We start from the raw sequence: 57,671 nt of genomic DNA, 5'->3' as shown, positions 1-57,671 counted from the left end.
GCATTCGATTACTCAGCCTGTTCGCTACGCCCACTATCTCATGAAAGAGCGTGTAGGAGGTTAAAGCATGGAAACGTTCAGAATGCGGCTTCGCTTCCTTTCCAACCCCCGTATCAGTGGGATTATCCTGCCAGCTACACTCTTCCAACAGCTGCAGCTACGGCAACGCCAAAAAATTAGAGTCTTACTGGGTAAAAAGGAAGTAGTCGCAACTGTCTTACAAGATAAACACAATCCAGATGCGAACGTCATGAAAGTGACGACTCTCTTGCAATCGGAGTTGGGCATTCCTCACCCTGGCTTGATCCAACTCAAACTAGAAGGCTCCGCACTCCGAATCGGTCCTTCAATCGGGATCGTTACGACTGGCGTACGCCGAGATCCCAAGCAGCCAATGGGCCCCCGCACCTCGTTTTTTTACAATTTGTTACAGGCTCAAGAAGGGAAAGGCGTTTTCTACTATATATTTTCCCCAACCGATGTAGACTGGGAATCCAATACCGTCAAAGCGTGGTTTTTGCGCAGAAACAAGTCAGGCGGCTACTTTTGGAAAAAGCATGTTACCGCCATGCCTGATGTCGTCTATGATCGTATTCCCTCTCGTTCGGCGGAAAAACATGAAGCCGTTCGGGAATTCAAATATCGACTCGCCAGTTACCCCGATCTACCGATGTTCAATCAGGGCTTTTTTAACAAATGGGGCGTGCACCAACTGCTGTACCCGAATCCAGAGGTGAATGAGCATATCCCGGAAACTTACACCTCTCCTTCCCTTACGACCGTTCGAAATTTGCTGCAAAAATACCCCATTGTTTATTTGAAGCCCAAAAACGGAAGTCTCGGATACGGTATTGTCAAAGTTGTACGCCAAGCAGGCGCTGGCTTTACTGCCTCCTATCATACAAGCAGCGGCAATGTAAAAAGACAATTTTCCAAGCTGTCCAGCCTATATCAGCATGTCTTCCGCAGTCGTCGCGTCAGTGCGTATCTGGCACAGCAGGGCATTTCGCTCATGACATTTCATGGACGTCCGTTTGATTTCCGTGTTCACTTGCATAAAAATCAACAAAACGAGTGGGTCGTCTCCTGCACGGCAGCCAAGGTTGCCGGTTCTGGCAGCGTAACTACCCATGTGCGCACAGGTGGTACTGTCATTCCCGGCGATGACCTGTTGCAGCACCTGTTTGGCAGACAAAAACCCCTCATGACGCAGCGCATTTCCGAAGCGTCGATCCGACTGGCTACCGCAATTGAACTGGCAAAAGGGATTGATTTAGGAGAATTGGGGCTGGACATGGGGATTGATACGCAAGGCCATGTCTGGATGTTCGAAGCGAATTCCAAGCCTGGCCGTTCCATATTCAAGCATGCCCGACTCAGGCAGGCTGATCAAGAATCACGCAAGCTGCTCGTCGATTACAGCTGTTACTTGGCTAATTTCTAGTCGCACGCGATCTGTACCGTTTTTCTGGAAGGAGGAACACCATGCTTCAGCAGCGCTCCGGGTGGCTGACGATCCTCCCTAGCGGTAGATGGTTCGTCCAGTTACCTCGGTTAGTCCTTAAACGCTCGCCAAAGCCACTGGTCGCCAGTCTCGGTCCCTTTTCTCATACGAAACGGATATACGCTGGTTTACCCCGCGTGCAAGCAAGCCGTATTCGTACACGCATTAACTGGAAAATGGCGGACGACTCCCTGAAGCTTGGCCCTTTATTTGGAATACTGACCGTTGGCGAAGGGGCGACATTTTTAGGAAATCGCGAGAACTTCAAGGATATTACACAATCGGGGAAGCAATGGGGTGCACTCGTATTTGTGTTCACTCCACAAGGAATCAATTGGGAGAAGAAAAAGGTGCGCGGCTATTTGTACAACAATCGTCTAAACTCGTGGCAAGAGGTGATTCTACCTTTCCCCCACGTGGTCTACAACCGAATTCCGACGCGAAAAGCAGAACGGCGACCTGAAGTCCGAAGAGCATTGAGCCGCATTCATGAGATGCCAAATGTCACATTGTTTAATCGCGGATTTTTTGACAAGCAACAGCTGTTTTCGATGCTGGAGTCCCACCTTGAGGTGCAAGCTTTTCTACCGGAGACGAAACAGCTGGACACCTTGGCTCGCTTTCGAAGCTTTTGCACAGAACATCGCTTTGTCTACTTGAAGCCTGTGCGCGGTAAAGCTGGCGAAGGGATTATGCGCATTGATTTCAAAAACGATAAGTGGTTCCTGCAACGGTTAAAAGAGCATAAGGCCATTACTCGCCGCTTTTCCAATTTGAATGATGTATGGAAGCATATTCGACTTCATGTCAAACAACAGAAGTACATCATGCAGCAGGGTATCCGTCGTGCCCGTTACAACGGCAAACCTTTTGATGTTCGTGTCCTCGTTCAGAAAGATGGCGAGGGTGAGTGGAGCATAACCGGAGTAGGCATCAGAAGGTCAGGCTCGCAAAGCATCACCACTCATGTGCCACGAGGTGGCTCGATCCACTCGTTATCAACCGTTCTACAAGACTTGTTCAAAAATAATCCCGAGCAAATGGAAAGACACATTCACGAAACGGCACTCGCCATCGCACGGTCTTTAAATGCAGAATGGACGGATTTGGCTGAGATGTCGATGGACCTTGGCTTGACAGAAGAAGGAAATCTATGGTTATTTGAAGCGAATGCAAAGCCGGAGAAATTCGATGAACCTTCGATTAGACGATTATCGTTAGCCAATTTGATCCACTATGCACAGCATGTCTCCCGCTTGCAAAACAAGCGAGGGATTGCCGCAGGATAAGGGAGTCGACCTTGGTGCGATTTGCCCGTCAGGAAGGGGAACGGCGCATCACCCAACGAACGACTGGCTGACGCGATTGATTCCTGATGGAAATGGGGTCAATCCTTCCTGGTTGTAGATAACCGCTACCGCAATAGGTGAATCGGCATGCTGGCTGTACGTGCGGGTAGCACTGAACAATGAGGCAAGTCTCACGTTATTCCGCTCCATAAGGTTTACGCCCCCACGCTTTGGCTAGCCTGTGGACGTTGGAATTCAATTGCTCTAAAGGAACATGCCGTTTAGACTCCGGCATGTTTTTTTCGTTATCGGATGCATGACCTGATCGACCTTGGAAAAAATACTCCATGGAGGTGGTCTTAACCATGACCCATACATTCAATCATTTGATGCATTCCCAACAACAACCGCAATTTTTTGGAGCAATGAGCCCTGCAGGCGCGATGTTCCAACAAGGATACGCCGGAACAAACGTACAGGAAGTACAGCATTGGAACCACGGCGGACATGCCCAATCCATCGGGACCCCTACAACGGGCATGTCCTACGGTGGTGCACAATCGGTTTTTTCCCCTGGCTTTGCCAATACCAATGTCCAGGAAGTAAGACAGCTCAATCATGCTGGCTATCCTCAACAACAACAACAACAGCAGCAATATGGCTATGGGCAAAATCAAGCGCTTCAGTCCATGCAAAACCAATTCACCGGCTATGCACAAGGCCAGCAAGCTGGTTACGTGCAAGCACAGCCTTCTTACCAGCAATCGTATGGACAAGGCGGAAACTCCATTTTCTCCCCTGGCTTTGCTGGGACAAATGTGCAAGAGGTTCAGGCTCGCAATCAAGTTGGCTATAGCGGCTACGGAGGACAAGCCGGCTATACGAATCAAGCAGCGTATCCGCAAGCGATGACTGGCAGTATTTTTGCCCCTGGCTTTGCCAATACCAATGTCCAGGAAGTTCGCCAGTTGAATAACACTGGCTATGGCATGCAAGCACAACAAGGTCAGCAGCAACAATCTCAGCTGCAACAATCTCAGCTGCAACCACAGGCATATGCCAATCAGGCGTACGGCAATCAGGCTGGCGCAGGAGCACAATCGATCTACTCTCCTGGCTTTGCAGGCACGAACACGCAAGAGGTTCGCCAATTGAACACCCCAGGCCAAGTGGCTCCTCACACAAGCTCCATTTTCCCTGGCACTTTCTAAATGAGAAAAGCGTGACCATCCATTGCGACGGTCACGCTTTTTGTTATGGGTGATGGTTCAACGGTCGGCATTTTCCCAAATCGCCTGATACAAAGCATGCAAATCCTGCAGACTCTGTTCATCCACTGTAAAAATGATGCTGTCAAACACGTAGGCATCCTTCTGCACGCAGGACCATCCATCCCCGGTTGGTTGAAACTGCTCCTCCACACACGTCTCAGTCTGATCCAGCAGTTGTCGTACCGCTACATGCTTTTCCAACGATGGTCGATATCTTTCCATTACTTGGGCAAGGCGTTCATCCTGACGCGCCAGCCGATACAAGGCAAGCTCAATCTGGAGCCAACAAGTCACATAAAAATGGAACTCCAAAAATAACGTGTGTACGGCTGCACGAATTTTGTTGTGATCACCAGCTTCCAATGCTGCACATGCTTCCTGCTTTTTCTCCTGAATCAGGTCAAAATGACTGACTGCTCCGCGGTAAAACTTGCGCACCACGTTGTACAACATCTCTGGAGTACGCGGCGGAAGACTCCGATGTCGGTTTTGCACCTCTCGCATGGCCTGTTCTCCTCTTTTCCGACGCTCGCTTTCTTCTATTGTACAACAATGGTGCGCAATGCAGGCAGCCTACTCTTTCCCGTTTTTCCAGTAGTCATAAGCATGAATGGCGAGCCCCCAATAAGAGGAGTATCGATCCAGCACTTTTGTCACCAGATCCAGCTGCCGATCCATTTCGCCCATGCCTTCCTCGTAAAAGGTGATCCCGTTCCCTTCGTGGCTCTCTTTCGTTTCCACGGCGACGACCAACTTTTTCTGGATGCTCTCTGCGTACTTCATCTGATTTTCAACCAAGCCGATGATGCGAGGAGCCTGATCGCGAAATGCCATCAAGGTCGTATGATCAAGCTGTTTGATCATCCAATGCGAAAACGGCAATTCGGGCTGACCCGGAGTCGGTGTCTTGTCCAGCCATGCAGCGAGATCGACGCTCGCTTCCAAGGAAGTCCCGTCCTTGGTCTCCTCGACAAATGCTTCGATGTTGCCCATCCACTGGCGTAAGACTTCCTCTTTATCCTCGCGCCAGACAGGAAGGACATACGGCTCGATGTCTAAGTGAATGCCGTGAAACTGCTCTTCTGTCGAGACAGACTCATTGTAGGCTTTCACCCAATTCACGAGCTTCATGATCTTGCTCCGATTTTCAGACATCGCCCAAATCGGATGACCGCCCATGGCATGAACCTCGATCCCCGCTTCACGCGCCTCTCTCACGAAATCGCGATAATAGGAAATCGGCTGCTCCAAATCTAGACGAACGTAGAGGAGATTCACCCCATTTTGTTTCACAAAGGAGAGAATTTCCTCCTTTTCCGTGCCAATCAATTCTGCACGCCATATGTAGGTGCCCTTGTATCGTTGCTTCGTTACCGGGGGCAGGGGGCTCGCCTCCTTCCAGTAGCGATAATCGTGAATCGCGACACCGGAGAAGGACGGATGCTGTGCCAAATGTGTAGGCAATTGCTCTAATTGCTGTTTCATGTAAGCCGGACCTTCCTCGGCAAACGAAGAGTGGTCTTCACCCAGCAGCGGCTTCATATTCACAGCGACCAGGACACGCGTCTCTAATTCATCCGCTTCCTTCATTTCCTGATCAATCAAATTAAGGATGCCGTTTTGACCGGAAAGTGTGTCACGATACGCCATGATACATACCGTATCAAACTGGCTTATCATCCATTTGGACAAGGACATCTCTTCTTGTCCCGGAACGGGAATATCGTCCAGCCAAAATGGAATGGCTGCACTGGCAACCAAATCCTGGTCTTTTGACACCTCGGCTGTGAACGCCTGCACATTGGCTTGCCATTCCCGGATAATCCGCTTCTGATCAGTCTCCCATAATGGCAGGAGATACGGCTCGATGTCTAACTGAATCCCGCGAATCCGCTCATTCTTCTGCGCTTCACTGTTGTAGCTTTTTACCCAGTGGACGATGTTCATCATCCGCTTTTCATTGCTTTTGAGCGCCCATGCCGGATGGCCGGCTACCGCATGAACCTCGATCCCCATCTCTGTCGCTTCGCGGATAAAATCCCGGTAGTATTCATACGGCTTGTTCATCTCGATTCGCAAGTAGACGAGATTAATATCGTTACTTTTGCAGAAATCGAGAATCTCTCGCTTCTCTCTCCCGATCATTTCGGATTGCCAGATCCACGTTGCTTTACTCTTCTTCTCCGCGGGGGAAAAGCCGAACAGAAAGCCGACTGTTAGGCAGAGAACACTCAAATAGATGCGCGCAGCTTTCATTCGTCACAGTTGCCCCTCTCGTTGACTTGCGTGCTTCCAGCTCTCGTAATCATGGATCGCACTTCCTGCAAACGCCGGATTGTTTGACAGCTCTTCCTGTAAAATGGCCAACTGGTTGTTCATCTCTTCTGTGCCTTCTTCATAAAAGCTCACATGAGCGCCTTCCATCGTTTCCATGATGTTGACGCCTACGATGACCGACCCTTTTTTGTGTACATTGGCATCTTCGACGATCTTTTCTACGATTTCGATGATCCCATTTTGCCCAAGGGCTTGATTGCGGTAGGCCATTAACGTAATACTGTCGAGTCGCTGCACCATCCAGTTGCTCACTTTCTCATCACTGCCAGGAACGTTTACGGAGTCGATCCAAAAAGGTAAGTCGGCACCGACAGCGAGATCCGTATCCTTCTTCGTCTCTGCTGCCAGATAGCTGACATTTTTCAACCACTGCCGGACGATTTCTGCCTGGTCTTCCTTCCATGCAGGCAACAAATACGGCTCGATATCGACGTGAATCCCCGAGAATCGTTCATCTGACTTGGAACTGCGATTGAACGCCTTCACCCAGGAGATGAGATCGTCAATGCTCTGGCGATTCGCTGTAAACGCCCAATTGGGGTCACCGCCAAGCGCCTCTACCTTGATGCCTGCCTGGTTGGCTTTTTCAATGAAGGTACGGTACGTCTGGGGCGCGACAGTTGCTGGTTCAACGTGAAGATAGATCAGGTTGATGTCGTTTTTCTCGGCAAACTCGATCATTTCATCGGTTTGGGTCTCCATTTGCTTGGCATCCCATATCCAGGTTGCTTTTGTCAGGGCGGAGCGGGTGTTTGCCAACGACAGCATGATGATCGAAGCCACTGTCACAAGGAGCAGTCCTATCCAAAGCCAGCTATATCGACGAAGTACCTGCATCAGTGCTGGTCGATACCGTACTGTTGTGTCGTCGCTCCCACTCCCGCCAAAGCCCGCTCACCAAACGCACTGCCGTCAACCGCTGAAAACGGCGGTATTCTCGTGTATTCCTCGATGCTCTTGTTTTTGACCAAAGCGTGCGGCCCGATCTGGCAGCCTTCACCGATCTGTGTTTCGCCGAAAAGGCAAGTTCCTGGATAAAGTACCGTATCACGCCCGATCATTACGTCAGAATCGATGTACGTCGAGCTCGGGTCTATCATCGTCACACCGTTTCGCATATGGAAATCGTTGATTCGCTTGCGCATCAGCTGTTCCAAATCAGCGAGCTGCACACGATCATTGACGCCATTACCCTCTTCGGGATCATCCGTTGCAAACGCCGCTACCAAATGACCTTGTTCTTGCAATAGCCCCAGAACATCCGGCAAGTAAAACTCCCCTTGCGCGTTTTCATTGGAGACCATCGGCAGCATCGAAAACAGCTTTTGATTGTCGAAGCAAAAGATTCCCGTGCTGATCTCGTTCACCTTTTTTTGTCCCAAGGTCGCGTCTTTTTCCTCGATAATTTTACGGACATCACCGTTCTCGTCGCGTATGATCCTGCCATAGCCTGTAGGCTCGTCCACAATGGCGGTCAAAACCGTGGCTGCTGCCTGTTTGAGCTGGTGATACTCGAGCAAACTTCGCAGCGTCTGTTCTTGTACGAGCGGTGTATCACCATTCATGACAATCGTCACGCCATCCTGCGCCCCGAGAATTTCGTGGCTCATCCAAACAGCATGAGCGGTCCCAAGCTGTTCCGGTTGATAGGCATACTGAACGCGGTTTTTCAACTTCTCTTTGACCACTTCGGCTCCGTGACCGACAACGGCGACCAAGTGGCGAAGTGACAATGCTTCCAATGTCTCTACGACATGCTCTATCATCGGCTTCCCGCAGATTGGATGCATGACCTTGTAGAGCGATGATTTCATTCTGGTTCCTTTTCCTGCTGCGAGTACTACGGCATGTATGTTCATCCTATCGCCTCCGTCTTGGTCAGCTCCCCTTTTGCAAGCTGACCTTTTTGGATTTGCTGATCGAAGTATGGTTTCAATTCATAAGTCAGTGTGTCAATCATCATGGTCAAATCAATGTCTTTCCTCTGCACGCCCAGCTGATAGGCCTGAAGCATAATCTCCAGTAATTTCTCCTGATTCAACGTCCGCTTCGAGGTGTTCATTCATCTTTCCCCCTTTCTTCATTCCTCTCTTACTTCATAACGACTGACGTTTGTGTTTACTCAACTGTTACACTTTTGGCCAAATTTCGTGGACGATCTACGTCATTGCCGAGTGCAACAGAAGTGTAATAGGAAATGAGCTGGAGGGGGATAACGCCTAGAACTGACGTAAACAAAGCATCTGTCTGCGGAATCAGGCATACATCATCAACCGAGCGATGCAGCTCTACATGTCCGTCTAATGTTATACCGAGAACGTTTGCTCCACGGGCTTTTACTTCTGCAATATTGCTAATCATTTTCTCATGCAGCTCATCCTGTGTAGCCAAAGCGATGACTCTCGTACCCTCTTCGATCAGTGCTAGCGTGCCGTGCTTTAGCTCCCCTGCCGCATACGCCTCCGAATGGATATACGAGATTTCTTTCAGCTTGAGCGAGCCTTCCATAGATACGGCATGATCGAGTCCTCGTCCGATAAAAAACAGATGCTGCTCGTCCTTGATCGATTCAGCGAAATGACGAATCTCATCCGCATGCTCGAGAATATGCTCGACTTGATCCGGGAGTGCGTTCAGTTGCTGAATCAGGGATGCACGCGTGCTATCATCCAGCGTCCCCTTCGCTTGCGCCAAATAGATGCCGAGCAAGTAAAACGCAATCAACTGCGAGGTATATGCCTTCGTCGAAGCAACCGCGATTTCCGGACCTGCATTTGTCGTAATCACGTCATCGGCATCACGAGCAATCGAGCTTCCGACTACATTCGTAATTGCGAGCACTGCTGAGCCATTTCGTTTGGCTTCACGCATGGCTGCCAATGTATCTGCTGTCTCTCCTGATTGACTGACGGCAATCGTGAGCGTATTGGGTTGAAAGAGTGGGCGACGGTAACGAAACTCCGACGCTACATCTACTTCTACCGGAATCTGTGCCAGTCGCTCGATCACATGCTTGCCAATCAAGCCCGCATGATAAGCGGTACCGCATGCGACAATGTAGATTTTCTCCACACGTTTGGCTCTCACTTCCGATAACTGAAGATTAGGGAAAATAACCTTTTGCCCGCTATTATCGATTCGACCTGTCATTGTATTGCGCAGGGCACGCGGCTGCTCGTAAATTTCCTTTTGCATATAGTGAGCAAAGCCGTCTTTTTCAGCTTGCTCCTTGTCCCACTCAATCCGCACCAGCTCTCGCTCAATTGGCTCCGTTGTATCCAGACGCATGACGTGAACAGAATCTTTGGTCAGAATCGCCAAGTCTCCGTCTTCGAGAACGTACACATCACGCGTATGCTCCAGGATCGCCGGGATATCAGAACCGATGAAATTCTCATTCTCCCCTACCCCGATAATCAACGGGCTCGCCATACGAACTGCAATCAGCTTGTCAGGCTCATGCTCCGTCATCACACCGAGTGCAAATGCTCCGCGAATTTTGCCAGCGACCTTCTGCACTGCCGCAACTAGGTTGTTGTCGTATTCCTGCGCCAAAAGGTGCACGATGACTTCCGTGTCCGTCTCCGAAGTAAATGTCACGCCCTTTTCGATCAATTCCTGCTTGAGATCCAGATAGTTCTCGATAATGCCGTTATGCACGATCGAGAACTTGCCGGATTGATCAAAATGAGGATGAGAGTTTTCGTCAGACGGTCTTCCGTGAGTCGCCCAGCGCGTATGACCAATGCCGATGGAGCCCTGCAAGCCGGACGTTTTGGTTTGGCTCTCCAGTACATCAATTCTGCCTTTTGCCTTGCGAATGCCGATGGTTGCTCCGTCACAAATCGCAATGCCAGCTGAATCGTAGCCTCTGTATTCCAGCTTTCGCAGCCCATTGATTAGAATCGGCTGCGCTTCCCTGTTCCCGATATATCCCATAATTCCGCACATGTCTTCGGTTCCTCCCTTGTTGCGTAAAATGTTCGGACTTTATATTATGCGAGCAAGCTGACGACTTCCTTCTCCTGCCTGATAGCAACGGAGGTTCCGATGCGATATACATTCGGATTCGTGATGCCCTCAAACGCATTGCGTGTATCGATAATGGCCACTCCCAAGTCCGCCAGCTCCTGATAGGCAAAGCATTGGTGATTCGTAATGAGCACCATGCAATCGTAAGTCTTGAACGCCTCATAGTCATTGTTAATGGAATGGACGATCTCGCCTTTTTTATTCACAAAGCTCTGTGCATACGGGTCGTAATAATCGACAGTTGCTCCGCTATTCTTGAACAGCTCGTAAATCTCCAGCCCAGGTGATTCACGCAGGTCATCTACTTCCGGCTTGTAGGCCATGCCGAGAATCAAGATGCGTGAGCTGTTGATTGCTTTGGCGTAAATGTTGAGCACCTGTGCTGTCTTGTTTCGCACATAGTCCGGCATGTTGTCGTTAATCGATTGGGCGATCTCAATAAATTGGCTGTGAAAACGAAAGCCCTTGGCCTTCCACGACAAATACATCGGATCGAGCGGTATGCAATGCCCACCGATTCCGGGTCCAGGGTAAAACGGCATGAACCCAAAAGGCTTGGTCGATGCGGCCTTGATTACTTCCCAAACATTGATGCCCATTCTGTCGCACATCATCGCCATCTCATTCATGAAGGCAATATTGACGCTACGGAAGGTGTTTTCCAAAAGCTTGGACATCTCCGCCACCTTTGGCGAGGAGACTGGCACGACGGTTTTGACCAGGCTGCCATACAAGAGTGTGCCTAACTCCATGCAACGTTCTGTCGTCCCGCCGATCACCTTTGGCGTATTGTACGTACTGTATTTGCGATTGCCCGGATCGACCCTCTCCGGTGAGTAGCAGAGGAAAAAGTCGATGCCAGCACGATAGCCCAGCTTTTCAAATTCGCGCTGGATCAGCTCTTCAGTCGTTCCTGGATAGGTTGTGCTCTCCAGCGTAATGAGCATTCCTCTTTTCATGAATCTCTTGATTTGCTCGACAACGCTTATAATGTAAGAGGTGTCCGGGTCCTGATTGGGACTGAGTGGAGTAGGAACGCAAATGCTGATCGCATCCAGCTCTTCGATTACGCTATAATCAGTCGTCGGAAAAAAGCGATTGGTCGCGAGGCATTCCTGCAAGGTTTCATTCGAAATATCCTGGACGTAAGACTCTCCTCTTTTCAGGCTTTCAATTTTCCCATTATGCAGATCGATCCCGATTACGGTATAACCGCTCTTGATCGTCTCTACCGCCAGCGGCAGCCCTACATACCCAAGCCCAATGACACCTACTCTCGCTGTCTTTCGTTGAATCTTCTGTTGCAGTTCCTCAAATCTCGCCATCCTCGTTTCTCTCCCTTTCTCTTTCTAAAATTATGAAATCAGCCTTTTCACCCTGGCTTCCAGTTCAACCGGGGAGAATGGTTTGGTAATGTAGTCAGATGCTCCCATCGCAAATGATTTTTGCACATCTTCTTCCAGACGTTTGTCTGTCAGCACCATAATCTTGCTCATGGAATCACTGATATGCTTGATTTTTTCCATGAGCTGGTATCCATTGAGGATAGGGAGATTCAGGTCAGTAATCACAAGATCAGGGGCAACCGCCTGATATTTTTCCATGCCATCCATCCCGTCATTGGCTACCGTAACGAGATACCCTTTGCGCTGAAAGTAGATGCTCAAAAACTCGTTGACAGTCTCATCATGGTTGACCAGCAAAATACTAGCCGGCTCCTCTTTTGGAGTGGGGGTCTGCTCGTAAAGCTTGATCTCCCCGTGTGCGCCTGGCTCTCTCATCTCTTGGATCATCCGCATCAGCATTTGACCGGACGAACGCGAGCTTTCAGGAAAACTCGCAATAAAGAGGCTGCCCGCAAGCAGTTTGTGCTCTTGCATATAGTCTTTTACACGCAATGCATAGAAATGGGTGTTCGAAAGCTTCTGTCCCTCCAGCAGAATTCCGAAGAGCTGCTTGTTTTTGTCATACGCGTAGTGTAAAGCAATCTCGGAGCCATCTCCTGAACGAGTGCCCAGGTCTTGCTTGATCAGCTCCATTGAATCTTTCGTGAGGGTTTTGCAAGCGGCAAGAATAACCCCACACGCCAATTGTTTCTCTTCCATCTTGCTCAGATGCTCGTAAAAAACAGGTACGAGATTACTCATGATCTAGCCTCCAAACTTGAAATGTTTTCGCTGCCCTTCGTCTGCCAGCTCGTCCGCGTCATCGTTCCCCAGGAGTTGTTGTTGCGCAAAAATTCAATATGACCGAGGAATCTCCAGATGACGCCAATTTGCCGATAGCCGAAGAACATCAGAATCGTATAGAAAAGCATTTTGACGATGTCTCGAAAACGCGGATACCGTCGAAACGCGATTTCCTCCAGCAATAAGGAGCCAATGCCAAGCAGCATGCCATACAGCACATTGAGCAAGCCGTAGATCAAGAGGACGTAGCCGTTTGTCATATCCAGCATGGTATAGCCGATGAGGGCCAAGAGACCCGTGATGCGGAAGTACGGATTCAAGGTTTCAAACAAGATATTGAACGGTAGCGTGAGCATTCCGAACTGCTTGTATTTGGGGCGAAACGCCATATGTCTTCCGTACTCAATCATGTTTTTCAGATTACCGCGTCCCCATCTGCGGCGTTGACTTCCCAAAATTTTGAGCGTATCCGGCGCTTGCGTCCAGCAGACCGCATCGGGGCAAAATGCCACTCGATACGGCAGCTTGTTTTCCAGCATGTACTTGTGCAGCTTGATGATGATGTTCATGTCTTCACCTGGATACCCCTCGCGGTAACCGCCGACCTTGATGATGTAATCCTTGCGAAAAACACCGAACGCGCCTGAAACGATAATCAATCCGTTGATCGCGCTCCAGCCGATCCGTCCCCCGAGAAACGCCTTGAGGTATTCGACGGATTGCATCATCGGCAGAAACTTGTCTGGCAAACGAATGTCCTTCACTACACCGTCTTCGATATTGCAGCCGTTGGCAATGCGGATATCTCCACCGATGGCAACTGTTTCATCCGGGTTTTCCATATACACCTTCGCAATGCGAATCAGTGCGTCTTTTTCCAGCAAGGAATCTGCATCAATGGAAGCGATCAACGGATAGTGGGAAAGATTGATCCCCGCATTGAGCGAGTCAGCTTTTCCTCCGTTGTCTTTGTCGATCAAATACAGATTCGGAAAAGCCGGATTGTGGTAGACTCCCCTGATCTTCGACGTGTTCAGAAGCGGCTGCACCGGCATGTGCTCGGAGTAAACCAGCGAAAACTCGTCAATCATTACCTGCAAGGTTGCATCCTTCGATCCATCATTGACCACGAGCACCTCGTAGCGCGGATAGTTCAAGGATAAGAGCGACCTTACATTTTCAATAATCGTCAGCTCCTCATTGTATGCTGGCACGAGAATCGAAATCGGCGGAACGTGCTCAGAGCCTGAAAGTGTCTGGAATCTCGAATAGATGGAGCTTTTTAAAATCCCCAGGATGCTCTTGAACGAGAACAGCATGATGATGAAGTACAGAGAGTTGATCGCGATGACGTAATAGACCGCAAACACTCCGTAGTAAAGTAGAAAATCTCTCATGGCAGCCTCCTTTCGCTTTATCTTTCCAGTGCCTGAACCGTGGAGATCGTTTTGCGATACGACTTGCGGTATAGATGCAGCTTTTCGTTGTATTGCACGAGCTTCTCTGTGGCTGTCGCATCCTGTAGAACCAGCTTCTCTTTTTCCAGCTCCTCTTGGATCACTTGATGAGCCATCTCACTCTTTTGACCGTTTCGCTCTTCCTGCAAAATTTCACACAGAGCAGCAAAGCCTTCGACCTCTAGCTGCGTCAGACTGCGTGCACTGTGATGACGAACCCACCAGTTCGCATCGCCCACCGCCTTTTTCAGCGTGGGAATGTACGGAAGCAATTTCAGTGAGCCAATTGCCTTCGCTGCCATTGCCCGAATTTCCCAATCTTTGTGGTTCATAAAATCAGTGACTGTCTGCTCATTCATATAGCGGACATCCCGACACATGAGCTTGACCGCCTTAATTCGGACTTCCTTGTCAGGCGCTTGAATGAGCTGGTATAGGGCAGGCTCAATGCCGGGCTGAACATGGACGGTGTAGCCAATCAGTCCGATTTTGACCAGTTCAGCATCGGATTCTTGTAAAAACTGGGCAAAAAGCGGTGCCGTATCCACCTGCGAATCACTGATGATGTCCACGATGAGCTGGTGGACATTTTTCTTCGCTCCGACAACGTGGGTCACCATTTCCCGCAAATCTTCTGTGTTTCGTGCACATTTGGCGACGGAGCGCGCAATGATAAAAACACTGGTGTCATTCGTGTTTTTTTGCAGGAGGGTTAAAAGAGCAGGCACGGCCAGCTTGGAGCGCATGATCCCCAGATTGTAAGCGGCATCCACTCTCGTCCATTTCCACCTGCCATTTAGTCTTTGCATATCCAACTCTACGAGTCCCATATCCTCGCAGAGCCAGATCAGCTTGTCCCGATGAATGCCGGTGACCCGCTCCATCAGCTCAAACAGCTTTTTCTGAATGATTTGCTTCTCTTTTTGCGTCATTTCGCCATAAGGCACTTGCAAGCGCCCCTCTTCTTCCCCATGTGCTTGCAGGTAAACGAAGTAGTCGCGATATTTTTCTAGACAACGCACAGTCTGTTTCTCCACCGAAATGTTGCGCAGCTTCAGTGCGAACAAGACAACCAAGCCTAGTACTGTCAATCCACATAGCGCGTACAGAAAAACAATTGCCGTCGCCAATGGTGTTTGCACGGTTGCCACTCTCCTATCCAATCAAGGGTGAGTCCCGACCTTCACCGGAGCCTCAATCTCATGAAATGCTTTTTTTAGTATGGAATAGCTCTGTTTTTTGCGTTCGTGATAGCCGACCTGCTCCCAGCCTTGCCACGTATACATCGGGAGCTTCGTCACTGCATAAGCCTTTTCACCGACGATTTGTTGCGTCGCTGTATCCACCAGGATCGGCAGGATACGAATGCCTTTCGTCGTCTTCGTCATGAAGTTTTTACCATCATCTTCATAGCTCATGACGGACAAGGAGCTCGGGTCTGTAAATCCAAGCAGCATCCACGGTACTCTCAGCTCTACCACTTTGCCCTTCGCTTGCCAGGCAGTTCGTGAGTCGTACTGCGGGTCTTGGGCATCTGTCGTTCCCCGGAGCAGCTTGCCGACCTCGACTTCCTCCAACGGATAGTACTTCTTGCTGTCTGGCGGCTCCATCTCCAGGCTAACGGCCAGCTTCCACGGCTTGAAGATCCCGGAATTGTCTTTTTGCTCCTCTTCCTTCACTTCCAGCATGCCATAGCGTTTTCCGTATAAGCGTGCATAAAAGTCATAATTGGCCGCGATTTGAATCTGGCTCTCGGCTGCTTTTCCTAACGCAATTAGCGTCTCCAGCCCCTCATCCAGCGTCAGGCCGGGAAGCTGTGCCGCATGCTTGTTCCCGCCAGGAAGCGTATCAACCCCCACATAGAGCTGTTGTTTAGCCGGATCAAACTCTTCCTGCAATTGAGCAAGGAAATAGACGTATCCTTCATCATGTGTCATCCAGATTTCATCGACGCCCGGGACTTGAACATCGAGGCGTTGCTTCTCTTCCGGCACAAGCTGATCCCAATCGGTGCGATTCCCATCGATGGTCAGCACACCTTCTTTGTTCGGGTACATGCCGAGAACTCCAAACAGAGACTCGTTGGTCAAAACGTTGATCCACAGAGAGCGCCGATCTTCGGGCAGCTCAAAGCGCATCGTGTTCCACGTTTTTTTGAACCACTCGTCCTGCCAGACGAATACGATTGCTCCCGCATAACCTTCCTGATGGATTTCTTGCAAAAGCTCGACATCGATCTCTCCCTGCTGCTTTTCTGAATGACCACCCTGATTGCGCCCCAAATTGCCCAGATGGGCGACTCCCACCGATGCCGGGACCCCGAATTCCGTCACCATGATCGGCATGTTTTTGTGATACTGCTTCAGTTTTCGCAAATACGCTTTGTACGTATCGATTTGCCCTGCATCGTTCTTCAGCTGTTGCAGGGTAGTGTCGTAGCGGAAGAAATCCGGATAATACGGGTACACGTGATAGGAAGCGAAGTAACCTGCCTCCCACTGTGTTGGCTCTATATGGGTAGGATCGACACTGACCAAATCCTCATGCTGGATCGGCTCTCCAGGATGCGCTAAGGGGTCTGTGGTCACCCAATTGGTGAAGGTCATCGGATGCTGCCAACCGTATTTGCTCTCTTCCATTGCGACGGTATCCACCATTTCAGCAAGCCATGTCTCAAAAGCGGTTGCATTCGGTATCGCGTGGAAGTACTTCCCTTGATAAGGGGCAACTTTTTGATGCTGGCGGTTGGTGTTTTGCACCATCACGGGGTCCCACTCAGTCCCTGTGTGCCAGCCGATCAAGTATTTACCTGCATTTGCACGGTATGTACCACTTGCCTTTCCCGGTTTTTCCGGCAGAGTGATGTCCCCGTAGACAGCGCCGACTGCATCCTTGATTTCCTGTCGAAACTCCTCGCGAATCTCTGGCAGATAGGCGTCTTTCTTTTCAATCAACAGCTCTTCTGGACTCCAAATGCCTTGCATCAAATAGAGAGGGTCTCCTTCTTTTCGCCGATTGTAGTCGACCAATGCTTCATAAAAGACAGGAGAATGGATGGTATACACACGAATGACGTTCGCTCCCATCTCGTCGATCATCGCGAACCAGCGCATGTAATCCTCTCTTGTTATGGGAAGCTCACCCGGATAATGACCCGGTAACGATGCCCCCAGATTGACGCCTTTCGCAAAAAAGGGCTGCCATTTTTGATCCTGATAGACTTCGAACAACTCGCCATTCGCACGAAATTTTAATTGAGCACCTGCAGTCGTCTCCATGCTTTCGACACGATCTGCTGCCCAAAACCACCAGAAGGTACTTGCCCCCGCCACGATCAGCATGGTCAAGCTCATCCAGCGCCATCTTCTCTTCTTTGTTGGCTCCATTTCTCGTCAACCTCCGATATGTTGCCACGTCACAGTCATTGTAAACATACCGAGCAAATTGTTCCCATAGACAAAATTCACTATTGTGTATTTTTCAGATTTGTCATGAAATTGTAATGTTGGGACAGATTCAGCTCCATTGTCCTACGTTTTTTGGAGAGAAGTCCTGCAACCGGGACGGTCTTCTGGCCCATACTTTTTCTAAATTAGGTACATTTACTCGTTCCTTTTTTTTCCTTTTCGCTTGTGAAAATGGTAGGTTGCTACTATTTGGAAAGTGCTGGAGTTTATCGGAATCAGGGATTATTTACAAAAAGAATATAAAGTGTATCGTAGCTTGATTCTCAGGAAGGTTTGTTTATAATAGACATTAAGGATCTATAATAGATTCATTTAGTGTGCAGATATTGCGTTGAAATCCAGGCTATATGCAGGAAACTAGGAAGAATGAGCTTTTTGCTTGTACATTACAGATATTAAATATCTATAAAGGTGGTATGCAGACATGAATCAACCTATCGATGTAGCGATTATTGGCGGGGGTCCAGCAGGCATAAGCGCCGCCCTCGTACTTGGCAGGGCAAGAAAAAGCGTAGTGGTTATCGACGAAGGTCGTCCGCGCAATCGGGTTACACGCGAATCACACGGCTTTCTTACGAGAGACGGCATCGCGCCGAGCGATTTTCGGCGGATAACAAGGGAACAAATCAGCGCCTACCCCTCCGTTCATATCGTGGAGGATACAGCTGTCACAATCACGGGACACGATGGTCATTTTCTCATTACGACTGCACAAGGAACGACTTATCTTGGCAAAAAGCTGCTCTTCGCAGTGGGCATGAAGGATCTGCCTTTGGCTATTAACGGATTGGACGAAGTGTATGGAAAAAGTGCCTTCGTCTGCCCTTATTGCGATGGATGGGAAGTACGCGACCAGCCGCTCGCCGTGATTGCCAAGGGAGTGAGGGCCTTACAATGGGCGAAAGTACTGTCGGGTTGGACCAATCAATACACCATCTGCACCAATGGACCAGATGAATGGACAGATGAACAACGAGCAGAGCTGCAGCAGCGTAACATCCCTGTCTTTGACTCCCCAATCGAGAGAATCGCATCTGTCGATGGCATGGTGCAGCGAGTGGAGCTTACAGATGGAACCAGCGTTCCGTGCACGGGGATATTTTTTGTTCCGAAGCTGGCAACTGGATCGGACTTGCCACAAGCATTGGGCTGCCAGCTAACAGAAGCGGGAACCGTCCTCGTCGACAGCTTTGGGAAAACGAGCGTACCGGGTGTCTACAGTGCTGGCGATATGACAATGGCAACGCCACAGCATCAGGTGATTACTGCCGCTGCTCTAGGCTTTGCGGCTGGTATAAGTATCAACAACGAACTGCTTGCAGAAGCATGGGATCGTCTGAGTTAACACGATTCCAACATGTTCCTTCCACATAAAAAAGGGACAATCCCTCCGTCTGTACTAGACTTCCGGGATTGTCCCTCTTCTATATATAGAAGCAATGCGTCTTGCTCAGCTTACAGCGTCTTCTGTCCTGGCTTCCAGTTCGCTGGGCACAGACCGCCTGCTTGCAGGGCTTGCAAAATACGCGTCGTTTCTGTCACGCTGCGGCCTACGTTCATGTCTGTTACCACTTGGTAGCGCAGAATACCGTCTGGATCGATGATGAACAAGCCACGGTGAGCGGCACCCGTTTCTTCATCCAACACACCGTAAGCACGTGCTGTCTCTTTCTTAAAGTCGCTCGCGATCGGGAAATTGACTTCACCGATTCCGTTTTGGTCGCGCGGTGTTTTGATCCAAGCACGGTGCGTATGTACGCTATCCGTGGACACTCCCAGTACTTCGCAATCCAAATCTTCGAACTCTTCCATGTTGTCACTAAACGAAGTTACCTCTGTCGGGCATACAAAAGTGAAATCGAATGGCCAGAAGAACAAAATCAACCATTTTCCTTTATAATCAGCCAGAGTCGCTCGCTCTTCCAGAGTCTCAATGTTTTTGGTCGTGAGCATGTTAAAGTCAGGTGCCGGTTTTCCTACTTGAAGTTGAACAGTTTGCTGCATTGTCATGATGAATCGCTCCTTTTTATGGTGTTTGATGAAAATTACTTCGCAGTCTCTTCCAACGCTGCCAGTGCTTTTTTGATACGTGTCGGGTTGAAGCCCAAAATTTGCTTCTCACCAATGACTGTCAATGGAACAGACATCACACCTAAACGGCTTAGCTCTTGGCCGTACTCTTCTTTTTCATCGATGTTGCGCTCTTCGAAAGAAATGTCTTGTTCTATCAAATATGTCTTTAATTGCTTGCAGAAGTTGCAATTGGTGCTGGAGTATACGATTGCTTGTGCCATGTTGGATTCTCTCCCTTTCTTCTATTTGTATTGTGGGACAACTTTAGATCGCTTGTTGATGTATTTGTCTACAGCCATGGCCGCAATGGCACCGTCTGCCGCAGCAACTACTGCTTGCTTCACAGGTGTTTTGCGCACCTCACCCGCTCCAAAAACGCCTGGAACAGAAGACTGCATGAATTCATCTAAAATCATAAATCCTTCATCATCGAGGGGGACTTGTCCATCCAAGAAATCGGTACCCGGCTTGCTGCCAGACAGGAAGACGAAGACTCCGTCTACAGACAGCATTTCTTCTGTTCCTTCTGCCGTGCGAATGCGCAACCCTTCGACTGACTTCTCCCCCACGATTTCCAACGGGCGTGTACGGAAACGCAATTCCGTGTTTGGCAACTCAGGTAGGTCTTCTACCCCTTGAAGATCAGCGCGCGGCACCAAGAAAGTGATTTTGTCCGTAAATTTGGTCAGAGCATGCGCTTCTTCCAATGCTTCCTCCGTATCACCGATGACCGCCACGTGCTTTCCTTCATAAAAAGCTCCGTCGCATGTCGCGCAAGTGCTTACGCCTCGCCCGAGCAATTGCTCTTCTCCTGGAAGCATACGGTTACGCCCTTTGGAACCCGTCGCTACAATCACAGCCTTCGCTTCGAAAGTACCATGCGCCGTGAAGATGCTCTTTTCCTCATCCTCTACATCTACCGCAGAAATCGTAGTCTGGATGAATTCTGCACCGAAGCCCTCCGCTTGTCTGCGCATTTTATCCAACAGTTCCTTCCCAGTCATCTCGCCTTCCACTCCAGGATAGTTGGCGATTTTATGTGTCAGGGCAAGTGCCCCTGTTCCGGGTGCCTTATCAAGGACGAGCGTCTTTAGATTTCCACGAGCTGTATAAGTGGCAGCGGATGTACCAGCCGGTCCTCCGCCGATGATGATGACATCATACATGAACGGCTCCCCCTTTCCTTATTATCAAATTATAATTATTATCAACTAGGAACAATTATCATTTTACTTTATATAATTTGAAAGTCAATATCTTTTTATAATTATTTTAAATAAGGATTTTCCAGAACTACTCCCATACTTTTGGCAAGAAACATGGGGGCGATCATGCGTACTTATCTGTATTATTTTACGATTCCGAATTCACCCCATTTCGTTGACGAAACAAGTAAATCAGGATAAAGTACCACTAACACTTGAACGCACAAAAGCAAAAAAGCAAGAAAGCACAAAAGTACGAAAGTAAAAATGTACCTTCTCACTGCTTCAGCCTGATTTAACAAGGAGTTGCCATTATGAACAAGCCATTATCTTTTTCTCAAAGCATTTTGGTGCTTGTCACCGTATTCGGAATCTTGTTTCCCGCCCTTTTTTGGGGCAAAGTTGAGCCGCATATGCCGCTCTTCCTCGCAACCATTGGAGCTGCCACTCTTCTCTTCCTATTCGGCATTCCGTGGAAACAAATGGAGGAGGGCTTGATTAAAGGAATTCAAACCGCGATTGCCCCCATGCTGATTCTTTCCTTAATCGGTATTTTAATCGGGGTATGGATGATGAGTGGTACCGTTCCGATGATTCTGCATCTCGGCATTTCGATCATCTCACCGGAGTACTTCACACTCTCGGCCCTGTTTCTGACGGTAATCGTCTCTTCCGTTACAGGAAGCTCTTTTACCACGATTAGTACGGTAGGGGTCGCTATGATGGGGGTCTCCACTGCACTCGGACTTGATCCGTTGATTACAGCAGGTGCTATTATTTGTGGGGCATGCTTCGGGGATAAAATGTCGCCGCTATCCGACACGACCAACTTTGCAGCAGCAATTGCGGGCGTTTCCTTGTCAGAACACGTCAAGTTCATGTCACGCACTGCCATTCCTGCTCTTGTCATTACCGCGATTTTCTTCGGAATTCAAGGACAAAGTGCCAGTGTTAATCTAGACGCCATTCAAGAAATTCAGCTTGCTCTGGAACAAAACTTCTCGCTTGGCCTTTTTTCACTGCTGCCAGCATTCGTCGTCCTGTTATGTTCAGCGCTGCGAAAGCCGATTTTGCCTACGTTGGTATTCGGGATTTTGAGCGGGATTGTCACAGCTGCTCTTTCGGAAGGAGTTACCTCTCCGGTCGATTGGATGACGGTCATGCAAAAAGGCTTCGTCAGCAATATCGCCAATGAAGCCGTTGCATCGATTGTTGACCGCGGTGGACTGTTGTCGATGACCTGGTCCCTCGCCTTGATTCTGATTGCCTTGTCTTTAGGTGGTATCCTGCAATACAGCGGTGTGTTTCATGCTCTCTTTTCCGGATTCATCAATCGAATCAAACGGGATGCTGAAATGGTCGGACTTGCCGGATCTTCTTCTATTCTCGTGAATCTGCTGACAGGAGAACAATACTTGTCCATCCTGCTCCCTGGCCAAATGTTTCGTGAAGCATTTGCAGCTCGGGGAATGGCGGCCAGACGACTGTCTCGTACTCTCGAAGACTGCGGGACACTCGTCAACCCACTCATTCCATGGGGTGTAAGTGGTGCATTCTTTACAGCTACCCTACATGTATCCACACTGGAATACTTGCCTTATGTCATTTACCTGTGGGTCTCGCCAATTCTGACGTTTCTATTCGCCATGAGTCGGCAGAAAGCTTAGCCGGCTGCATACACGGTCGTACAGTTTTTTCCTTTGCGCTTGGAGCGGTACAGTGCCTCATCTGCTGCCCGCTTCAAGCCATCTGCCGTGTTTGCGTCTTGGGGGTAGCGCGCAATGCCAACACTGACCGCAATCAAAATGCAGCAATCATCCTGTGTTAATGGGCGCAAGCGCAAATATTCCCGAATGGCATACGCTTTTTCCTCCGCCAACTCTATGGACGATCCTGGGCAGAGCAGCATGAACTCGTCTCCCGCATAACGATACGCAGTATCCTCTGGTCCCGCCACTTCTTTCATCGCTTCGGCAATTTGTTTAATCAGTGCGTCCCCTGCATGATGACCATAATGGTCGTTCACCGCTTTCAAGCTGTCTGAATCCAGCATGATCAAAGAGACAGACGTATCCTCTTCACTCAGCAGCTTTTCCAAATCACGGTGGAACGCACGATAATTCGCAATCCCTGTCAGCTCATCCTGGAACGACATCTGGTACATTCGCTCATACAATCGGGCCGTCTCGATAGCACTTGCTACCTGAAAACCAATGATTTTCAGTAGTTCCTCGTGCTCTTTTTTATAGGCGAATTCGCGATAAGATTGGGCAGAAACAACGCCTTTGATCTGATTCCCGAGCATAAGTGGAACGAAAATGCATGTATTCGTATCAATTTCCGGGCTTCCCCAGCGGATCATTTCTGGCTCGCTTGGCTCGTTCTTCATCGTCTTGATGTGGATGGTTTCCCGTGTATCAATCACTTTGGATACCATCGCCTGCCCATAGGGAATCGTGAGCGGACCGTAATTGACTCCACTATCGATGCTGATCGGGATTTTGATCTCACTATCTCCTTCATCATAAAAGGCAATAAAGAAAGCATCTGCACGCATGACGCGCGAGACCAGTTCGAATGCTTTCCACAAAATTTTGCTTTCCTCAAACGTTTTGGCAAAAATGTGGCTGAGATCGTGTAAAATTTTCATGTGCTCGGAGATCCACATCATTTCGGTTACCTTATTGCGCAGCTCCACAATCTGCTTCAGCAATTCTGCATGCAAAACACTGTCCTGTTCCGACAGCATACTGTCTACCTCTCGAGATAACGCTTCGACCTCGCCAAGCTCGACTTCTTCTATGTTGCTCAGCCATTGACTATAACGCTCCAACAGCTGTCTTGCATACGCTTCTCTAACGACGTGCTTCTCATGCATATTCAACCCTCCGGCTATTGGGTAGCGTTACGCTTTTTTTTCATGATATCGCTCAACAGCTGCACGGATGGCTTGCAAGACAGCTCCTTGACCAGGTGCTAGAAAACGTTCTTGGATCGCCTTCGTGATCTCCTGCATTCCATCTGCAACCGTCTTGCCTACAAGCAAGCTCACCAAAAACTCGCTCGTCTTGTCCATGACAAAGGTAAAGCTGGCGTCGCAAATCACTTCGGCGTCTACATCGATGATGAGCACACAGCCTACCATAGTAGAAACTTCGTACAAGGTAGTTCCCTTGGGGATTTGGGCGAAACCTGCTGTCAGTACCGTATTGTTGTTCATCTAGTCGTCCTCCTAGCTACTGATCGGCAAGCATACCTCGACTGCCGTTCCGTTACCCGGCGTGCTTATCAACCGCAGGGTCCCTCGATGGTTCTCGATGATTTTGCGGCTCACCATCAATCCCAGCCCCGTCCCCGTTTCCTTCGTCGTGAAAAAGGCCTCTCCCAATCTCGCTATCTGATTGGCCGGGATCCCCACCCCATTGTCTTCAAACCGAATGACGACTCGGTCATCTTCACATCGCAGGCGGATCACTATTTCTCCATTCCCGGAGGTCGCTTCGATCCCATTTTTCAAAAAGTTAATGAAGGCTTGCTTCAACTGATTCTCATCGCAATGGATCAAGGGGACTTCCGATTCGAAAACGACCTGGATCATGACTTTTTTCAAAATCGCCTCCGTCTCCAAGAGCATAACTACATGCGTGATCAGGTTGGACAAATCGCGGGCTTCAAACACCGCAGTATGCGGCTTCGCCAAGACCAACAGCTCCGTGACAATCATCTCGATTCGCGCCAATTCTGAGCTCATGATCGAAAAGTACTCCGGCTTTCTCATGCCATCCTTTTGCATTAATTGCACAAAGCCTTTTAACGAGGTAAGCGGATTGCGTATCTCATGTGCGATCCCTGCCGCCAATTGCCCGACCAGCGCGAGTTTTTCCGAGTTTTGCAAAAATTCTTGCGCCCGTTTGCGTTCCGTAATATCTCGGATCAGTATGTATATGGAGGACTTGTCCTGAATCGTCATAGATGTTCCACACACTTCTACCTCCGTCCGACTGCCATCCAAGCGGATCAGCTCGACCTCAATCGGCGCGGCCGTTTCCCCCTCTTCCAAAATGCGAAGGAGCCCCTTGATTTTCGGTACATCACGAGGATGGAAAAACGACTGAAAAGGATACCATAGCAGTTCGTCAAAGCCAGAAGCCCCAACTAATTGAATCCCTGCTTGGTTGACGTATTGAAGCTCCCCAGCGTGGTAGATGAACGCACCTTCCCCGGAAATATCCAATACTCTACACCGTTTGGAACCATAACTGTCCCCAAATGTGGCCGGAAGCTTCTGCACCATCGCATAATACCCAATAGACGTTCCTTCCTCCCAAAATGTTCCATATGTAATATGCACGGGAATACTTGTCCCATCCTTATGACGAAAAGCGGTGAAAAAGGGTCTCGAATCGCCATTCATCGCAAATTGGGTTTGAAGACGTACCATTTCCTGTTCTTCCGAAACAGCCAGCTTCCAAAATGAGTACCCTTCCCATTCTTCTACAGAGTAACCGTTCAACACTTGGCAGGCAGGATTCCCTTTAAAAACTCTACCAGATTGATCTAGCAGAAAAGTGGCCTGAATCATTTGATCAAAGAAGGAACGATAGAGATGACCACTTCTCCATCCACTGTCCAATAAGTTTTTCATCGTGCCCCTCCCTCCTGGGACGAGAAAACGGCTACTCCAAATTACGGAAATAGCCTGCAACGTTCTCAAATCCTATTCTCATCCAATTTTACCCTATTCGCTCTGTTGTTTCCATCCCTCGGAAAAATTAAAATGTGCTATTTTTCCAGTAATGCTGCACTGACACGCAGTTGCTCTGCCATTTTTCCGTCCACAACTAAGCCAAACTGTGTAACAGCCGCAACCAGCGCTCCGACGACAGGTGTTACGGTGGGAAGGACTGTTTGAAACGAAGCTCTCGCAACCAGTTGTTCCCGAAGTATTGAACTGGCCGTTAATAATCCTCCCGCCAAAACGACTGGTACGGGTTTCTGGACCTTTTTTAAGCAAGCATCAGCCAATTCTAGCAAATCTTCTACTGCTTGCGTGATCAGTCCATTCGCCACCAGATCGCCTAGTGCTGCCGCTTGTTCCACGAGCTGACTCGTTTTTGCCAGCTCCATTCGCGGATTGCTTCCCCCGTAGATCAGGCTGATCAGCTCATCCGGCCGCTCTACACCATAGTGATCCATAAACAGTCGCGTCAGCACTGTCGGTTCACCGCGCCCATCGTATTCGCGCATGACGACGATTGCCGCTTTTTTGCCCAAATCAAACCCGCTGCCCTCATCTCCTATCAGATACCCCCATCCGCCTACACGGTGCCGCGTCCCCTCTTTTGAAAAGGCACAGGCAATCGAGCCCGTACCGGCTAGGAGAACGACCCCTGGCTGCCCCCACGTCCCAGCGTAAAGGGCTGCGATTACATCATTATCAATCAACAGCCGTTCTCCCCACTCATCGGCAAAAGCATGCTGAATTCTCTCCTTGATCTGCGGACGGTCTGCACCGCCAAGTCCGATAAACAGACCTGCTACTTCCTCTTCTTTGGCCCCTGCCGATATCCTCACAGCATCAATAAGTTGGCGTAGAGTAGCTTCCACATCTCCCCAGCTCCTGGAAAGCGGGTTTGATGATTCCCCCACCACAATTGCCTGTACCTGTCCCGCCTCATTGCAGATGGCTGCCCTTGTTTTGCTTCCGCCTCCATCGATCCCGATAAACCACTTTTCCCCATTACTTGACTGCACCAGCGGTCAACCCCTCCATAAACTGCTTCGATGCCATCAAAAACACAACGATCATCGGTAAGGCAGACAACGTGAGCCCAGCGAAAAGCAGGCTCCAATCCGTTTCATACTCCCCAAACAGCACCATCATGCCTACCGGAATCGTCTTGAGCGCTTCCTCCTGAATGAAAATTAACGGGAAGAAAAAGTCGTTCCACGCATGGATGAAATTAATAATAATCACGGTAGCCAAGGCCGGACGAATCAGCGGCAAGAGCACGCGCCAAAACACTTGAAAATGGTTGCATCCATCGATCCGCGCCGCTTCCTCCAGCTCAATCGGCAACGTCCGAAAGAAGCCCGTCAAAATAAATACAGAGATCGGAATGCCACTCGCCGTATAAATCAAAATCAGCGACCACAAAGAATTCAAGAGGCCGAGATTCTTCATCAGCAAAAATAAGGGAACGATCCCCAGCTTGATCGGAATCATCAGGCCAATAATGAAAAAGAAGTAAAGCCCTCCTGTCCATTTAAAGGAAAACCGCGACAAGTAAAAGGCCGCCATCGCTGAAAAAACCGTAATCAGCAATACTGACATGGCACTGACGAATACACTGTTCCATAAAAAGTCCGCAAAAGGCACGGCTTCCCATAGTTTTTTGTACGTATCCAGGCTAAACTTCGTCGGAAGGGAGAGCGGACTCGCAAAAATCTCCATATTCGTTTTCAATGAAGAAGCGATCATCAGTACGATCGGATATAATGCGACTAACGCGAATAAATACGCCAGCACATAAGATACAGCTCTCCCACCCACAGTCATCTTCACTTCGCATCCTCCTTTCCACTCAGGAACACGCAATTAGTGTTGGACTTCCCGTTTCCTCATCAAATAGAGTGACAGCGCTGACACAGACCCGACGATGAAAAACAACACGACAGCCAACGCCGAACCGAGTCCAAGTGTGACATCCCCAGCGCCACTGCTAAACGCCATGCGATAAAAGTACACAGCCAGCGTATCCGTCGAATAAAAGGGCTCACCCATCGAGCCTTGCATGGCGTAGACGAGCTCGAACGCTTCAAACGCCTGAATGAACGTAAATATCGTCATAATCGTAATCGCTGGCATACAAAGCGGCAAAATAATCTTCCACAGCATCCGCCAGCCTGTTGCCCCATCCAATCTCGCAGCCTCGACCAAGTCCTCCGGAATCGACTGAAGTCCTGCCAAAAAGATCAGCATGGCAAATCCGATGCCAAACCAGCAGTTAATCAAAATAATCGCGAGAAGCGCTGTATCCGGGTCACCAAGCCATGGTCTCGCCCACTCCTCTAAACCAATTTTTGCCAAAATGGTATTGAGTGCACCGTAATTCGGATTCAAAATCAACTTCCACAAAAACCCAATTACAATCACAGACAACAGCCTTGGCATGAAATAAGCGATCTTGAGGAACCCGGAACCGCGTATTTTGCGATAGATGAGAAAAGCCAGTCCGAAAGCGATCCCATTTTGCACAATCATTTCGACCACAAAGTAGAAGACGTTATGCCGAAAAGCATTCCAGAACATTTCGTTGAAAGGCTCTACCGTAAACAGCGTAATGAAATTTTGCAGTCCGACAAAAACCCCGCGCTTGATGCCATTCCAGTCGTACAAGCTGTATAAGAATGCCGAAAAGATCGGGTACACGACAAACAACGTGTAAATAACAAGCGCGGGCAGCGGAAACAAGTGAATCAGCCAGCGAGCTTGCCCCTTTGTTCGAATGCTTTTCCTGTTTACCGTCTCGATGATACCCACCCCTTTTTACGAAAATCACCGCGGCCTCTTCAGAAGCTGGGAGTGAATCCAACTCGATTCACTCCCGAATCCGTCTGCTATTTTCTACTTTTTAAAGGGTGGGAACCAGGTAGCCGCCGACTTTTGTACTTCTTCTACAACCTGCTCCGGGGTGAGTTTGCCTAAATACATGCCTTGGAGTGCGTTTTCCAATGTTTGCTTCGTCGTCGGTTTTCCTTCCGCGAAGTTGACGACCATCAAATATGGTGTGGCGTTGGATTGGGACAGCTCTGCCATCTTGTTTACTAACGGATCATCGGTCGATACTCCTGGCACCGCACTGATTCGTTTGAACTGATTGGCGAATAGCTCCCCAAACTTTTTCGTCGCCATGAATTCCATGAACTTCAGTGCCTCTGCTTTGTGCTTAGACTTGGCATTGACGGCATAGGAGCCATCGACCCAGGTTGTCAGGACTTGTTTTCCGTCATCGGTTGGCATCGGGAAGAAATCAAGTGGCAACTCGGGGTTGAGCTTTTTGATTCCTTCCAGTTCAAAGCTACCATTGATGAACATCGCTGCTTTTTCCGTGGCGAACAACGTCCGCATATCATTCAATTCGAGACCCACATAATTTTCCGGGAAATAAGGGATTAGCTCTTGCATACGCTGCACGGATTCGAGAAACTCGGCGCTTTTTAGGTCACTTTCTCCTTTCAGCAGCTTGTCGAGATAGTCCGTTCCGCTGTAGCTAGCTGGAGCTATCACACCATGACTGAGAGAGAGGAGCCAGCCTTCCTTTGCTCCGAAAGAGATCGGGACGATTCCTTTCTCTTTCAATGCTTTGGCTGTCGCGATCAACTCATCCCAGCTTTTCGGTGCCTGGAGGCCATTTTGCTCGAAGATTTTCTTGTTGTAGTAAAATTGTGTGGAGTTCAGGGATAGTGGGACACCGTAAACTTTACCATCTTTGCCTGTGGCCGCTGCGAGGACGCCTTTGGGTATGGTAGATATGCCTGGCACATTGTCGAGAGGCTCCAGGTGTCCAGCTTCAGCCAGGGTAATCCCCGGAGCGTAGGGACGCAGCTGCAAAATATCTGGACCGCTATCGCTTTGGAGCGCTGTATTGAGGATGGTATTGTACTCCGTTGCTTTGAATGGTTTGAAGTCGATCTTAATATTCGGATTGTCAGCCTCAAAAGCTTTGATGATTGCTTTGTAGCCCTCTGTGTCTTCAACTCGCCAGCTATGCATGGAGAGTGTTACCTGCTGTCCTCCCCCCTGCCCGCCACCAGAATCTGTTTCGGTTCCTCCACTACTACATCCTGTAACCACCATAACCACAGCCAACACGACAGAAGCTACATAGCGAAAACGAAATTGCTTCATGCGAAACCCTCCCCTTTTTCTTCCCTTAGGTCTGCAAAAGCTGGGCCATAACGGCATCGTGCAAAATCGGGCGTAATTGCCGAAGCTGATGATTGCGGCCTAGATGAACGGCGTTGGTAAGAAAGATGACAGCAAACTGTTGCACTGGGTCGATCCACATACTTGTTCCAGTAAAGCCCGTGTGTCCGAAGCTCTTCTGATGCAAGCCGCTTCCACAGCTCAGCGTAGTGGATGCTTGATTGAGCTCCCAACCATACCCTCTACTCCCTCCTGCTTGCTCCGTATGATTGCGAATCGCCAGTTCGTACCATTCACTCGCTAGAAACAGAGGATCTTGGTACAACCAACTCATCGCGTATCGGCACAGATCGTCAGCCGTTGAAAAAAGTCCAGCATGTCCGGCAACCCCTCCCATCGCAAATGCTTTCTCATCATGAACCTCGCCTATAATGTAGGCGTTGGTGAGGGTACAATATTCAGTAGACGCAATATTCGGATAAATTTCCTGATTCGGACGGTAAACGGTATGTGCCATGCCCAATGGTGTGAAGATGCGCCGAGTAACAAACTGGTCCAAGGGCTCTCCTGTTACTTGCTCGATAACGAGGCCCAACCAGATCATGCCCAAATCACTGTAAACTACCTGGATCCCTGGCTCATGAATCAATTCTTGCTCATACAACAACTCTGGCAAATCGATCTCGCTATCGCGTCGTCTCTCTGCCAAATCTGCTGGCATTCCTGAGGTATGCGCAAGCAGCTGTGCGAGTGTGATCTGCTTTTTATCCGCGGGACAATCGGGAAAAAATCGGCCAATCTGATCATCCAGCGCTACCATCCCCTCCTGCACGAGCAAGAGAACAGCGGGCAGCGTCGCTGTCACCTTGGTGAGCGACGCCAGGTCAAACATGGAATCCGGCGTCACCCGCTGGTCTTTACCAATACTCGTCGTTCCGACATCACACGCATACCAGATACGGCGATCACGCACGATACGCAAGGCAGCTCCCGGCAGCAAACCGTTATCCACCCATCCTTGCAAAAGCAGCTCCAGATCGTCCATGTCTTCCCTCCCTTCTCCTACGTCGATGAGCGTTTCGTCCGACTGACAGCAAGCCTTGATTTTTCCAACAGGGGAATGACTTGCTCTTGCATCCTGCTGATCATGGTAATAAACAAGATATCGATGACGTTCAATTGGGCAATGCGCGATGCCATAGCTCCGCTGCGAATGCTTTTTTCTACCGAGCTGGTGAACAGCCGGATGTTGGCTAGTTCTGCTACTGGCGAGGGACCGAATTTGGTCAGTGTAATGATGGTCGCTCCCTGCTGCTTGGCCTCCGTCAACGATTGAATAATATCTTCGGTCTGTCCTGAATAAGATATGCCGATAACCACGTCTTTTTTCGTTAATGTGACTGCGGACGTCAATTGAGCGTGAAAATCCGAATAAGCCTCACACCACAGGTTAATCCGCGAAAATTTTTGCCGGATATCGTCAGCAATGACTGCCGATGCACCGACGCCGTAGACATCGATCTTCCTTGCCACCGACAGCACGTCGACTGCTTTCTTTACTTCTTCGTTGGACAAGACGGAGAGTGTATCCTGGATGGACTGAATATTGTTCCAGCTAACCGCTTGCATAATCGATTCAACTGAGCCCTCCATCATAATCTCCTGATAGCTGCCCATCGCCGTCTGTTTCGTCAAATCTCCCGCAATGCGCAGCTTTAGTTCTTGATATCCCTTCATATTAAGAGAGCGAGCCAAACGGATGATCGTCGCCTCGGAAACCCCACTATAATCTGCCAATTTCTGGACAGAAAGCTTCACAACATCTTCAGGATGAGCCAGGATAAAATCGGCGACTTTTCGCTCCGAAGGCTTCAATTGATCCAAGATTGCTTGCAGGCTGACAAGCCCTCCATTTAACATATGTGACATCGCTCTCTTCCCCCAAATCTTATCTACATTTTATGTAGCATTATTTCTCTAGTCAATTGTTATCTAATAAACAATATTTCAAAATCACGAAGCTCAGCACAACTCTTCTGAAATTGTTCTCTGTTTTTCTAAAAATTCCCTCCTTGACTTTCTCGCGGCGTCAAGCTTTACGCTTGCATCGCTAACAGGAATAAAAAGGAGGATTTTTCATGAGAACGTTACTGATTAAAGGCTGCATGATTTTGACGATGGTCGAAGAAGAGAAGCCATTTCTCGGAGATATTTGGATCGTGGATGGTCGAATCGCCAAAATCGGACCATCCCTTGAAGAAGAAGCAGACCGTGTCATACTGGCTAAAAATATGGTAGCAATGCCCGGTCTCATCAACGCGCACAACCATGCCAGCATGTCCTTGCTGCGTGCTTTTTCTGATGACCTCAAGCTGATGGATTGGTTGGACAAAAAGATGCTCCCGGCTGAAGCCCGAATGACAAGAGAAGATGTCTACTGGGGAACGGCACTCGGGATCGCAGAAATGATCGCTTCTGGCACGACCGCTTTTGCCGACATGTACGTGCATATGGATGCTGTTGCCCAAGCGGTACTGGATTCCGGAATACGCGCTTCCTTGACTCGCGGCATGGTATTTCTCGAGGATGACGGGGGACGAAGAATGGCCGAAGCCTTAGACCTCATCGACAACTGGACGGGGGCTGGCGATGGCAGAATCACGACGATGCTCGGTCCGCACGCTCCTTATACGTGCCCGCCGAAGCCATTGCAAGGAGTCATCGAGCTTGCCCGAAAGCGCCATATCCCGCTCCACATCCATCTGGCTGAAACGATTGAGGAAGTAGATAAAATCCAAGCCAAGTACAATCAGACTCCCACGGAGTATTTGCATGAACTGGGCATGTTCCACGACACGCATGTCTTGCTCGCCCATGCCGTTCATTTGAATGAGTCCGATGTCGCGCTTCTTCGTGGGATGAGAGGCGGCGTCGCACATAATCCTGTCAGCAATTTGAAGCTCGGCTGCGGTATCGCCCCTGTCAGAGAGCTGATTGAGGCTGGAGTCACTGTCGGGATGGGAACAGATGGTGCCGGCAGCGCTACGACTCTCGATCTATTTGCCGAAATCAAAGCCGCGACTTGGATGCAAAAGCTCAAGCACGGCGATCCGACGGTACTTCCTGCCGAAGCCGCATTGCGCATGGCTACCATCGAAAGCGCAAAGCTGCTCATGATCGATCACGAAGTCGGCACTCTTGAAGTCGGGAAAAGAGCTGATCTCATCCTGATCGATCTAGATAAACCGCACCTGCAGCCTGTCCATGACATCCCTGCCCTGCTTGCCTACAGCGCGACGGGAGCGGATGTGGATACAACCATCGTCAACGGAGAAATTTTGATGCATCAGCGCCAATTTCAAACCCTGCAGTGGGAGGAAATAAAGAGAGAAGCGAGTACGCGAGCCAGCCGCCTTGTCGAAGGCCTGTAATTGCTTTTGTGCTCACAGGTTGAGTAGGCAGAAGGCAATCGCGAGACACATCGCAAACACGCTCCACATGAAATAGGGAATGAGCAGCGAGGACGCGATTTTGTGATGAGGACGTATTGCCCGAATGAGCACCCATGTCGAATACATCACTAAAATCGTATCCAACGCAGCCAACACGAGCAGTTGATAACCGATAAACAACACGAAAAAAAGTTGATGAAAAAACCAATTGATTCCATATAAAAGCAAAAGCTCGCGGTCTATCTGTCTCGTTTGAATCAAGATCAGTAACGACCATGCTATGAGTGCGTATAAAATGAGCCAGATGATACGAAACAAGTAGATTGGCGGTGTTCCATCGGGCTTGGCAAGGGAATCATACCAGGCCCCACCGTCTGGAAAAGCAAGACCACCCAGTGAATAAACGACCACTCCTGCGAGAAATAGAAGAATATTGTTCACCATTCTCAACCAGACTCTCCCCCTTTTCTCTTCTTTCTTCTATATCTATGAGTGGTCGTTCTCTTTTCATGCTAGTTTCAGAGATTTAATGCTACTTGGTATGTTGCTGTAGTGGTGGGGAGGAAACAGGAGAAAACGCTCAGATTCTAGGGCCACCCCCTGTGGGATTGACTGCCCAACTCCATGCAAAAAGCGAAACCGCGTCCAAAGTAGTCCATTCAGGATGTGTTTCAGAGGTGGACGCTTAAGAACGTGTTTCGCTTTTTACATTCCGTCTCGGTCGGTGTCCCTAAGATCTTCGCTTTTTTCTCCTGTTTCCTCTACGAGCTTTCAGTGTGATCCGATTTTTAAAAACTTTAAAGATTAAAGAATGTGAACAGTTACGACAGAGAAGAATATTTCCAGACGTAGCGACTTGTGGAGTCCTACCAAGCGGAGAAGGGATTTGCGGGCAAAAGAAACGCAACGTGCCCGAGCTACGAAGCGGCTACCACTTTTGCGTTTCCCCGCGAATCCCTTCGGAGCGGGCAGTCTTAGCCCCCAGCAGGACGGAGCCTGGAGCCTAGACTGGAAATATTCTTCTCTTCACCGCAGCCACATACTAGAAACTCCATAAAAAAACGCTAATCTCAACTTCCATAGATTAGCGGTTCTATGTATCGAATTATGGCAGACGCAATGTCTCCCCCGGCTTCAATGCCTTGCCCCTAATATCTTTCTCTGCCAGCTCAGCTACGAATGCTTCTCCATCCTGTTTGATCGGTGGGAATGTATCGTAATGAATCGGCACAACAAAATCTGCTTGTACCCACTCAGCAGCCACGAGTGCATCCTCAGGCCCCATCGTGAACACATCTCCAATCGGCAGGAACGCCAAATCGATGTTATGGAACTCTCCGATCAGCTTCATGTCACCGAACAGTCCTGTATCCCCTGCGTGATAGATCGTTTTTCCATCCAGCTCGATCACAAAGCCACCTGGCATTCCCATGTATACGATTTGTTTCTCATCATCCAGCACGACACCAGAGCTGTGGAATGCCTGTGTCATTTTTACTTTTCCAAATGGAAGTTTGACAGAGCCTCCCAAATTCATCGAGATGGTCTTGACTCCCTGCCAGCTTAAATAGGTAGCAAGCTCATGGGTTGCAACGATGGTCGCATCGTTTTTCTTGGCCAACTCTACCGCATCCAGGATATGATCTTGGTGTCCATGTGTCAGAAGGATGTACTGAACAGAGATGTCTTCCAGCTTGGTTGCTGCCACCGGGCTTCCTGAAATAAATGGATCAATCATGATCGAATGCCCTTCACTTGTTACCTGCACAGAAGAATGCCCGTGAAAACGGATATCTACCATAGTGGTACCCCCTCTTTTCCCAACGTTTTTTCATACCCTTCCATGTTACCATGCCCCGGGGTATAAAGAATAGAAAAGGCCGCCGATCACTCGACAGCCCGGTAAAATAAGCCTAATTTTCTAAACTCTTGTTTTCGATGTCTCAGATAATATCTCTGTCACGGTCTCTGTCACGATCTTTGTCACAGTCACGGTCGTGGTCGCGACCCTCATGTTCTGTAACGGCAACGATTTTTGAATTGCGAATAACGATACGTCTATCATCAATACGCAAAATAATGGTGGTGGATTTTACTTCGTCCATTCTTCCAAAAAATGTACCATCCACAGTACTAACTCTTACAAATCGCCCTCTAAACTTTTTCATTTGGTCTCTGAATGCCATTGGTCAATCCCTCCCTTTCTTGCATCCTATGTATATTCGGCACAGCCCTACTAAGCAAATGCGGAGTCAAAGAGAAAATGTACTTGTACCCGTCCGTCATTTGTCCTCATTTTGCTCAACAACTTTGTCGTCTGGTGACAAATTGACGCAAAACCAGCACGCTGCTTACGAACACTGTGAGATTTTGTCGGACGATTCCAAAAGGAAAACCATTTTCACGTACAGAAACGGTATAGCAAGAGATGAGCGGACTTTCGAGAAGGAGGGATTTCCATGGGAGAGGTTATCGAATTATTGGCACGGGAGAGAACGTACAGTGGCAAAGATGTAGCGGGACTGTTAGGTATTGGGGCGAGCACCTTGCGCAAGTGGAGCATGCTCTTAGAGCAGCACGGCTACTGGTTTTTGCGGGATAGTCAGAATCGTCGGGAGTACAGGCAGGTAGATATTACGTGTCTTCAGCGGTTTTATAGCCTAACAAAGGATCAACTCATTCCACAAGATGAAGCTGCCCGAATGGTTGCTACGCAAAGCTCACCTGAACCTGCCCGAAAGGAAACGGCCGTTGCGGTTGCATTTCCCCCTGTTTCCTCATATCCGGCTATGAACCATCCTGCCCTTGAAGAGCTGGATGAAAAGCTCCATGTCTTGGCTTCCCATGTCCAGCAACAGGACGCCGCCTATTTAGCGCTGTTAGCACGTGTAGAAAAGCAGGAAACCTATATTACCAACAATCTGAAGGAACGGGATCGCCGCTTGACCAAGGCAATGAATGACATCATGGATGCCAAAATCGAGTTAGCCAAAATCAGGGACGCCGAACGGAAAACATCGATTTGGCAGAAGCTTTTTCGGATTCGCTAGACGGCTGCCAGCTGGTTTAGGATGCCCGGACATCTCGCTTACAAAATGGCCAGATCCCCATGATAATCACTCCATCCAATTGCTCCGGGCAGCCTTCGCTCTTGCCACAAGACACCTCTACTTTTCCTCTTTTTTCCACGGTTTTCCTCCTGTTTTCGCCATTCTTTTCTATGGAAAATTCTTATTGATAATAGTAATCATTCTCTATATAATCATAATCGATCCAAAAGAGATTGATTCTCATTATCATAAATTTTCAGGAGGCTACGTACATTGAAACACGCAGGATGGAAAACCGGGATGATTGCTTTGCTACTGACAGGTGTAGTTGGATGCAGCAATTCAGCGTCCCCCGAAGCTGCCACACAACAATCCGCCACACCAACACAACAATCTGCTACCAGCTCACAGTCGGACTCGTCGACATCAAGTCAACAAGCCATTCATACAATCAACGTAGATGAAAAGAAAGTAGAAGAGCTACTCGCCCAATTCAAAACCCAGCCACCTACAAAAGTCGTGACCGTTTCCGTAGCGATTACTGAGATCCTGAACGAGCTGGGTGTCACTCCCGTAGGCGTACCGACGACAAGCAGCAAGCTGCCAGCCTCCCTCGACAATGTTCCGCGTATCGGCACTTCTCACCAGCCTGATTTGGAGCAGGTCGCAAAGCTCCAGCCTGACGTTATTCTCGGCCCTACGTCAATCAAAGCGAGCATCGATAAAAAATTCAAGCCCGCCGCGCTGCCTACCGCGTACTTGCCTGTAGACTCAATCGACGAGCTCAAACTGTCTACTGTCGTACTCGGACGCCTGTTCAAGCAGGATGAGAAAGCTACAGCATTTCTCCAATCCATCGTGGAAAAGGAAAAAACCATCATAGACGCGACCAAAGGGAAATCCGCTCCCAGAGTATTGTTCTTATTCGGTTCTGCTGAGGCCCTTATGGTCATGAATGAAAATACGTTTGTCGGAAGCCTTGCCCGCAATCTCGGCGCATCGAACGTCGCTTCCGATGTCCTGAAACAAACCGAAACATACGTACCGCTCAATATGGAATCGATCGTAGCTGCCAATCCCGATGTCATTTTACTGGTAGCGCATGGCGATCCGAACGCAGTGACCAAAAAGTTCGAAGAAGACGTGAAGAAAAACGGCGCATGGGAAAAACTGAGCGCATTCAAAAATGGCAAAATGAAAGCACTCGATTACAGCACATTCGGGATCGCCTCTCTGGTAAAAGTCCCGGCTGCCTACGAGGAGCTCGCACAAATCCTGTATAACAAATAAGGAGTTTTTCCAGTGATTCAAAACAGGAAAGCAACTCTCTTGGTGACAGCTTGCATCATGCTCGTTGTAGCTGCACTGCTCTCCATTGGTCTGGGGAGCGTGCACCTCTCTCTTGCCGAAACAATTGAAACCATACTGGGACACGGCGATGCCGCCAGTCAAACCATTCTGTGGGATATCCGGATTCCGCGTGTTTTTCTCGCACTACTGATCGGGGCCAACCTCGCTGCATCGGGTGCTCTGCTACAAGCAGTCATGCAAAATCCGCTTGCCGATCCAGGCTTGACGGGCGTATCCAGTGGAGCAGCCGTTACCGTGTTGTTCATCATGGCGGTTGTGCCCGACTATTCTTACCTGATACCCCTAGCTGCCATCATCGGTGGCGGAATAGCAGCAGGCATGGTCTATTCCATGGCTTGGAAAAAACAGGGCGGATTAACACCTGTGCGAATCATATTATCTGGAGTTGCCGTCAACGCTGTCTTCGGCGGAGCAATCGGATTATTGTCCATCCTCTACAGCGACAAGCTGCCAGGTGCACTGCAATGGATGAATGGCAGTCTGTCCGGAAAAGGCATGGGCGATGTCCTGGTGATGCTTCCCTACTCGATCGTCGGGTGGATCGCAGCGCTACTATCGATCAGGCAAGCAAACATTTTACGCCTCGGAGAACAAGTCGCTCACAATTTAGGACAAAACTTGCATCGATTGCGCCTCTCTCTTTCTATCATCGCGGTCTATCTGGCAGCCGTTTCGGTATCGACTGTCGGTCTTGTTGGGTTTATCGGACTGGTCGTGCCACACATGGCTCGCATGCTCGTCGGCTCTGATTACCGTCTCTGCTTGCCTTTTAGCCTCGTGCTTGGCTCTCTTGTATTGCTTATTGCCGATACGTTTGGTCGAACTGCATTCGCTCCTTTGGAGATTCCTGCCGGGATCGTCATGGCAATCGTGGGAGGACCTTATTTCCTTTACTTGATGAGAAAAGGGGGCATGTGACATGTTACAGGTGCAATCGTTAAACATCAGCTACGGTCAACGACCAATCGTCCATGACTTTTCCCTCGACATCCAAGAAGGAGAGGTTGTTTCGATTATTGGTCCAAACGGTTCAGGAAAATCATCGATTCTCAAAGCGATTTCTCGGCTGATTCCTTGTGAAAGCGGTCGTGTATGTATTGCGGATCAAGAATTGAACAGCCTGAGTATGAAGCAAATCTCCCGCATCATGTGCATGCTCTGCCAATCCAACACGTGCCCGACAGATGTAACCGTTGGGGAGCTAGTCGGATACGGTCGCGTTCCTCATAAAAAATGGTATGAGCGCCTGAGTGGCGAAGACTACGAGATCGTCACGTGGGCTTTGGAACAAACCGATATGCTAAGCTACAAGAATCGCTACCTCGTTTCTCTGTCTGGCGGGGAAGCACAGCGTGCATGGATCGCGATGGCTTTGGCTCAACGACCGAAAATTTTGTTGCTCGATGAGCCGACTACCTATTTGGACATCGCCCATCAATTAGATGTACTTGAGCTCGTTCGCAAGCTGAATCAGGATTTGAAGCTGACGGTTGTCATGGTGCTGCATGATTTGAATCACGCCAGCGCCTACAGCGATAAAATTTGTGTGATCAAAGACGGAAGCCTACGTGTTTTTGGAAAACCTCAAGATGTGCTCACAATGGAGCTCATTCGCAGCGTGTACGGTGTCGAAACCGAGATTCAGTACACGCCAGACAGCGCTAGCCCTAGGATTCACATCTTGAAAAAAGCAAATTAAACAAGTGAGGTGCTCGTATGAAAGCGATGGATAAGGAAGCGATGAAGGCCCAGTACCAATCGTTTGCTGCAAACATGAAGACACTCATGTTAAGCACGGTCGACGAGCATGGAAAACCGTTTCTCTCCTACGCCCCGTTCGTCAAATACGACGGAAAGTTCTACATCTACATTAGTAAAATTGCGAATCACTATCGCTACATGGAAGAAAATCCGGCAGTCGATGTCATGCTCATCGAAGACGAGTCGAAATCTACCAATCTGTTTGCTCGCCAGCGTGCCCGCTTCGTGTGTTCTGCCCTGAATCTGGGGAATGCGGGTTACGATGAGATCTTCGAGCTGTTTGCACAATCATTTGGAAAAAACATGATGGATATGCTGCGCGGCCTTGATTTTTCCTTGTTCGAATTGACGCCATCGGAGGGACGCTATGTAGCTGGATTTGGTCAGGCTTACGACATTGACCTTACAGCTGATAAATTTGTTCACGTCAACCGAGATGGTCACACATCCCAAAAATAACGGAGGAACATCATTCATGACCTATTCAACCGCATTGACACTTTGGCTTACCATTCAGGAGCGTTTTCACAAGACTGCGAGTAGCATGCCCGAACAAGATTTGAGCTTGAGCATGAATGCAGTCTCCATCGGGTATATGCTACGCCATAGCGCTGAGGTCGAGTACATGTTTGCCGAATGGTTTTTCGGTCGGAGCATCCCGGCAGACGTAGAGCTATTGACGAAAAACGGTCCTGCCGGAAACAAAGTTGCATTTATCAGCCTACAAGAGCTCGCTGATTTCATGACCGCTTCCAACCAACACTTGATCGATGCGATGCGTGACTTACCGGAGGAAGCGTGGCATAAGCCCGTTGAGACGCCATTGGGCTCTTCTACTCCATTAGAAGCTTTGGGCCGCCTCATGTATCACACGGGTATCCATGCCGGACAAATTTCACAGATTCAAAAATCATTTCATACCAAAGAAAAGGAACTCACCCACTAAGCTTCTGTTACCGCCTTTCACACGCAAAAAAGAGCTTCTCGTCACTATTGACTTGGAAGCTCTTTTTGCATGGATGTCACGAATGGTTACATCACGATTTTTCTTGCCGCGTTAACGAACATTTTTACGCCGACTTCGAGCGCATCCTCGTCAATCGTAAAACGTGGATGGTGGTGCGGGTATGTGATGCCCTTTTCTTTGTTTCCGGCAGCGACGTAGAAGAAGCAGCCTGGTGCTTTTTGCTGGAAGGCGGAAAAATCCTCGCCACCCATGGTTGGACGCATATGCTCCACCCATTCTGCTCCCAGTGATTCTTCGACGACCTCTTCCATCAATTTCGTCACTTCGGCATCGTTAATGACCGGACGATAGCCGAATTCGTACTTGAACTTGTACGCTGCGCCATGTGCTTCCGTAATACCTTTGATCACGCGTTCCATGAGTCCTGGAACAGACTCGCGCAGATCTTTGTCAAAACTGCGGACTGTCCCGCAAATCTCTACAACACCCGGAATGACGTTATGTGTCGTTCCACCCACAAATTGTGTGACAGAAAGAACCAGATTATCGAGCGGATCGGCATTGCGGGATACGACATGCTGGAGATTGGTCACCACTTGTGCCGCAATCGCAATGCTGTCGATCGTTTGATGCGGGAGCGCCGCATGTCCGCCTTTTCCAAGAACGGTGATCCAGAACGTATCAGGAGCTGCCATCATTGGACCTGGGCAGATACCCACTGTCCCAAGCTCCATCGTCGACCACAGATGCGTACCAATCACCATGTCTACGCCATCCATGACGCCTGCCTGTACCATTTCCTCTGCCCCGCCTGGGAATACTTCCTCCGCGTGCTGAAAGAAGAACCGAACCTCTCCTTTGATCTGATCCTTCATCCCGGACAGCAGCTTTGCCGTTCCGAGCAGCATGGAAGTATGTCCATCGTGTCCGCACGCATGCATGACGCCAGGATTTTTCGATACGAATTCAAACGTATTCTCTTCCGTAATCGGCAATGCGTCCATGTCAGCGCGCATGGCGAGCACTTTTCCGGGTTCGGAACCGATCAATCTGGCCATCACACTGTTTTTCGTCGGTCTGGACACTTCCAGGTTGCCAAAGGAAAGCAGTGTCTCGTATACAAACTGTGCTGTTTTTTCTTCATGAAAGGATAATTCAGGGTTCTCGTGCATATACCGTCTCCACGCGATTACCTGATCCTTGATTTCTTCGACCGCTTTATTTAGCGTTACCACTGCTGTTGCTGTCATCGCCGCTCTCCTCCTGGTTTACGTGGCTCCCCCACTTACTATCTCATATGCCTATTTTGCCAATGATAAAACGGTGCGGTACAGTACTTGCGCTCCATTCGCACAATCCTCTTTTGTCGTGAACTCTGCCGGGTTATGGCTAATGCCATCCTTCGACCGAGCGAAGATCATACCAACCGGGCACAGTTCGACTAGCTGCATGCAATCATGCCCTGCGCCACTCGGCAGTCTAAATGCTTCCAAGCCTTCTGCCTCACACGCTTCGGCTACAGCATTCTGGATATCGTCCGAGCATACAGCAGGAGCAATGCGTTGCAGCAGCTCGACTTTCAACGTCACATTCCGATCAGCACAGATCGCTTTTGCCCGTTCGTAAATGCGCTGTTCCACTTCATCGCGGATCGCTTCGTCCACATCGCGCAAATCAAGCGAAAACTCGACTCGTCCCGGAATGACATTCACTCCGCCTGGGAAAGCTTGCAGCCTTCCAACCGTCCCTACACTGGTTCCTGTCCGTCCGGCTTCTTCCTCGATGGCAATCATCACCTGAGCGGCTGCTGCCAGCGGATCACGGCGCAAATTCATCGGTGTTGCCCCAGCATGACCTGCCTCGCCCTCTAACACGAAATTCAACCAGAGCGGACCCGCCACTCCTGTCACGATCCCGACAGATAGCCCGCGGCTCTCCAGTACCTTGCCTTGCTCGATATGTAGCTCCACATACGCCTTCACACTACCGGGAGTTCTCGCGGCGAGACTGGTGCGGTCCGGATCAAGCCCCGTTTGCCTCATGGCTTCAGCAATCGTGACCCCATTCTTGTCTGCTTGTTCCAGCTCGTCACGCTTGATTAGCCCCGCGATTCCGCGACTGCCGATCATCCCGTAACCAAAACGCGTTCCTTCTTCATCCGTGAACGCGATGACTTCGATCGGATGCTCTGTCTCGATCCCCTGTTCTTGCATCGTCTGTAAAACTTCTACGCCAGCCAGTACGCCAAGCGGGCCGTCATAATCGCCGCCATTTGGTACGGAGTCGATATGCGAGCCAACCAAAACGACAGGAGCCGCGGGATTTTTCCCTTCTTTTCGCCCAATCAAGTTCCCGACTTCATCTTCGCGAACGACGAGACCTGCTTCTTTCATAAATCCTGTGACCAGATCTTTTGCCGCTCGTTCTTCAGCCGTAAAAGACAGCCGCGTGATGCCGCCCGCCTCTTGCTTCCCAATGTTGCCAAGCTGTCCCAATCGATCCCACAGTCGATCCGAATTGATCATGACGCGCCACTCCTCCTTCTATACAGAGCCAATAACGGTTGATTAACGGTTATGTCCTTAATTGTATAATAGTCTGTCTATTTTGAAAAGGCGGCAGCCAATTCCCCTTTCAAATGCCCAATCGTCTCTACTCGATCCTTTTCCTCCTGCTCATCAAACAAAAGCTGCTCTAGCAGTTCACATATATCTTCCAGCCTACGCCGGATTTGATAGAATTCCAGCGCTTGTTGATTGACCACATAATTTGTATGTGTCTTCAGATAGGTAGCCATAAACTCCTCAAAAAAAGGCTGATCTACCAAAAACATCAGATCTGCTTCTACCGGAGCCAGCTTCAACCCTTCCCAATCTATCAGAATAAGTTGCTGGTCGGATTGCATCAGATTCCAGTTATGAAGGTCCGTATGGCAAAGTTTCATTTTGATCTCACTGCCTCGCAATTCTTCTGCAATCATCTCCAAATGACTCATGCGGGCAGCCAGTATGTCGGCAAAAGGTTTGACGATTTCATTCACATCGTCCGGCAGACGGTGGATATCTTCGTTCAGTATTTCTCTAAATTGCTCGGCAAATGGAATACGGAAATCTTCCTTGATGGCATCCGTACGGATCGGGATTTCTTCCCCGTACAAATGCAGCTCTGCTATGATTTCTGCAAGCTGGCGAATTTGCACCGAGTTTAACACTTGGCTGCCAATGGTTTTCCCCTCAATATAGGCAAACAGCTGATAGATGCCCACGTCCTCTTCATGTTTATACGCTGCGTTTCTTGTCAGTAACGGAACTGGAATTTTGCCTTGTAGTCTAGTTTGTCGTGATAGCCACTGGATAATGGGAACATACTTATCAATCAGCCCTGTCCACTTGGGCGTAGATGCTCTGCTTTTTTCATAGACCTTCAAGAAATAGGACTGCTGGTCGCTGATGACTTTATAAGCTAGCGCCGACCATCCTCCTTGTTGAGGGGTAACATCAACAGCGTCTATATCATAATGGTGTCTCAATATGGTTTTGAAATGATCCATGAGGTACTCCTTTCTTAGCCACACACTCGCGATCAATTACCACCAACATACAAAAAATTGCCTTGCCCCACAATAGGAGCAAAGCAATTTTTTAAATAGTATGAAAAATATTTCGTGTAACAAAATATTCTACTTAATTATTGCACTCCAATTGCGTCATACGCATCTTTTACAGATTCTACTTGTTCGGAATTGGCGCCAAACAGTACTGTTGCGGATTGAATCGCTGCTTGTCGCATAGCGGAGAAGTTAGAGTTTGGATTGAGATAGTTTGTTAGAGCGTAGTAGTAGATTTTTGCTGTGTCATTGCGACCAATACCTGTGACCGTTATACCGGAGTGTGTGCCACCCTCTGCGAGGAGATATGCCGCTTTGTTATTGATACCGCTGTTAGTGTGTACGCCTCCCTCGTCTGCTGTACCGATGTATCGATTGCTATAGTGGTCAGGATCGCCAGCAATGGTTGGATCTTCGAGAGAGCGCAGTGCGTCTCCTGGCGTTCCTGGCGTGTATACATCTTCACCTATTAGCCAATCGTCATTATCAACCATCACCCCGAAGATGTCAGACATGGATTCGTTCAGCGCGCCAGACTCGTTTTCATAGATCAGACCGGCTGTTCGTTCTGTGACACCATGAGTTAATTCATGAGCAACGACATCCAAGCCAGCGGACAATGGGCGGAATAAGCGTCCATCTCCATCCCCGTATGTCATTTGTACGCCGTTCCAGAATGCGCGGTTATCGTTTCTACCGTAATGGACTGTGGAGATGATTTTCGCACCCTTGTTGTCAAAGCTGTTGCGGTTATGCGCGTTTTGGTAGTAATCGTAGGTTGCCTGAGCATAGGCATGAGCGTCGACAAGTGCTTCATCTGTCCAGTTGTTATCCGAGTCAGAACCAAGAGTTCCAGGTTGGACATATCTGTTGCCTGCATTGTACGTTTCAATTCCCTTGCCGCGCGTCGTATCTTTCGCCGTATAGTTGGTATTGCTTACTTTCGTTACTTCGAATGATTTGGTGTCACCTAGTACTCCTGTACCCGTCCCTGTAATCTCATGGAGCATATTGTATTTGTTAATCACATCACCCGAATCCGCGTCGATGAAATACTTCCAACGACCTGGCTGTGGATCGAGGATATTCAGTTCCACTTCGTAAGCCAAATACGATTCATCTTCGTGGATGTAGACGTAGAGGTTCCCTTTTGGCTTCACCTCGAACTTCTTCACTTTTACGTCAATCTCATCCTCCAAATCCTTGATGGCTTCTTTTACCGCTTTATCTGACTTGAGTTTTGGTTTTTTCGTTAGCTTATCATTGTTTGACAAGTCAGGTGCGTAGTTACCGAGAAATGCCGTTACATTCCCATCCTCGTTTACGTGAATCGTCTGCTGATAACCATATACTGGGATGCCCTCGTACATTTCTTGTACGCGGTAGTGAGTCATGTCTGTCTCTTTGTCTGTCACTTCATCAAGCACTTTAAAGTGGTCTCTCACCTCTCCATCAATGCGGAAGGAATCTTGATGTTGCTCCAGGAATCCCCAAACTTTTTCTTCGCCATCCAGCTCTTCTGCTTCGAACTCTTCTCCAATGAATTCGGGGGTATCCCACTCAGCGCTATAGACGATGCTTTCGGATTCGGCCTGCGCAGCCAGCGGCAGGAAGGTGGAAGTACCTAGTGCGAAGCTGAGTGTTACTGCAAAAACAGATTTCTTCATACTTGTTGACTCCTCCTTGGAAATAAATGTTTTTTATGTAATTTTATAGTTGTTTATGTCTCTTATTATTTATCATGATTCTGAATTTGAGAACCATTTTTTAACGACAAAAAAATCATTTCCTGAAAGAAATGATTAATTGGTAAATTTATTACAATTACACTTCCCTTATGATCCGATACACCTTGCGCGGTCTGGCACTTCGTGGCAATATTTGCAGGTGCGAAGCCAATTCGTGTGCATGAATCTCCTGAGACACACGTTTTTCAGGATGGAATCGCGCTTTGCCAGCGTCATGACGCTGAGTGAGGTAAGCTAGCTGAGCGCTCGTGATTATTCGACAATCCCCGACGTGGATGCGATGTTTTGCATTCGTGCTGATCAGGTAACATGTGGCACCAACATACAAAAAATTGCCTTGCCCCACAATAGGAGCAAAGCAATTTTTTAAATAGCATGAAAAATATTTCGTGTAACAAAATATTCTACTTAATTATTGCACTCCAATTGCGTCATACGCATCTTTTACAGATTCTAATTGTTGGGAATTGGCGCCGAAAAGAACTGTTGCGGATTGAATAGCTGCTTGTCGCATAGCGGAGAAATTAGAGTTTGGATTGAGGTAGTTTGTTAGAGCGTAGTAGTAGATTTTTGCTGTATCATTGCGACCAATGCCTGTGACCGTTACACCGTGGTGCGAACCACCCTCTGCGAGGAGATATGCCGCTTTGTTGTTGATTCCGCTGTTAGTGTGTACGCCTCCGTTGTCATTTGGACCTGTGTATCGATCGCTGTAGTGGTCAGGATCACCAGCGATGGTTGGATCTTCGAGAGAGCGCAAGGCGTCTCCAGGAGTTCCTGGTGTGTATACATCTTCACCTATCAGCCAATCATCGTTGTCAATCATTGCCCCGAAGATGTCAGAGATGGATTCATTTAACGCACCGGACTCATTTTGATAGACCAGATTGGCTGTTTTTTCTGTAACAGCATGTGTTAATTCATGAGCGACGACATCTAAGCCAGCAGACAATGGGCGGAATACGCTTCCATCTCCATCACCGTATACCATTTGCACGCCGTTCCAGAATGCATTGTTGTAGTTGCTACCGTAATGGACAGTAGAAGTCAATTTCGCACCGTTGTTGTCATAGCTGTTGCGGTTATGTGCATTTTTGTAGTAATCGTAGGTTGTCTGTGCATAGGCATGCGCGTCTACAAGTGCTCCATCTGTCCATTTGTTATCGGTATCAGAGCCAAGTGTACCTGGGAGGGTATATTTGTTCCGTGCAGTGTACGTCTCAATTCCCTTGCCGCGAGTCGTATCTTTCGCCGTGTAGTTGGTGTTGCTTACTTTCGTTACTTCGAAAGACTTAGAGTCACCAAGTACCCCCGTACCCGTTCCTGTAATCTCATGGAGCATATTGTATTTGTTGATCACGTCACCAGAGTTTGCATCGATGAAATACTTCCAACGGCCTGGCTGTGGATCGAGGAAATTCAGTTCCACTTCGTAAGCCAAATACGATTCATCTTCGTGGATGTAGACGTAGAGGTTCCCTTTTGGCTTCACCTCGAACTTCTCCACTTTTGCGTCAATCTCATCCTCCAAATCCTTGATGGCTTCTTTTACCGCTTTATCTGACTTGAGTTTTGGTTTTTTCGTCAGCTTATCATTGTTTGACAAGTCAGGTGCGTAGTTACCGAGAAATGCTGTTACATTCCCATCCTCGTTTACGTGAACCGTTTGCTGATAACCATAGACTGGGATGCCCTCGTACATTTCTTGTACGCGGTAGTGGGTCATGTCTGTCTCTTTGTCTGTCACTTCATCAAGCACTTTGAAGTGGTCTCTCACATCTCCATCAATGCGGAAAGAATCTTGATGTTGCTCCAGGAATCCCCAAACTTTGTCTTCGCCATCCAGCTCTTCTGCTTCGAACTCTTCTCCGATGAATTCGGGGGTATCCCACTCAGCACTATAGACGATGCTTTCAGATTCGGCCTGCGCAGCCAGCGGCAGGAAGGTGGAAGTACCTAATGCGAAGCTGAGTGTTACTGCAAAAACCGATTTTTTCATACTTGTTAACTCCTCCTTGGAAAATATTGTTTTTTATGTAAGTTCATAGTTGTTTACATCTCTTATTATTTGTCATAAATGTGAATTTGAGAACAATTTTTTAACGACAAAAAAATCATTTCCCGAAAGAAATGATTTTTTGGTAAATTTATTACATTTGCGATTGCCATGCGATCCGATACACCTTGCGCGGTCTGCCACGCGGGTGCGGGCTTTCTTCCCTGATCACCTGCGCGAGTCCCTTTGACTCCAGTTCAATCAGTATGCGTCTGGCACTTCGTGGAAGAATTTGCAGATACGAGGCTAATTCTGTCGCATGAATTTCCTGAGAGCCTCGCTTTTTGAGTATGGAGTGGAGCTTCGCGAGCGTCATGACACTGAGAGAGGTAAGCTGACTGAGCTCTTGCAGCTTTTCAGAGTCGTACCGATAGGTGATCTGTTCAGCACGACCAAGCGGCCCGACGACGCTTTTGTCATCAAAGAAGACCATCCAGTTGCCTGTCCCGCGCTCTTTGGCGTGCAGCAAAGCCGCACCACCATGGATTTCTGCTTCATAAGCGGTCTTCCCGATCCCGATTCCGCACGTCACCAGATCAGCGCGAATGCCAAACAGCTCTTCCAAATCCGGCATGGTCGCATAGTCACGGGTCACTTCTTGCAAATTACCCCGTGTTGTAAAAATGACGTAGCGTCCGGGACCTGCTGTCTTCAGTGAGCCTTGCAAATGCTTCGCATAGCGCAACAGCTTTTCCATCGTCTTGATCTCGGCATTTTGCCATTCATCTGTGGAAAAGTTGCCACCGGCAAGCTCGCGAAATGGATCGATCTCCATCATCTGCACGGCAATTTGGGTATCTTTGAAGTGAAGCATTTCATGCGTTCGCAAAAGCATATGAATGACCGAAATTACTCCTGCCCGTGTCGGCACGACCCGATGTACAGGGACACCTCGCCGCGCCAGCTCTACATCTGCTGTCCGCAAGCAAGTGACAGCCACCTTTGTCTTGCCTGCCTTCCAAAGCTGTTCGTGGTAATCGGCCAGTTCATCGGCTGAGATTGCTCCCTCGTAATGCTTGAGCCATTTGTAGCCACCAGCAATGCCCGCTTCGTCCAAAAAATGCTCCAGTTCTTCTGGAGAAAATGTATCAAAGCTCACTTCATCCACCCGGATCCCCAATTGATGGGACAGGTGAAGCAAGGTTCTGTACAAGCTCGCACCGAGATGAGGCACATAAGCCATCGGCACTGGGATCTTACCAGACTCGCTCACCATGGCATAAGGGACCTGTCCGGAGAAAAGCCACATATCCACCTCATCCACATGCGGCGAAATCAGATCAAGAATCTCTTCTTCTTTCCAATAGACGATCGGCAAGTATTCAATTTCGGGAAACTCTCGCATGACTGATTCGATGATGGCAAGTGAATCATCCGCGCCTATTACGCCTAGTCGCAGCTTCAACTAAACTCCCTCTTTCACACCAATCTCTTCCTGCTTGTGGACTGCTTCTATGATGAAAAGACGACTGACTATTTGAACAACCTCTACTAGGATAACATACTCCCTCTCTTTTTCTTATCGGGGGATCACTTTACCTGCTGCCTCCCCAATCCGGTGTGCCACGTACAAAACAGGTATGATCAACAAGCTGTATGGCAACGTACTCCCAATCAACTGCCACGTCACAAGTCCAGCCTCAAACAATCGAAAATAGGTATACAAACTATACGGCAAAACGAAGGCCACAGCCGTCACCACACCAGGTGTATACGTGCGAAGGACAACTGCATGACCAACATGCATGAAAACATGAAGAAACATCACGTGCAGACAAACCAGAAAAAACGGGAGGTATGTTCCAGCCGAAAGTGTCGTGACAGTCAGGATGACCGCTACTGATAAAACCGCGAAAATACAAGAGACTGCGACTGCAAATTGCGCCGTGTTCATCGAAAGCGACGGCTCCAGCATCTTCATAAGTCGTTCTGGAACAGTTTGTCTGATGAGGTCTTTCTTTGCTCGCACCCAACCTTCTACCATCACGATCTCCTCGAAATCATGAAACATGAAAACGACTAAAAACAACCAAATCAGATGGGACAACTCTAGCATACACTCACCCTCTTCCTATTCGTTTGTCCGCAAAATTCCATGTGCCAAAAAAGATACCACTTCGTCCGCAAGCTGCTCCGGTGTTTTTTCGCCCGTCAGCAAATATCGCGACGTCATACGGTCTACGACTGCAATCATTGCCTCTGCCGCCACCTCCACAGACAACTCCACACGGACTTGACCAGCAGTCTGATTTTGTCGCAAGTTGACAGCAACAATCGAAGCCAGCTTACTATGCAGCCCATCTCCCTCTTCTGCCTGATACAGAACGATCCTGGTCAAGTCAGGCTGCTCCTGAAAAAATCGGAACAAGGCGAGCAGGTTTTCCCGTACCTGACGGAAGACATCTGCCTTCGTCAAGGCCGTTACCTTTTGACCGCTGTCCGCCAATTCCCACAGCTTGGTGACGAATGTATCCGTCAACTGCTGATACAAGCCTGCCTTGCTGTCGAAATACTGATAAAACGACGCCTGTGTCAATCCAGCTGCTTTCACGATGTCACTCACCCGTGTGCGATGAAAGCCTTTTGCCGCAAACTCTGAAGCTGCCGCCGCAAGCAACCGACTGCGACTTAACTCCCCTTTTGACAATTTGTCATTGGTCATTTTCTCACCTCAAAAGTAACTAACGAGTTATATAACTATTGAGTTATTTTTACAACTTTTGGATTTTATTGTCAAGACCCACTTGCTTTTTCTTCCGACTGTGCGTAAAATGTTTGCTCAAAGGGTATCATTTGATGGCAATGAGGAAGAAGAGTAGTCATTTTTCGAGACTTCAGAGAGCTGATGGTTGGTGCGAATCAGTGTTAAGGAAATGATGAATGGGCTTCCGAGCTCCAAACCGAACCCGCTCTCATGGCGGCAGTAGGCTTTGGCGTTACGTCCGTACGTTACAATGGACACCGTATCAAGCTGTTTTACACAGAAACGGTACGGATTAAAGAGATTTTGCGTATGGATGATTCCGTACGTGAAATAACAAGGGTGGCACCACGGTTCATTCGTCCCTGTCCAGGGCGGATGGACCTTTTTGTATTTCATGCGGACATTCATATTTTCACGATTGAAAGGAGCAGCTTTCCCATGAAAACCATCTTTTCCGGCATTCAACCGAGCGGCATTTTGACACTCGGCAACTACTTGGGCGCGATGAAACACTTCGTTCCGCTTCAAGATCAGTTCAACTGCTTTTACTGCATCGTAGACCAGCATGCGATCACCGTTCCACAGGAGCCTGCCGTTCTACGCGAAAACATCCGTCGTCTCGCGGCTCTCTATTTGTCCGTTGGCCTCGATCCGAACAAAATGACGCTGTTCGTCCAATCGGAAGTACCTGCCCATGCCAAGCTCGGCTGGATCATGCTGTGTACCTCTTACTTGGGTGAATTGGAGCGCATGACCCAATTCAAGGACAAATCCGATGGACGCGGCGAGTCCATTCCAGGCGGTCTGCTGGCTTATCCTCCATTGATGGCTGCTGATATTGTGCTGTACGGCACTGATTTCGTCCCTGTGGGCGAGGACCAGAAGCAGCACTTGGAGCTCACTCGTGATTTGGCAACCCGTTTTAACAACCGTTATGGCGACATTTTCACCATTCCAGAGGTTCGCCTGCCAGAGACTGGCGCACGCATCATGTCCCTTGCAGAAGGTACAAAGAAAATGAGCAAATCCGATCCAAACCAAGGCGCCTTCATCTCCATGCTGGATGATGCAGACACCATCACGAAAAAAATCAAGCGCGCGCAAACGGATTCTGACAGCGTTGTGCGTTATGACAAAGCAGAAAAACCAGCAGTCTCTAACCTCATGACCATCTACTCGCTTTGCTCCGGTAAATCACTGGAAGAAATTGAAGCGATGTACGAGGGCAAAGGCTACGGCGCATTCAAAACCGAGCTGGCTGAAGTTGTCGTAGAAACACTCCGTCCGATCCAAGAACGCTTCGATCAGCTATTCCACTCCTCCGAACTGGATGATATCCTGACTGCCGGGGCAGAGAAAGCGAATAAAGTCGCGAACGAGATGCTGTACAAAGTTGAAAAAGTGATGGGTATGGCGCGTCTCTAATCCATTGCCACAACAAAAAACGGGCTGGGAAGCTATCTCCCAACCCGTTTTTCTTTAGTCGTTGCTCTTAACCGTGACAGTTACCTTGGCTGTTTTGCCAGCGTAGCTGATCGTGATGGTCACTCTTGTCCTTGGTTTGGCATCATCCAAGACAAGAATACGCCCAGCCTCATCAACCTCTACCTGTTCGGGCTTGCTTGATGTGAACTCGATAACCTCAGCTTCGGTAACGTCTTCTTCCGCATCGTTACCGAGAATCGCCGTAATTTCGAGCTGTGCTTCCTCACCCTGCGCTAGCTTGAGTGAATTCGGTTTGACCTCGAGCCTTTTCAGGGCGGTCTCACCAACGACATACGATGCGGAGGTCACTACTGTAAAAATTCCTACCTCGTCTTCTTTTGTCACTTGGATCGCTTTTCCCTTGAGTCCTGTAGCCGCTCGCCACATATTGCTCCGATACGAGTAGGCTTGGAGCTTTTCGCTGGCGTCATCAGCGACTGGCAACGCGAGTGTAAAACCTGTTTTGCCGAGGCTTGTCACTTTTTTGCCGTTGCTCCACACTTGCAATTGATAGGCCTCCCCAGGGTTCGGCACACCTTTCCATCCGTTCCCATTTGCTTCTGTCAGGGAGAGGGCAAACTCTCTTGCACGCTGAGCGGAAAAGTATGCGCTAGGCACCTCTACCCATGCTTCACTGTCCAAGATTACGCGGATTCCAACCTCTTTTTTCTTCAATTGTTCAACCAGCTTCTGTTCAAGGGTCACGGTCGGATCAGCAGATTCTTCCTTGCGAGAACGCGTGTCGATCGAATTGTCTTCGCTTTGTTTCACCTGAACGAACAGCACCGGAACAAAGCCGATCTTTTCTTTCACGGATTCGATTACTTTCATGAATTCCCCGAGTATTTCCAGAAGTTCATCTACTTGTTCGTCAGCTGCCTTGATCTCTTCCCCATCTTCAATGACGACAGTGCCAAGCTTTTTCAAAAGCTCTTCTGCTAGTCTACGGACATGCTTGGCAACCTCTTTAGAAATTTCCTTTTCATCGAGCGGCTCCAGTGCTGTTTTCGCCAAGCTCGTCAAGGAGGCAAGTGCCAGGCGGGCAAGCTCTTCATCCTCGATGCCATCTTCTATGAGAGGGTCAAATGCTTTGTTCAAAAAGCTCTTCGTCACATCTTGGAATGCCTCTTCTCTGATGGTTCCTCGCTCGGCCTGCTCGGCCACTGCCTCGAGTACAGTCGTGATCGTATGGGTGACTGTCTCCCATTTCTCAGTCGGCGTCCACTGCTCCGCATCCAGAAGTTTTCCCAGATGGCTAAGTACTTGATCCACCTGACCCAAAATGGCGCTCTCCTCGTTACTTGCGGAGATGGCTCGAGCTGCTTCCTTGTTCAAATCTCGCTGCGTGTCCGGTGTTGGTGTTCTGTCCGGCGGTGTAACTGGTGGAGGTGAGTCCGGCTTGGCTGGAACCTGTACTGTCAATGCTTTCGTTACTGCTGTTGATTGATCGGATGTTCTTGTGACCTCCAAAATCAGGTCTACATTCGTCTGGCGATTTGGCGGTGTAATTTTAGCGTCCAGCGCAATGACCGCTGGATCACTAGACGTCTTGATCGTGATGGTAAAGCCTGTAGGTACTTCTGGCAGCTTCAAGCGTGTCTCACCCGCTGCTGGCTGTGTGAGCTGCGTGATGCTTTCTGCCACTTCTTGTGCTGTTTTTCCCGGCGTACCACGATCCTTCAAGTCCAGCTGTACGAGGACAGGATTATGATCACTCACACGTCCCTCGCTCTCGGTCAAGCCAGCGTTGATGTGAACGATATCAACCTTCGTGTCGTCCTTCAAATGGTTGCTGACCAAAATTTGATCCAAGACTTGGGAGTTCCCTTGGTACACGTACGTATACTGCTCACCCTTCGGCAGTTTCTCCACCATATTGGTCAAAACGCCATCTGCCAATTCCTGCACCGGATTCGAAAACGGGAAGTCGTTGAGATCGCCCAGCACGACCACATTTGCTTTCGCTTCCGCCGCATGGATTTCTTTTACAAAGTTATTTAACACACGAGCAATTTTCACGCGTTGTACTTCACTCACCAGCTGTGGCGGCTGATCTTTTCCAAACAGCGCTTGATCTCCGCCCTTGGAGTTGAAATGGTTGGCGATGACAATGACAGGCTCGCCTTGGAAAATGAATTCCGCAGCCAGCGGCTTACGGCTCGAAGCAAACGCCTCGTTGGTCGGATCTACCCGCCCTGGATTATGTGACAAATGCGCTACACCATCTCGTGTCTCGATTTGCACCGCATCAGTCGCTCCTCCTGACGTTCCTGCCGCCAGCTGTACCCGTTCCGGGTTGTAGAAGAAGCCTACACGGATGTTTCCTCCAGGCTGTCCACCATCTTGATTGTTCTGTGGCGCGATATCGGTATATCGGTAAGTCGGGCCATTTTTGTTTTCAATTGCTTTGATCAATGCGTCCGCAGACTGCGTAGCATCTGTTTGCCCATTGTCCGTCGGCCCATTGTCGTCCTGCATTTCCACCACGCCGATAATATCCGGCCCCTTCATGTTGTCCACGATCGTCTCGGCGATACGATTGATTTTGGCAGAATCGGTTTTTGCCGAGAAATTCTCGATGTTGTACGAAGCAATTGTCAGCTTGTCTTCTTTTGGGGAAATACTCGTCACTGGTTGCTCATAATGGCTTGGCTGTACCGTAAATGATCGTGTATGGAACAGCTTGTAATTCGCAAAGCTGTAGTCAATGATGCCTACCAGTGGTCCGTCAAATTTGTCGCCGACTTTTACCTCTCCGGTAATCGATTCGAGTTTGTCTGATACGGTGATGCGCTCAGGGTGAAAATCATTGGCTTCGAGCACTACTCCACCAGCTGGCGTACGTGGCTGATTCGGATGGGCTCGATCATCGATGACAACAAATTCCGTTGCACGTGGATTGATAAATGTCTTGGTTTCGCCAACCACGATTGGATTGTCGATTTGCACCAGCATGCCTTCGAGACTTTCCCAGAAGTCGATGCCGTCTTGGTCTGGGTCGAATTTGCCGAGACTGTCGTTGTCGATGATCCCGTTCGGGTATTCGTAGTTGTCTTTGCCCAGGATGAGTGGTTCTGGGAGTGCCTGGCCTGGCTTGACAACTTTGTACGAGGTCGCATCAATCTGAGTCTGCGTAAGGTCTGTACCCGCCCTGTTCGATGGCACGTATTCCTTGACGGTTCCGCTGACGGTTACTTCATCGCCAGGGGTGACCGCTGCTTTTGGCTCGTAAACGTATATACCTTCAGAAGTAAATGGGTCTGCGTCCGGTAATGGGTCTTGCATATAAAAGCCTTGTACATTGCTGCCGCTTCGGACAACAGCCGTTACGATTCCTGGAACATTCGTCACCGTTCCATCCGCCATCGGTGAGCGGTGCGACGTTCCTTGGATATCATGAATCCGAATGTTTTCTTTTTGAATCACGTAGCGGAAGATCGCTACATTGCTGTCTGTGTAACCATCCTTGACGGCTATGGCTGAAAGGGTCGTATCCGCGTCAATCGGGATCGGTCCTGTATACTTCTTGCTTTGCCTACTCGGTGTCGAACCATCTATCGTATAGTAGATCACGGCGTCTGCCATCGTCGTTGAGAGTGTTACTTTTGTTCCCTGTGTCACCATAGGACCTGCTGGGCTCGCTGTAACCATGGGGACTTTATTCTCGTCCTCTACGAGATCAGCGACAGTGCGGGGCACCAGCTTGTATACATTGCGGTCATAGTTAACCACGCCTGTAATGGCTGCATAGCTCTTGTTCACTGGAATTGGAAGGGTGGCATCAGGACGAGACACAAACGTACCGTGCTGATCCTCCAGCGTGTAGTTGCCACTCGATACCGATTTGATAGTAACCACTTTTACCGTCACCAGCTTGCCTTCCAAAGCCTCTCCTGTAGCAGCCGCAAAATCAGTAGAAGTCACAACTTGCGGGCTAGGCACACCCGCTTGCTTTTGCACGATTTCCACATTATTGGTGAGCACTTCGAGTTGAGCCAAACCGTAATAGTCATTCATTTTTCCGGTAGCTCGGATTTTGTCTCCCACCTCAATTTTGCCAGTCAGCCCTGGCGCACGAAGTACGAGCCCCGCCGTATCGTCTTGGAAATACACGTTATTTTGTCCGCCCGCTTCAAACATCGCCGTCACCGTTCCAACGACGCTGACATTTGTTCCTATCGGTGCGGTTCTTGCTTCAGCAATCGTAGTCGAACCTACGGCTGACTTGGTAACGCTAACTTCCAGGCTCTCAAACGACTTGCCGTACTCCCCAGTTGTTTGCTGCGTTACGAGAATATGATCCAACTGGTCGATGTTTGGAATCGTAAAGGAAAATGACCCGTTTGCCTGTGCCGTTCCTGTTTCTTTGTTACTCAGCAACAGCGGTTGTTTTTGCGGATCATATGCGCGCAGTATCGCATTCCCTGCTGCCGCTCCTGCTTCTCCTCGCAGCTCGCCCACACCGTTCAATACTTGCAGGCTGACTTTTTCCTGTACCAAGGCAGGACTGGCAACAGCTGGCCTCAGCTCGATGCCGGCGCTCTCCTTCTTACTCCCTTCTGTTGCGGTGAGATAAACTCCCTGCGCACTTGGATCGGGATTGGCAAAAGTCAGCTCGATTTGTCCGGAAGCATCCGAATCTTGCTGTGCCAACGGAGTGTCGCTACCTGTTCCTGTAGGCTGACTCGCATAAACCTTAATGATGCGCCCCTGACCGACGTAGCCGCGAATTGTTGCTTGGATAGGATCAGTATGATCAAAAATTAGTTCTGTAGCGTTCGGCTTGTCGGTCACATCTGTTGGTAGCGGTGGTTCTACTGGGCTTTGCGTGTTTTTGGGGGTAGGAGCCCCTGTGATAAAATCGTTGCCGTTGTTATTGGTATCCCAGCCATTTCCTCCGTTCGGTACAATGCCGCTGGCGTCACTAATGCGTTGGATGCTGGTCGTATTTGAAGGAGCTGGTGCTGGTGAGTTGCCCTCAGATGAATTCGCATCACCAAATCCGACCATATCAGCAACACCTGCTTGGGAGGATACATCTGTTCCAGTTAAAGGCGTTGTATGGCTGACGAGAGCAACTTTTCCTTTAGTACCTGACAAATCAATCTTCCCAGTATCATCAGGAGAAGGGAGTTCTGTCCCTCCAGCTTGTCCTGCTACTTGCTGAATCAAATAAAATCCATAGGGGGCTATGCTTCCAGTTAAATTTGTTGCCTGCCATTTCTCTCCCGTAGCAGAAGCATACTGCACAGACCACCCCCCAAGCGAAACAGCAGTGTCCGTCGGGTTGTACAGCTCAATGAAATCGTTCTTGTAATGAGCGCCAGAGTTCCCCCCACCCCCATACACCTCACTGATCACCACATGATCAGCCCGCGCAGCTTTTGCCTGTGGCATCCACCCGGTCGGTAAAACAGTTCCCATCATGACCGCGGCGATTAGCGCCAGCTTCGGCCATCTGGAAGAACTTCTTCTTTTTTTCAACATCCTCGCATCATTCCTCCTCATATCAATCGGAAATGGCTACTATAAAATGGTAAACGTATAACCTGAACCTTATGTGAATTTGATGTAAAGTTTGTATAATCCTTCTAAACTTGTAAAAACAAAAACCGCCAAGCTTGAACTGCACCCCAATTGTTAGACACAACTAACGATTGGAGGTGCAGTTTTTTCTATGACTAAATTTTCTACAGACGATAAACTATCAGCGGTTC

General features: G+C 49.0%; 51 protein-coding genes and 1 other annotated feature (1 of these 52 running past the window's edge). Of the genes, 14 read left to right on the top strand and 37 right to left on the bottom strand.

All coding sequences use genetic code 11. The annotated features are described in order from the left end of the window. The 3 genes in view from ACFYU8_RS14240 to ACFYU8_RS14230 are tightly spaced (at most 41 nt apart) and all read left to right on the top strand, a layout consistent with a single transcriptional unit that may run on beyond the window. Window positions 1-64: the 3' portion of a YheC/YheD family endospore coat-associated protein gene (locus ACFYU8_RS14240; protein WP_390300440.1), read on the top strand. The gene continues 1,025 nt to the left of window position 1, outside the view; the window shows 64 of its 1,089 coding nt (coding positions 1,026-1,089); the start codon falls outside the window, past its left edge; it ends in the stop codon at window positions 62-64. Window positions 65-67: 3 nt separating this feature from the next. Further along, window positions 68-1,444 carry a YheC/YheD family endospore coat-associated protein gene (locus ACFYU8_RS14235; RefSeq protein WP_390300442.1) on the top strand — a complete coding sequence of 459 codons (1,377 nt, stop codon included), beginning with the start codon at window positions 68-70 and terminating at the stop codon, window positions 1,442-1,444. Window positions 1,445-1,485: 41 nt separating this feature from the next. Beyond that, on the top strand, window positions 1,486-2,793 hold the full coding sequence (locus ACFYU8_RS14230; RefSeq protein WP_390300444.1) for a YheC/YheD family endospore coat-associated protein: 1,308 nt from the start codon (window positions 1,486-1,488) through the stop codon (window positions 2,791-2,793). Between the two features lie 48 nt (window positions 2,794-2,841). On the opposite strand, the gene ACFYU8_RS14225 is transcribed toward ACFYU8_RS14230, so the two are convergent. Continuing rightward, a complete protein-coding gene (locus ACFYU8_RS14225; RefSeq protein ID WP_390300446.1) occupies window positions 2,842-3,003 on the bottom strand; it encodes a hypothetical protein in 162 nt (53 codons plus the stop codon). A gap of 155 nt (window positions 3,004-3,158) precedes the next feature. Between ACFYU8_RS14225 and ACFYU8_RS14220 the strand changes: the two genes are divergently transcribed. Further along, window positions 3,159-4,004 (top strand): hypothetical protein, encoded by an 846-nt coding sequence (locus ACFYU8_RS14220; protein WP_390300448.1) that lies wholly within the window; start codon window positions 3,159-3,161, stop codon window positions 4,002-4,004. A gap of 57 nt (window positions 4,005-4,061) precedes the next feature. On the opposite strand, the gene ACFYU8_RS14215 is transcribed toward ACFYU8_RS14220, so the two are convergent. From ACFYU8_RS14215 to ACFYU8_RS14165, 11 genes are all read right to left on the bottom strand, one after another. After that, window positions 4,062-4,568, bottom strand: a complete 507-nt coding sequence (locus tag ACFYU8_RS14215; protein ID WP_390300450.1) for a hypothetical protein — start codon at window positions 4,566-4,568, stop codon at window positions 4,062-4,064. A 69-nt stretch (window positions 4,569-4,637) separates the two neighbouring features. Next, the gene (locus tag ACFYU8_RS14210) at window positions 4,638-6,320 is read right to left on the bottom strand and encodes a hypothetical protein (protein ID WP_390300452.1); all 1,683 of its coding nucleotides are present in this window, start codon (window positions 6,318-6,320) and stop codon (window positions 4,638-4,640) included. Between the two features lie 3 nt (window positions 6,321-6,323). Beyond that, window positions 6,324-7,190 (bottom strand): hypothetical protein, encoded by an 867-nt coding sequence (locus ACFYU8_RS14205; protein ID WP_390300454.1) that lies wholly within the window; start codon window positions 7,188-7,190, stop codon window positions 6,324-6,326. A gap of 47 nt (window positions 7,191-7,237) precedes the next feature. Beyond that, window positions 7,238-8,260 (bottom strand): bifunctional UDP-N-acetylglucosamine diphosphorylase/glucosamine-1-phosphate N-acetyltransferase GlmU, encoded by a 1,023-nt coding sequence (glmU, locus tag ACFYU8_RS14200; protein ID WP_390300456.1) that lies wholly within the window; start codon window positions 8,258-8,260, stop codon window positions 7,238-7,240. Further along, window positions 8,257-8,463, bottom strand: coding sequence for a hypothetical protein (locus ACFYU8_RS14195; protein WP_144617197.1), 207 nt, complete (start codon window positions 8,461-8,463; stop codon window positions 8,257-8,259). Before ACFYU8_RS14195 ends, glmU begins: the two co-directional genes overlap by 4 nt. Window positions 8,464-8,519: 56 nt before the next feature. Next, complete coding sequence (glmS, locus tag ACFYU8_RS14190) at window positions 8,520-10,352, bottom strand: glutamine--fructose-6-phosphate transaminase (isomerizing) (RefSeq protein ID WP_390300458.1); 1,833 nt, start codon at window positions 10,350-10,352, stop codon at window positions 8,520-8,522. A 44-nt stretch (window positions 10,353-10,396) separates the two neighbouring features. Then, entirely contained in the window at window positions 10,397-11,758 is a 1,362-nt protein-coding gene (locus ACFYU8_RS14185; RefSeq protein WP_390300460.1) for a nucleotide sugar dehydrogenase, read from the bottom strand. A 30-nt stretch (window positions 11,759-11,788) separates the two neighbouring features. Continuing rightward, a complete protein-coding gene (locus ACFYU8_RS14180) occupies window positions 11,789-12,580 on the bottom strand; it encodes a response regulator transcription factor (protein ID WP_390300462.1) in 792 nt (263 codons plus the stop codon). Further along, window positions 12,577-14,019 (bottom strand): glycosyltransferase family 2 protein, encoded by a 1,443-nt coding sequence (locus tag ACFYU8_RS14175; protein ID WP_390300464.1) that lies wholly within the window; start codon window positions 14,017-14,019, stop codon window positions 12,577-12,579. Before ACFYU8_RS14175 ends, ACFYU8_RS14180 begins: the two co-directional genes overlap by 4 nt. Window positions 14,020-14,036: 17 nt before the next feature. After that, window positions 14,037-15,221 (bottom strand): HEAT repeat domain-containing protein, encoded by a 1,185-nt coding sequence (locus tag ACFYU8_RS14170; RefSeq protein WP_390300466.1) that lies wholly within the window; start codon window positions 15,219-15,221, stop codon window positions 14,037-14,039. 21 nt (window positions 15,222-15,242) lie between these two features. Further along, window positions 15,243-17,465 carry a hypothetical protein gene (locus ACFYU8_RS14165; protein ID WP_390300468.1) on the bottom strand — a complete coding sequence of 741 codons (2,223 nt, stop codon included), beginning with the start codon at window positions 17,463-17,465 and terminating at the stop codon, window positions 15,243-15,245. A 505-nt stretch (window positions 17,466-17,970) separates the two neighbouring features. Here ACFYU8_RS14165 and ACFYU8_RS14160 point away from each other — a divergent pair. Further along, window positions 17,971-18,891, top strand: a complete 921-nt coding sequence (locus ACFYU8_RS14160) for an NAD(P)/FAD-dependent oxidoreductase (protein WP_390300470.1) — start codon at window positions 17,971-17,973, stop codon at window positions 18,889-18,891. A gap of 110 nt (window positions 18,892-19,001) precedes the next feature. Here ACFYU8_RS14160 and ACFYU8_RS14155 read toward each other — a convergent pair whose 3' ends face one another. Genes ACFYU8_RS14155 through ACFYU8_RS14145 form a run of 3 tightly spaced genes read right to left on the bottom strand, consistent with a single transcriptional unit; the run spans window position 19,002 to window position 20,785 of the window. After that, window positions 19,002-19,556, bottom strand: coding sequence for a peroxiredoxin (locus tag ACFYU8_RS14155; protein WP_390300472.1), 555 nt, complete (start codon window positions 19,554-19,556; stop codon window positions 19,002-19,004). Window positions 19,557-19,591: 35 nt separating this feature from the next. After that, the gene (locus tag ACFYU8_RS14150) at window positions 19,592-19,840 is read right to left on the bottom strand and encodes a glutaredoxin family protein (protein WP_106841250.1); all 249 of its coding nucleotides are present in this window, start codon (window positions 19,838-19,840) and stop codon (window positions 19,592-19,594) included. Window positions 19,841-19,861: 21 nt separating this feature from the next. Then, window positions 19,862-20,785 (bottom strand): NAD(P)/FAD-dependent oxidoreductase, encoded by a 924-nt coding sequence (locus ACFYU8_RS14145; protein WP_390300474.1) that lies wholly within the window; start codon window positions 20,783-20,785, stop codon window positions 19,862-19,864. Between the two features lie 353 nt (window positions 20,786-21,138). Here ACFYU8_RS14145 and nhaC point away from each other — a divergent pair, with 353 nt between their 5' ends. Then, window positions 21,139-22,491, top strand: coding sequence for a Na+/H+ antiporter NhaC (gene nhaC / locus ACFYU8_RS14140; protein ID WP_390300476.1), 1,353 nt, complete (start codon window positions 21,139-21,141; stop codon window positions 22,489-22,491). Here the strand turns inward: nhaC and ACFYU8_RS14135 are convergent. From ACFYU8_RS14135 to ACFYU8_RS14095, 9 genes are all read right to left on the bottom strand, one after another. Further along, on the bottom strand, window positions 22,488-23,702 hold the full coding sequence (locus ACFYU8_RS14135; protein WP_390300478.1) for a sensor domain-containing diguanylate cyclase: 1,215 nt from the start codon (window positions 23,700-23,702) through the stop codon (window positions 22,488-22,490). The two genes, nhaC and ACFYU8_RS14135, sit on opposite strands and share 4 nt — an antisense overlap. Window positions 23,703-23,729: 27 nt before the next feature. Next, entirely contained in the window at window positions 23,730-24,044 is a 315-nt protein-coding gene (locus tag ACFYU8_RS14130; protein WP_390300480.1) for a DUF3870 domain-containing protein, read from the bottom strand. Window positions 24,045-24,056: 12 nt separating this feature from the next. Continuing rightward, window positions 24,057-25,469, bottom strand: coding sequence for an ATP-binding protein (locus ACFYU8_RS14125; protein WP_390300482.1), 1,413 nt, complete (start codon window positions 25,467-25,469; stop codon window positions 24,057-24,059). Window positions 25,470-25,606: 137 nt separating this feature from the next. Then, a complete protein-coding gene (locus ACFYU8_RS14120; RefSeq protein WP_390300484.1) occupies window positions 25,607-26,578 on the bottom strand; it encodes an N-acetylglucosamine kinase in 972 nt (323 codons plus the stop codon). Continuing rightward, the gene (locus tag ACFYU8_RS14115; protein WP_390300486.1) at window positions 26,565-27,389 is read right to left on the bottom strand and encodes a carbohydrate ABC transporter permease; all 825 of its coding nucleotides are present in this window, start codon (window positions 27,387-27,389) and stop codon (window positions 26,565-26,567) included. The genes ACFYU8_RS14120 and ACFYU8_RS14115 overlap by 14 nt, the downstream gene beginning before the upstream one ends. Window positions 27,390-27,422: 33 nt before the next feature. Beyond that, complete coding sequence (locus ACFYU8_RS14110; protein WP_390300488.1) at window positions 27,423-28,367, bottom strand: carbohydrate ABC transporter permease; 945 nt, start codon at window positions 28,365-28,367, stop codon at window positions 27,423-27,425. An 84-nt stretch (window positions 28,368-28,451) separates the two neighbouring features. After that, complete coding sequence (locus ACFYU8_RS14105; protein ID WP_390300491.1) at window positions 28,452-29,735, bottom strand: ABC transporter substrate-binding protein; 1,284 nt, start codon at window positions 29,733-29,735, stop codon at window positions 28,452-28,454. 25 nt (window positions 29,736-29,760) lie between these two features. Further along, window positions 29,761-30,798, bottom strand: a complete 1,038-nt coding sequence (locus ACFYU8_RS14100) for a serine hydrolase domain-containing protein (protein ID WP_390300493.1) — start codon at window positions 30,796-30,798, stop codon at window positions 29,761-29,763. Between the two features lie 17 nt (window positions 30,799-30,815). Further along, entirely contained in the window at window positions 30,816-31,673 is an 858-nt protein-coding gene (locus ACFYU8_RS14095) for a MurR/RpiR family transcriptional regulator (RefSeq protein ID WP_483862288.1), read from the bottom strand. A gap of 218 nt (window positions 31,674-31,891) precedes the next feature. Between ACFYU8_RS14095 and ACFYU8_RS14090 the strand changes: the two genes are divergently transcribed. Further along, complete coding sequence (locus tag ACFYU8_RS14090) at window positions 31,892-33,184, top strand: amidohydrolase (protein WP_390300497.1); 1,293 nt, start codon at window positions 31,892-31,894, stop codon at window positions 33,182-33,184. A 12-nt stretch (window positions 33,185-33,196) separates the two neighbouring features. Here the strand turns inward: ACFYU8_RS14090 and ACFYU8_RS14085 are convergent, their stop codons facing one another. The 3 genes from ACFYU8_RS14085 to ACFYU8_RS14075 form a co-directional block, all read right to left on the bottom strand. Further along, the gene (locus tag ACFYU8_RS14085; protein ID WP_390300546.1) at window positions 33,197-33,649 is read right to left on the bottom strand and encodes a TspO/MBR family protein; all 453 of its coding nucleotides are present in this window, start codon (window positions 33,647-33,649) and stop codon (window positions 33,197-33,199) included. A 661-nt stretch (window positions 33,650-34,310) separates the two neighbouring features. After that, on the bottom strand, window positions 34,311-35,006 hold the full coding sequence (locus ACFYU8_RS14080; RefSeq protein WP_390300499.1) for a metal-dependent hydrolase: 696 nt from the start codon (window positions 35,004-35,006) through the stop codon (window positions 34,311-34,313). 142 nt (window positions 35,007-35,148) lie between these two features. Further along, window positions 35,149-35,391 carry a hypothetical protein gene (locus ACFYU8_RS14075; RefSeq protein WP_390300501.1) on the bottom strand — a complete coding sequence of 81 codons (243 nt, stop codon included), beginning with the start codon at window positions 35,389-35,391 and terminating at the stop codon, window positions 35,149-35,151. Window positions 35,392-35,664: 273 nt separating this feature from the next. On the opposite strand from ACFYU8_RS14075, the gene ACFYU8_RS14070 reads away from it, so the two are divergent. Beyond that, complete coding sequence (locus tag ACFYU8_RS14070; RefSeq protein WP_390300503.1) at window positions 35,665-36,255, top strand: MerR family transcriptional regulator; 591 nt, start codon at window positions 35,665-35,667, stop codon at window positions 36,253-36,255. A 16-nt stretch (window positions 36,256-36,271) separates the two neighbouring features. On the opposite strand, the gene ACFYU8_RS14065 is transcribed toward ACFYU8_RS14070, so the two are convergent. Beyond that, window positions 36,272-36,394 (bottom strand): hypothetical protein, encoded by a 123-nt coding sequence (locus ACFYU8_RS14065; protein WP_390300505.1) that lies wholly within the window; start codon window positions 36,392-36,394, stop codon window positions 36,272-36,274. Window positions 36,395-36,528: 134 nt separating this feature from the next. Between ACFYU8_RS14065 and ACFYU8_RS14060 the strand changes: the two genes are divergently transcribed. The 5 genes from ACFYU8_RS14060 to ACFYU8_RS14040 are packed head-to-tail and all read left to right on the top strand — an operon-like array spanning window position 36,529 to window position 40,333. Beyond that, on the top strand, window positions 36,529-37,545 hold the full coding sequence (locus ACFYU8_RS14060) for a helical backbone metal receptor (RefSeq protein ID WP_390300507.1): 1,017 nt from the start codon (window positions 36,529-36,531) through the stop codon (window positions 37,543-37,545). Window positions 37,546-37,602: 57 nt separating this feature from the next. After that, complete coding sequence (locus ACFYU8_RS14055) at window positions 37,603-38,544, top strand: FecCD family ABC transporter permease (protein ID WP_390300548.1); 942 nt, start codon at window positions 37,603-37,605, stop codon at window positions 38,542-38,544. A 1-nt stretch (window position 38,545) separates the two neighbouring features. Further along, a complete protein-coding gene (locus ACFYU8_RS14050; protein ID WP_390300509.1) occupies window positions 38,546-39,325 on the top strand; it encodes an ABC transporter ATP-binding protein in 780 nt (259 codons plus the stop codon). 17 nt (window positions 39,326-39,342) lie between these two features. Continuing rightward, entirely contained in the window at window positions 39,343-39,846 is a 504-nt protein-coding gene (locus ACFYU8_RS14045) for a HugZ family pyridoxamine 5'-phosphate oxidase (protein ID WP_390300511.1), read from the top strand. A gap of 16 nt (window positions 39,847-39,862) precedes the next feature. Next, window positions 39,863-40,333: a DinB family protein gene (locus ACFYU8_RS14040; RefSeq protein WP_390300513.1), complete on the top strand. Its 471-nt coding sequence runs from the start codon at window positions 39,863-39,865 to the stop codon at window positions 40,331-40,333. Window positions 40,334-40,419: 86 nt separating this feature from the next. Here ACFYU8_RS14040 and ACFYU8_RS14035 read toward each other — a convergent pair whose 3' ends face one another. The 8 genes from ACFYU8_RS14035 to ACFYU8_RS14000 form a co-directional block, all read right to left on the bottom strand. Further along, window positions 40,420-41,604 carry a M20 family metallopeptidase gene (locus tag ACFYU8_RS14035; RefSeq protein ID WP_390300515.1) on the bottom strand — a complete coding sequence of 395 codons (1,185 nt, stop codon included), beginning with the start codon at window positions 41,602-41,604 and terminating at the stop codon, window positions 40,420-40,422. Between the two features lie 51 nt (window positions 41,605-41,655). Next, window positions 41,656-42,879, bottom strand: a complete 1,224-nt coding sequence (locus ACFYU8_RS14030; RefSeq protein ID WP_390300517.1) for a Zn-dependent hydrolase — start codon at window positions 42,877-42,879, stop codon at window positions 41,656-41,658. A gap of 77 nt (window positions 42,880-42,956) precedes the next feature. Then, window positions 42,957-43,904 carry an aminoglycoside phosphotransferase family protein gene (locus ACFYU8_RS14025; RefSeq protein ID WP_390300519.1) on the bottom strand — a complete coding sequence of 316 codons (948 nt, stop codon included), beginning with the start codon at window positions 43,902-43,904 and terminating at the stop codon, window positions 42,957-42,959. Window positions 43,905-44,041: 137 nt separating this feature from the next. Further along, window positions 44,042-45,628 carry a M4 family metallopeptidase gene (locus tag ACFYU8_RS14020; protein ID WP_390300521.1) on the bottom strand — a complete coding sequence of 529 codons (1,587 nt, stop codon included), beginning with the start codon at window positions 45,626-45,628 and terminating at the stop codon, window positions 44,042-44,044. Between the two features lie 493 nt (window positions 45,629-46,121). Beyond that, window positions 46,122-47,708, bottom strand: coding sequence for a M4 family metallopeptidase (locus ACFYU8_RS14015; RefSeq protein ID WP_390300523.1), 1,587 nt, complete (start codon window positions 47,706-47,708; stop codon window positions 46,122-46,124). Window positions 47,709-47,859: 151 nt separating this feature from the next. Continuing rightward, on the bottom strand, window positions 47,860-49,170 hold the full coding sequence (locus ACFYU8_RS14010) for a helix-turn-helix domain-containing protein (RefSeq protein ID WP_390300525.1): 1,311 nt from the start codon (window positions 49,168-49,170) through the stop codon (window positions 47,860-47,862). 114 nt (window positions 49,171-49,284) lie between these two features. Then, window positions 49,285-49,821, bottom strand: a complete 537-nt coding sequence (locus tag ACFYU8_RS14005) for an HXXEE domain-containing protein (RefSeq protein ID WP_390300527.1) — start codon at window positions 49,819-49,821, stop codon at window positions 49,285-49,287. Window positions 49,822-49,836: 15 nt separating this feature from the next. After that, window positions 49,837-50,427 (bottom strand): TetR/AcrR family transcriptional regulator, encoded by a 591-nt coding sequence (locus ACFYU8_RS14000; protein WP_390300529.1) that lies wholly within the window; start codon window positions 50,425-50,427, stop codon window positions 49,837-49,839. A 131-nt stretch (window positions 50,428-50,558) separates the two neighbouring features. Beyond that, window positions 50,559-50,836, top strand: a binding site (T-box leader). Between the two features lie 71 nt (window positions 50,837-50,907). Between ACFYU8_RS14000 and trpS the strand changes: the two genes are divergently transcribed. Further along, entirely contained in the window at window positions 50,908-51,894 is a 987-nt protein-coding gene (gene trpS, locus ACFYU8_RS13995) for a tryptophan--tRNA ligase (protein ID WP_390300531.1), read from the top strand. 54 nt (window positions 51,895-51,948) lie between these two features. On the opposite strand, the gene ACFYU8_RS13990 is transcribed toward trpS, so the two are convergent. Next, window positions 51,949-57,441 carry a chitobiase/beta-hexosaminidase C-terminal domain-containing protein gene (locus ACFYU8_RS13990; RefSeq protein ID WP_390300533.1) on the bottom strand — a complete coding sequence of 1,831 codons (5,493 nt, stop codon included), beginning with the start codon at window positions 57,439-57,441 and terminating at the stop codon, window positions 51,949-51,951. Window positions 57,442-57,671: the final 230 nt, after the last annotated feature.

The sequence above is a fragment of the Brevibacillus sp. NPDC003359 genome, from assembly GCF_042878995.1.
Classification (GTDB): Bacteria; Bacillota; Bacilli; order Brevibacillales; family Brevibacillaceae; genus Brevibacillus.
Note: the sequence above shows the minus strand (reverse complement) of the source record. Positions and strands in the feature narration are given on the sequence as shown.

Bases quoted from the DNA above. Each gene is read 5' to 3' on its own strand.
- ACFYU8_RS14235 (WP_390300442.1), top strand. From the start codon at position 68: ATGGAAACGTTCAGAATGCGGCTTCGCTTCCTTTCCAACCCCCGTATC.
- ACFYU8_RS14230 (WP_390300444.1), top strand. From the start codon at position 1,486: ATGCTTCAGCAGCGCTCCGGGTGGCTGACGATCCTCCCTAGCGGTAGA.
- ACFYU8_RS14225 (WP_390300446.1), bottom strand. From the start codon at position 3,003: ATGGAGCGGAATAACGTGAGACTTGCCTCATTGTTCAGTGCTACCCGC.
- ACFYU8_RS14220 (WP_390300448.1), top strand. From the start codon at position 3,159: ATGACCCATACATTCAATCATTTGATGCATTCCCAACAACAACCGCAA.
- ACFYU8_RS14215 (WP_390300450.1), bottom strand. From the start codon at position 4,568: ATGCGAGAGGTGCAAAACCGACATCGGAGTCTTCCGCCGCGTACTCCA.
- ACFYU8_RS14210 (WP_390300452.1), bottom strand. From the start codon at position 6,320: ATGAAAGCTGCGCGCATCTATTTGAGTGTTCTCTGCCTAACAGTCGGC.
- glmU (WP_390300456.1), bottom strand. From the start codon at position 8,260: ATGAACATACATGCCGTAGTACTCGCAGCAGGAAAAGGAACCAGAATG.
- ACFYU8_RS14195 (WP_144617197.1), bottom strand. From the start codon at position 8,463: ATGAACACCTCGAAGCGGACGTTGAATCAGGAGAAATTACTGGAGATT.
- glmS (WP_390300458.1), bottom strand. From the start codon at position 10,352: ATGTGCGGAATTATGGGATATATCGGGAACAGGGAAGCGCAGCCGATT.
- ACFYU8_RS14185 (WP_390300460.1), bottom strand. From the start codon at position 11,758: ATGGCGAGATTTGAGGAACTGCAACAGAAGATTCAACGAAAGACAGCG.
- ACFYU8_RS14180 (WP_390300462.1), bottom strand. From the start codon at position 12,580: ATGAGTAATCTCGTACCTGTTTTTTACGAGCATCTGAGCAAGATGGAA.
- ACFYU8_RS14175 (WP_390300464.1), bottom strand. From the start codon at position 14,019: ATGAGAGATTTTCTACTTTACTACGGAGTGTTTGCGGTCTATTACGTC.
- ACFYU8_RS14165 (WP_390300468.1), bottom strand. From the start codon at position 17,465: ATGGAGCCAACAAAGAAGAGAAGATGGCGCTGGATGAGCTTGACCATG.
- ACFYU8_RS14160 (WP_390300470.1), top strand. From the start codon at position 17,971: ATGAATCAACCTATCGATGTAGCGATTATTGGCGGGGGTCCAGCAGGC.
- ACFYU8_RS14155 (WP_390300472.1), bottom strand. From the start codon at position 19,556: ATGACAATGCAGCAAACTGTTCAACTTCAAGTAGGAAAACCGGCACCT.
- ACFYU8_RS14150 (WP_106841250.1), bottom strand. From the start codon at position 19,840: ATGGCACAAGCAATCGTATACTCCAGCACCAATTGCAACTTCTGCAAG.
- ACFYU8_RS14145 (WP_390300474.1), bottom strand. From the start codon at position 20,785: ATGTATGATGTCATCATCATCGGCGGAGGACCGGCTGGTACATCCGCT.
- nhaC (WP_390300476.1), top strand. From the start codon at position 21,139: ATGAACAAGCCATTATCTTTTTCTCAAAGCATTTTGGTGCTTGTCACC.
- ACFYU8_RS14135 (WP_390300478.1), bottom strand. From the start codon at position 23,702: ATGCATGAGAAGCACGTCGTTAGAGAAGCGTATGCAAGACAGCTGTTG.
- ACFYU8_RS14130 (WP_390300480.1), bottom strand. From the start codon at position 24,044: ATGAACAACAATACGGTACTGACAGCAGGTTTCGCCCAAATCCCCAAG.
- ACFYU8_RS14125 (WP_390300482.1), bottom strand. From the start codon at position 25,469: ATGAAAAACTTATTGGACAGTGGATGGAGAAGTGGTCATCTCTATCGT.
- ACFYU8_RS14105 (WP_390300491.1), bottom strand. From the start codon at position 29,735: ATGAAGCAATTTCGTTTTCGCTATGTAGCTTCTGTCGTGTTGGCTGTG.
- ACFYU8_RS14100 (WP_390300493.1), bottom strand. From the start codon at position 30,798: ATGGACGATCTGGAGCTGCTTTTGCAAGGATGGGTGGATAACGGTTTG.
- ACFYU8_RS14095 (WP_483862288.1), bottom strand. From the start codon at position 31,673: ATGTTAAATGGAGGGCTTGTCAGCCTGCAAGCAATCTTGGATCAATTG.
- ACFYU8_RS14090 (WP_390300497.1), top strand. From the start codon at position 31,892: ATGAGAACGTTACTGATTAAAGGCTGCATGATTTTGACGATGGTCGAA.
- ACFYU8_RS14085 (WP_390300546.1), bottom strand. From the start codon at position 33,649: ATGGTGAACAATATTCTTCTATTTCTCGCAGGAGTGGTCGTTTATTCA.
- ACFYU8_RS14080 (WP_390300499.1), bottom strand. From the start codon at position 35,006: ATGGTAGATATCCGTTTTCACGGGCATTCTTCTGTGCAGGTAACAAGT.
- ACFYU8_RS14075 (WP_390300501.1), bottom strand. From the start codon at position 35,391: ATGGCATTCAGAGACCAAATGAAAAAGTTTAGAGGGCGATTTGTAAGA.
- ACFYU8_RS14070 (WP_390300503.1), top strand. From the start codon at position 35,665: ATGGGAGAGGTTATCGAATTATTGGCACGGGAGAGAACGTACAGTGGC.
- ACFYU8_RS14055 (WP_390300548.1), top strand. From the start codon at position 37,603: ATGCTCGTTGTAGCTGCACTGCTCTCCATTGGTCTGGGGAGCGTGCAC.
- ACFYU8_RS14050 (WP_390300509.1), top strand. From the start codon at position 38,546: ATGTTACAGGTGCAATCGTTAAACATCAGCTACGGTCAACGACCAATC.
- ACFYU8_RS14045 (WP_390300511.1), top strand. From the start codon at position 39,343: ATGAAAGCGATGGATAAGGAAGCGATGAAGGCCCAGTACCAATCGTTT.
- ACFYU8_RS14040 (WP_390300513.1), top strand. From the start codon at position 39,863: ATGACCTATTCAACCGCATTGACACTTTGGCTTACCATTCAGGAGCGT.
- ACFYU8_RS14035 (WP_390300515.1), bottom strand. From the start codon at position 41,604: ATGACAGCAACAGCAGTGGTAACGCTAAATAAAGCGGTCGAAGAAATC.
- ACFYU8_RS14030 (WP_390300517.1), bottom strand. From the start codon at position 42,879: ATGATCAATTCGGATCGACTGTGGGATCGATTGGGACAGCTTGGCAAC.
- ACFYU8_RS14025 (WP_390300519.1), bottom strand. From the start codon at position 43,904: ATGGATCATTTCAAAACCATATTGAGACACCATTATGATATAGACGCT.
- ACFYU8_RS14020 (WP_390300521.1), bottom strand. From the start codon at position 45,628: ATGAAGAAATCTGTTTTTGCAGTAACACTCAGCTTCGCACTAGGTACT.
- ACFYU8_RS14015 (WP_390300523.1), bottom strand. From the start codon at position 47,708: ATGAAAAAATCGGTTTTTGCAGTAACACTCAGCTTCGCATTAGGTACT.
- ACFYU8_RS14005 (WP_390300527.1), bottom strand. From the start codon at position 49,821: ATGCTAGAGTTGTCCCATCTGATTTGGTTGTTTTTAGTCGTTTTCATG.
- ACFYU8_RS14000 (WP_390300529.1), bottom strand. From the start codon at position 50,427: ATGACCAATGACAAATTGTCAAAAGGGGAGTTAAGTCGCAGTCGGTTG.
- trpS (WP_390300531.1), top strand. From the start codon at position 50,908: ATGAAAACCATCTTTTCCGGCATTCAACCGAGCGGCATTTTGACACTC.
- ACFYU8_RS13990 (WP_390300533.1), bottom strand. From the start codon at position 57,441: ATGTTGAAAAAAAGAAGAAGTTCTTCCAGATGGCCGAAGCTGGCGCTA.